Annotated in this window: 56 protein-coding genes and 2 pseudogenes (1 of these 58 running past the window's edge); 35 read left to right on the forward strand and 23 right to left on the reverse strand. The window is 64.2% G+C overall.

Going from position 1 to position 57671, the window contains the following annotated elements:
* Positions 1-642: 642 nt before the first annotated feature.
* A complete protein-coding gene (locus tag P3H15_RS36230; RefSeq protein WP_276141652.1) occupies positions 643-966 on the reverse strand; it encodes a hypothetical protein in 324 nt (107 codons plus the stop codon).
* Positions 967-1138: 172 nt separating this feature from the next.
* Positions 1139-1534, reverse strand: coding sequence for a hypothetical protein (locus tag P3H15_RS36235; protein ID WP_276141653.1), 396 nt, complete (start codon positions 1532-1534; stop codon positions 1139-1141).
* Between the two features lie 201 nt (positions 1535-1735).
* On the opposite strand from P3H15_RS36235, the gene P3H15_RS36240 reads away from it, so the two are divergent.
* The 4 genes and pseudogenes from P3H15_RS36240 to P3H15_RS36250 all read left to right on the forward strand — a co-directional run bounded on the left by P3H15_RS36240 (position 1736) and on the right by P3H15_RS36250 (position 6009).
* Positions 1736-2128: a hypothetical protein gene (locus tag P3H15_RS36240; protein WP_276141654.1), complete on the forward strand. Its 393-nt coding sequence runs from the start codon at positions 1736-1738 to the stop codon at positions 2126-2128.
* Between the two features lie 246 nt (positions 2129-2374).
* Positions 2375-2557: pseudogene (locus tag P3H15_RS55855) on the forward strand (AAA family ATPase); the annotation flags it as partial.
* Positions 2558-2857: 300 nt separating this feature from the next.
* A complete protein-coding gene (locus P3H15_RS36245; RefSeq protein ID WP_276141707.1) occupies positions 2858-4285 on the forward strand; it encodes an ATP-dependent endonuclease in 1428 nt (475 codons plus the stop codon).
* Complete coding sequence (locus P3H15_RS36250) at positions 4282-6009, forward strand: UvrD-helicase domain-containing protein (RefSeq protein WP_276141655.1); 1728 nt, start codon at positions 4282-4284, stop codon at positions 6007-6009. Before P3H15_RS36245 ends, P3H15_RS36250 begins: the two co-directional genes overlap by 4 nt.
* Positions 6010-6146: 137 nt before the next feature.
* Here the strand turns inward: P3H15_RS36250 and P3H15_RS36255 are convergent, their stop codons facing one another.
* Positions 6147-6368 (reverse strand): hypothetical protein, encoded by a 222-nt coding sequence (locus P3H15_RS36255; protein ID WP_276141656.1) that lies wholly within the window; start codon positions 6366-6368, stop codon positions 6147-6149.
* Positions 6369-6504: 136 nt separating this feature from the next.
* Here P3H15_RS36255 and P3H15_RS36260 point away from each other — a divergent pair, with 136 nt between their 5' ends.
* Positions 6505-7179 carry a hypothetical protein gene (locus P3H15_RS36260; protein WP_276141657.1) on the forward strand — a complete coding sequence of 225 codons (675 nt, stop codon included), beginning with the start codon at positions 6505-6507 and terminating at the stop codon, positions 7177-7179.
* Positions 7148-8272 carry an XRE family transcriptional regulator gene (locus P3H15_RS36265; protein ID WP_276141658.1) on the forward strand — a complete coding sequence of 375 codons (1125 nt, stop codon included), beginning with the start codon at positions 7148-7150 and terminating at the stop codon, positions 8270-8272. The genes P3H15_RS36260 and P3H15_RS36265 overlap by 32 nt, the downstream gene beginning before the upstream one ends.
* 402 nt (positions 8273-8674) lie before the next feature.
* On the opposite strand, the gene P3H15_RS36270 is transcribed toward P3H15_RS36265, so the two are convergent.
* The 3 genes from P3H15_RS36270 to P3H15_RS36280 form a co-directional block, all read right to left on the reverse strand.
* Positions 8675-9037, reverse strand: coding sequence for a hypothetical protein (locus tag P3H15_RS36270; protein ID WP_276141659.1), 363 nt, complete (start codon positions 9035-9037; stop codon positions 8675-8677).
* Positions 9038-9374: 337 nt separating this feature from the next.
* Positions 9375-9767, reverse strand: coding sequence for a hypothetical protein (locus P3H15_RS36275; RefSeq protein WP_276141660.1), 393 nt, complete (start codon positions 9765-9767; stop codon positions 9375-9377).
* Between the two features lie 26 nt (positions 9768-9793).
* On the reverse strand, positions 9794-9979 hold the full coding sequence (locus P3H15_RS36280; protein ID WP_276141661.1) for a hypothetical protein: 186 nt from the start codon (positions 9977-9979) through the stop codon (positions 9794-9796).
* A gap of 805 nt (positions 9980-10784) precedes the next feature.
* On the opposite strand from P3H15_RS36280, the gene P3H15_RS36285 reads away from it, so the two are divergent.
* Positions 10785-11549, forward strand: coding sequence for a hypothetical protein (locus tag P3H15_RS36285; protein ID WP_276141662.1), 765 nt, complete (start codon positions 10785-10787; stop codon positions 11547-11549).
* A 125-nt stretch (positions 11550-11674) separates the two neighbouring features.
* Complete coding sequence (locus tag P3H15_RS36290; RefSeq protein WP_276141663.1) at positions 11675-12694, forward strand: hypothetical protein; 1020 nt, start codon at positions 11675-11677, stop codon at positions 12692-12694.
* 76 nt (positions 12695-12770) lie between these two features.
* On the opposite strand, the gene P3H15_RS36295 is transcribed toward P3H15_RS36290, so the two are convergent.
* The 4 genes from P3H15_RS36295 to P3H15_RS36310 form a co-directional block, all read right to left on the reverse strand.
* Complete coding sequence (locus P3H15_RS36295) at positions 12771-13853, reverse strand: patatin-like phospholipase family protein (RefSeq protein WP_276141664.1); 1083 nt, start codon at positions 13851-13853, stop codon at positions 12771-12773.
* Positions 13850-16321 (reverse strand): ThiF family adenylyltransferase, encoded by a 2472-nt coding sequence (locus tag P3H15_RS36300; RefSeq protein WP_276141665.1) that lies wholly within the window; start codon positions 16319-16321, stop codon positions 13850-13852. The genes P3H15_RS36295 and P3H15_RS36300 overlap by 4 nt, the downstream gene beginning before the upstream one ends.
* A complete protein-coding gene (locus P3H15_RS36305; RefSeq protein ID WP_276141666.1) occupies positions 16318-17625 on the reverse strand; it encodes a hypothetical protein in 1308 nt (435 codons plus the stop codon). The genes P3H15_RS36300 and P3H15_RS36305 overlap by 4 nt, the downstream gene beginning before the upstream one ends.
* A gap of 255 nt (positions 17626-17880) precedes the next feature.
* Positions 17881-18624, reverse strand: coding sequence for a hypothetical protein (locus P3H15_RS36310; protein WP_276141667.1), 744 nt, complete (start codon positions 18622-18624; stop codon positions 17881-17883).
* 643 nt (positions 18625-19267) lie between these two features.
* Here P3H15_RS36310 and P3H15_RS36315 point away from each other — a divergent pair.
* Complete coding sequence (locus P3H15_RS36315; RefSeq protein ID WP_276141668.1) at positions 19268-19639, forward strand: hypothetical protein; 372 nt, start codon at positions 19268-19270, stop codon at positions 19637-19639.
* A 217-nt stretch (positions 19640-19856) separates the two neighbouring features.
* On the opposite strand, the gene P3H15_RS36320 is transcribed toward P3H15_RS36315, so the two are convergent.
* Positions 19857-20393 (reverse strand): MarR family winged helix-turn-helix transcriptional regulator, encoded by a 537-nt coding sequence (locus P3H15_RS36320; RefSeq protein WP_276141669.1) that lies wholly within the window; start codon positions 20391-20393, stop codon positions 19857-19859.
* Between the two features lie 825 nt (positions 20394-21218).
* Here P3H15_RS36320 and P3H15_RS36325 point away from each other — a divergent pair.
* The 4 genes from P3H15_RS36325 (at position 21219) to P3H15_RS36340 (ending at position 25318) form a co-directional block, all read left to right on the forward strand.
* Positions 21219-22403, forward strand: coding sequence for an acetyl-CoA C-acetyltransferase (locus P3H15_RS36325; RefSeq protein WP_276141670.1), 1185 nt, complete (start codon positions 21219-21221; stop codon positions 22401-22403).
* A gap of 40 nt (positions 22404-22443) precedes the next feature.
* Positions 22444-23211, forward strand: coding sequence for an SDR family NAD(P)-dependent oxidoreductase (locus tag P3H15_RS36330; RefSeq protein ID WP_276141671.1), 768 nt, complete (start codon positions 22444-22446; stop codon positions 23209-23211).
* Between the two features lie 414 nt (positions 23212-23625).
* Positions 23626-24573 carry an alpha/beta fold hydrolase gene (locus tag P3H15_RS36335; protein ID WP_276141708.1) on the forward strand — a complete coding sequence of 316 codons (948 nt, stop codon included), beginning with the start codon at positions 23626-23628 and terminating at the stop codon, positions 24571-24573.
* Between the two features lie 193 nt (positions 24574-24766).
* A complete protein-coding gene (locus tag P3H15_RS36340) occupies positions 24767-25318 on the forward strand; it encodes a MarR family winged helix-turn-helix transcriptional regulator (protein WP_276141672.1) in 552 nt (183 codons plus the stop codon).
* On the opposite strand, the gene P3H15_RS36345 is transcribed toward P3H15_RS36340, so the two are convergent.
* Together P3H15_RS36345 and P3H15_RS36350 are read right to left on the reverse strand one after the other, a co-directional pair.
* Positions 25279-27003, reverse strand: a complete 1725-nt coding sequence (locus P3H15_RS36345; protein ID WP_276141673.1) for a DUF885 domain-containing protein — start codon at positions 27001-27003, stop codon at positions 25279-25281. The genes P3H15_RS36340 and P3H15_RS36345 overlap by 40 nt on opposite strands.
* A 45-nt stretch (positions 27004-27048) precedes the next feature.
* A complete protein-coding gene (locus tag P3H15_RS36350; RefSeq protein ID WP_276141674.1) occupies positions 27049-28269 on the reverse strand; it encodes a glutamate-cysteine ligase family protein in 1221 nt (406 codons plus the stop codon).
* 172 nt (positions 28270-28441) lie between these two features.
* Here P3H15_RS36350 and P3H15_RS36355 point away from each other — a divergent pair, with 172 nt between their 5' ends.
* The 17 genes and pseudogenes from P3H15_RS36355 to P3H15_RS36435 all read left to right on the forward strand — a co-directional run bounded on the left by P3H15_RS36355 (position 28442) and on the right by P3H15_RS36435 (position 45551).
* Positions 28442-29659 carry a CaiB/BaiF CoA-transferase family protein gene (locus P3H15_RS36355; RefSeq protein ID WP_276141675.1) on the forward strand — a complete coding sequence of 406 codons (1218 nt, stop codon included), beginning with the start codon at positions 28442-28444 and terminating at the stop codon, positions 29657-29659.
* 16 nt (positions 29660-29675) lie between these two features.
* Entirely contained in the window at positions 29676-30356 is a 681-nt protein-coding gene (locus P3H15_RS36360; RefSeq protein ID WP_276141676.1) for an SDR family oxidoreductase, read from the forward strand.
* A 66-nt stretch (positions 30357-30422) separates the two neighbouring features.
* Complete coding sequence (locus tag P3H15_RS36365; protein WP_276141677.1) at positions 30423-31139, forward strand: glutathione S-transferase C-terminal domain-containing protein; 717 nt, start codon at positions 30423-30425, stop codon at positions 31137-31139.
* A 34-nt stretch (positions 31140-31173) separates the two neighbouring features.
* Positions 31174-31875 (forward strand): glutathione S-transferase family protein, encoded by a 702-nt coding sequence (locus tag P3H15_RS36370; RefSeq protein WP_276141678.1) that lies wholly within the window; start codon positions 31174-31176, stop codon positions 31873-31875.
* 74 nt (positions 31876-31949) lie between these two features.
* The gene (gene tadD / locus P3H15_RS36375) at positions 31950-33305 is read left to right on the forward strand and encodes a non-phosphorylative glyceraldehyde 3-phosphate dehydrogenase TadD (RefSeq protein WP_276141709.1); all 1356 of its coding nucleotides are present in this window, start codon (positions 31950-31952) and stop codon (positions 33303-33305) included.
* Between the two features lie 61 nt (positions 33306-33366).
* Positions 33367-34890 (forward strand): isoprene monooxygenase oxygenase subunit alpha, encoded by a 1524-nt coding sequence (gene isoA / locus P3H15_RS36380; RefSeq protein ID WP_276141679.1) that lies wholly within the window; start codon positions 33367-33369, stop codon positions 34888-34890.
* Between the two features lie 35 nt (positions 34891-34925).
* Positions 34926-35210: an isoprene monooxygenase oxygenase subunit gamma gene (gene isoB / locus P3H15_RS36385; RefSeq protein WP_276141680.1), complete on the forward strand. Its 285-nt coding sequence runs from the start codon at positions 34926-34928 to the stop codon at positions 35208-35210.
* Positions 35203-35547: an isoprene monooxygenase ferredoxin gene (gene isoC, locus P3H15_RS36390; protein ID WP_141468140.1), complete on the forward strand. Its 345-nt coding sequence runs from the start codon at positions 35203-35205 to the stop codon at positions 35545-35547. The genes isoB and isoC overlap by 8 nt, the downstream gene beginning before the upstream one ends.
* An 18-nt stretch (positions 35548-35565) precedes the next feature.
* Positions 35566-35898, forward strand: a complete 333-nt coding sequence (isoD, locus tag P3H15_RS36395; RefSeq protein ID WP_276141681.1) for an isoprene monooxygenase effector protein — start codon at positions 35566-35568, stop codon at positions 35896-35898.
* A complete protein-coding gene (isoE, locus tag P3H15_RS36400; protein ID WP_276141682.1) occupies positions 35895-36917 on the forward strand; it encodes an isoprene monooxygenase oxygenase subunit beta in 1023 nt (340 codons plus the stop codon). The genes isoD and isoE overlap by 4 nt, the downstream gene beginning before the upstream one ends.
* An 11-nt stretch (positions 36918-36928) precedes the next feature.
* Complete coding sequence (isoF, locus tag P3H15_RS36405) at positions 36929-37966, forward strand: isoprene monooxygenase reductase (RefSeq protein ID WP_276141683.1); 1038 nt, start codon at positions 36929-36931, stop codon at positions 37964-37966.
* 35 nt (positions 37967-38001) lie between these two features.
* The gene (locus tag P3H15_RS36410; protein ID WP_276141684.1) at positions 38002-39381 is read left to right on the forward strand and encodes an aldehyde dehydrogenase family protein; all 1380 of its coding nucleotides are present in this window, start codon (positions 38002-38004) and stop codon (positions 39379-39381) included.
* Positions 39378-40418 carry a glutathione synthase gene (gene gshB / locus P3H15_RS36415; protein ID WP_276141685.1) on the forward strand — a complete coding sequence of 347 codons (1041 nt, stop codon included), beginning with the start codon at positions 39378-39380 and terminating at the stop codon, positions 40416-40418. Before P3H15_RS36410 ends, gshB begins: the two co-directional genes overlap by 4 nt.
* Positions 40415-41842 (forward strand): FAD-dependent oxidoreductase, encoded by a 1428-nt coding sequence (locus P3H15_RS36420; RefSeq protein WP_276141686.1) that lies wholly within the window; start codon positions 40415-40417, stop codon positions 41840-41842. The genes gshB and P3H15_RS36420 overlap by 4 nt, the downstream gene beginning before the upstream one ends.
* A 41-nt stretch (positions 41843-41883) precedes the next feature.
* The gene (locus P3H15_RS36425) at positions 41884-42891 is read left to right on the forward strand and encodes an AraC family transcriptional regulator (protein WP_276141687.1); all 1008 of its coding nucleotides are present in this window, start codon (positions 41884-41886) and stop codon (positions 42889-42891) included.
* 137 nt (positions 42892-43028) lie between these two features.
* Entirely contained in the window at positions 43029-44084 is a 1056-nt protein-coding gene (locus tag P3H15_RS36430; RefSeq protein ID WP_276141688.1) for a hypothetical protein, read from the forward strand.
* Between the two features lie 107 nt (positions 44085-44191).
* Positions 44192-45551 (forward strand): annotated as a pseudogene (locus P3H15_RS36435) (IS701 family transposase).
* A 685-nt stretch (positions 45552-46236) separates the two neighbouring features.
* Here the strand turns inward: P3H15_RS36435 and P3H15_RS36440 are convergent.
* Complete coding sequence (locus tag P3H15_RS36440; RefSeq protein ID WP_276141689.1) at positions 46237-46719, reverse strand: hypothetical protein; 483 nt, start codon at positions 46717-46719, stop codon at positions 46237-46239.
* Positions 46720-47021: 302 nt separating this feature from the next.
* Here P3H15_RS36440 and P3H15_RS36445 point away from each other — a divergent pair, with 302 nt between their 5' ends.
* The 3 genes from P3H15_RS36445 to P3H15_RS36455 all read left to right on the forward strand — a co-directional run bounded on the left by P3H15_RS36445 (position 47022) and on the right by P3H15_RS36455 (position 49389).
* Complete coding sequence (locus tag P3H15_RS36445; RefSeq protein WP_276141690.1) at positions 47022-47165, forward strand: hypothetical protein; 144 nt, start codon at positions 47022-47024, stop codon at positions 47163-47165.
* Between the two features lie 271 nt (positions 47166-47436).
* Positions 47437-48213 (forward strand): enoyl-CoA hydratase, encoded by a 777-nt coding sequence (locus tag P3H15_RS36450; RefSeq protein WP_276141692.1) that lies wholly within the window; start codon positions 47437-47439, stop codon positions 48211-48213.
* Positions 48214-48504: 291 nt separating this feature from the next.
* Positions 48505-49389 (forward strand): phytanoyl-CoA dioxygenase family protein, encoded by an 885-nt coding sequence (locus P3H15_RS36455; RefSeq protein ID WP_276141694.1) that lies wholly within the window; start codon positions 48505-48507, stop codon positions 49387-49389.
* 182 nt (positions 49390-49571) lie between these two features.
* Here the strand turns inward: P3H15_RS36455 and P3H15_RS36460 are convergent, their stop codons facing one another.
* The 8 genes from P3H15_RS36460 to P3H15_RS36495 all read right to left on the reverse strand — a co-directional run bounded on the left by P3H15_RS36460 (position 49572) and on the right by P3H15_RS36495 (position 54605).
* Positions 49572-50096: a hypothetical protein gene (locus tag P3H15_RS36460; RefSeq protein WP_276141695.1), complete on the reverse strand. Its 525-nt coding sequence runs from the start codon at positions 50094-50096 to the stop codon at positions 49572-49574.
* A gap of 55 nt (positions 50097-50151) precedes the next feature.
* Positions 50152-50799 carry a hypothetical protein gene (locus P3H15_RS36465; protein WP_276141696.1) on the reverse strand — a complete coding sequence of 216 codons (648 nt, stop codon included), beginning with the start codon at positions 50797-50799 and terminating at the stop codon, positions 50152-50154.
* Positions 50799-51503 (reverse strand): hypothetical protein, encoded by a 705-nt coding sequence (locus P3H15_RS36470; RefSeq protein WP_276141697.1) that lies wholly within the window; start codon positions 51501-51503, stop codon positions 50799-50801. Before P3H15_RS36470 ends, P3H15_RS36465 begins: the two co-directional genes overlap by 1 nt.
* A gap of 52 nt (positions 51504-51555) precedes the next feature.
* Positions 51556-52089, reverse strand: coding sequence for a hypothetical protein (locus P3H15_RS36475; RefSeq protein ID WP_276141698.1), 534 nt, complete (start codon positions 52087-52089; stop codon positions 51556-51558).
* 10 nt (positions 52090-52099) lie between these two features.
* On the reverse strand, positions 52100-52747 hold the full coding sequence (locus P3H15_RS36480) for a hypothetical protein (protein WP_276141699.1): 648 nt from the start codon (positions 52745-52747) through the stop codon (positions 52100-52102).
* Entirely contained in the window at positions 52744-53199 is a 456-nt protein-coding gene (locus P3H15_RS36485) for a hypothetical protein (protein WP_095860350.1), read from the reverse strand. Before P3H15_RS36485 ends, P3H15_RS36480 begins: the two co-directional genes overlap by 4 nt.
* Positions 53200-53304: 105 nt before the next feature.
* Complete coding sequence (locus tag P3H15_RS36490) at positions 53305-53718, reverse strand: hypothetical protein (protein ID WP_276141700.1); 414 nt, start codon at positions 53716-53718, stop codon at positions 53305-53307.
* Between the two features lie 704 nt (positions 53719-54422).
* The gene (locus P3H15_RS36495) at positions 54423-54605 is read right to left on the reverse strand and encodes a hypothetical protein (protein ID WP_276141701.1); all 183 of its coding nucleotides are present in this window, start codon (positions 54603-54605) and stop codon (positions 54423-54425) included.
* Positions 54606-54645: 40 nt separating this feature from the next.
* On the opposite strand from P3H15_RS36495, the gene P3H15_RS36500 reads away from it, so the two are divergent.
* Complete coding sequence (locus tag P3H15_RS36500) at positions 54646-55806, forward strand: globin domain-containing protein (RefSeq protein ID WP_276141702.1); 1161 nt, start codon at positions 54646-54648, stop codon at positions 55804-55806.
* A gap of 471 nt (positions 55807-56277) precedes the next feature.
* On the opposite strand, the gene P3H15_RS36505 is transcribed toward P3H15_RS36500, so the two are convergent.
* Entirely contained in the window at positions 56278-56907 is a 630-nt protein-coding gene (locus P3H15_RS36505; RefSeq protein WP_276141703.1) for a pyridoxamine 5'-phosphate oxidase family protein, read from the reverse strand.
* A 660-nt stretch (positions 56908-57567) separates the two neighbouring features.
* Here P3H15_RS36505 and P3H15_RS36510 point away from each other — a divergent pair.
* Positions 57568-57671: the start of a type 1 glutamine amidotransferase domain-containing protein gene (locus P3H15_RS36510; protein ID WP_276141704.1), read on the forward strand. 619 nt of this gene lie beyond the right edge of the window; 104 of the gene's 723 nt are visible here — the first part of the coding sequence; its start codon is at positions 57568-57570; the stop codon falls past the right edge of the window.

The raw sequence follows: 57671 nt of genomic DNA on the forward strand, positions 1-57671 counted from the left end.
CCGCGGCGCTGCTCCCGGTGCTCCGCACCGGGAGACGGGGCGAGTCGCTTCGCTCCCCGCCAGGGAGCCGCTGCGCGGCTCGCAGCGGGCCGATTCCCGTTGCCGTCGATCGAGTCGCTTCGCTCCTCTGCGTTTCCGAAATAAGGCAATCACCTGCATCTTTGATCGGAACGTTCGATCCGGTCCCCCACACCCCAACGAGGCTGGGGACTCGGGTGGACGCTCCCGCTTCACCGCCAACTCGCCTTCCCACGCCGCTCCATGTCATACCCCAAGCATACCACCCGCCCTCACGCAACCCAAAACAGGCGAAAACCTAGAAACACCTAAATCTGTTAAATTACAACAGATTACGAACCTCATAGCCTCACTTCTGTGCACAATCTGCGTAAATCTTTATCATCCAACTGATTACTCAAAAATATTGTAAATCAACAACTTTCAAAATCGGCTCCAAAACGGACGAAACAGACACCCGCGCCCGCTCCATACCCCGGCGCCCCGGCACTGGACCACACAGGTCGCCGGCGACCCCGCATCACAAACCGGGGACATGTCATCACACCAGGTCACAACACCATCACACCCCTCACACAGCCGTGGCCCGCACCTCGGAAATCGGGTACGGGCCACGCGGCACGCTCAGTCCGGGGTGAAAAACAAGTCCATCCCGATGACGAACCACGCCGCCAACGCGGCGATCGGCATAAACGCCAGCACAAACGGAACGGCGAACTGCCGGGCAGCGCGCCACGGAACCGTCACCAACCCGAACACCACCACCAGCACCGCCCAGCTCACCCAATACCCGGCCGGCGGCGGATCCGGCCCGAACGAGGTGAACGACCCGTGCGGATACACCCGGGGTCGTGGAACCTCGAAGAAGTGCTGCCACAAGATCACCGCCGGCACATAGCAGAAGAACCCCACCAGCAGACCCGCGATGACGCCCAGCGAAATCCGCAACCCTTCCCCGATCCTGCGGGTGTCACCTCGTCCACACCACCCATCATCGGACGCGCCCATGACGGATCACCCGGGACATGTCATTTTCCGAGGCCAAAGCATCCTCCGAGGCCACGGTTCTTGCCGTCCACAAGAACACCCGTGATACTTCGCCCGACACAGCTCACCGTTTTCATTTCACGCCAGGACACAGATAGTCCGGAGCCTTGACGTGGATCGCAATGGCAACGTCACCCATCACACCGAATTTTCTATACAGGTAGTTCTCGACATGCTGATCGCCGTTCCGAAGGAGGTCACACGCGGAATATCCGAGGTTCGCAAGTCGTCGAGGACTGATGTTGGCGGGCGCAAGGTTCATGACTGCATACACGTAGTCCCACTCATTGTCAGTGAGATCGCGGTCGTCATCGGTGTCTGTCAGCCTCGGCGATATCGAAGTCCTCAGATCTGACTTCGCCGGGGGGGAGTCGGAATCGCGAGTCACAATCCCCAGGATCACCATGACAAGACCCACCGAGACCAGCGCCACCCCAACGATGAGGCTCTTCTTGTGACTGCCCTCCATGGCATTCAGTATGGGCACGAACCCGGCAAACCCGCCCCACAATCGCCACTGGACATGTCATCCCACCAGGTCACAGCCACATAACCATCACCATGCAGTCCCCGGAGTTGGCAGTACCAGCCGCGGCACCCATATCCAGCCCATCGCGTCCCCAAGTCCGGTGGGTAGAAGTACCTTCACAAGATGTCAACGCGAATAAGTGTGAAGATGAACCTGGGACCGAACGCTCCTATCCAGATCGTCAGCGCAGTCGTATCCGATCTCAACACCATTTGCGCACTAAGTACTGATCTGGAGAAGCAGATCACCCGCGCGGATATGCTCTCCGAGTTCTATGCGGAAAACCTGTGGTCTCGAGTGTTGAGCGATAAGAGGTATAACTTCTATGGCTTCCAGACATGGCGAGTCCTTCCGGAAACGGACAGGGATTTTTACTTCCTGAGCCGCGGTCCGCTGCAGGATCTCGCTAGTTCCGCCGTCGAAGCAGAGATCAGCCGGATGATCGAACGACAGGGCAGGGCCTCCGACGGGGAGGTGTACGTTGCGAGCCTGAGTTACACCAACCCTCTTGAGGCCGTACTAAATTTAATTTAATGACATACGCGCGCGGCAACACTCGGATCAACTGGAGAACGCCACCGACGCCGCGCGTCTCTCCACGAAACACACAATCGAGAAGATAACGTCATTGCTACCCGGCACCTACCGGGGAGGCGGCCGCCCAGCAGAGTGCCTGAGCGGTCGTTGGTGATTCTCGGAGGGGAGAACAGATCTGTGACAACTGTCACGGCGAGTCCGGCGTCGGAATCGATCACCCTGGGTGAAACGCCTACCTCAGGAATGTACCTTCGAACCTTCACCGTCGCCGGGTTCCGATCGTGCGAGCAGATCACCGTTCCCCTGCACCCGACAGTCACACTCCTGGTCGGCGAGAACAACGCAGGCAAATCCAACATCATCGAGGCGCTACGTCTGGCGACAGCTCCACTCAGCGGGCGTCGCACCCGCTATTTCGAAATCGATGATGCGAAGGAAGGAAGCACCGAGCCGATCCGGCTGACCTCACAGTTCTCTGGATTGACAGCATTCCAGCGTGCCCACTTCATCGGTGCGTTAGACATTGCCAGCAACGAGGCAGTACATGTGACACGATTCCGCCCCTCGGAGGACGTCGGGGTCCGTGGCCGAATCGAGAACCTGGTTGGTGATCCGCCCGGACCCGACCCGGAACCGGACAAACGTGACCAGGTCAATCACGTCTATCTCGCACCACTCCGAGATGCGCAACGAGAACTCGACTCCGCATCAGGAAGTCGATTGGCGGTGATCATGCGGCACCTTGTCGCGGAGAATGATCGCGACACCTTCTTGGCTCAGGCACAGGACGCACTGGACAAGTTGGAAGAACACCCTGCTATCACGGGGGTCAGTTCCGGCGTTCAGCAGCACCTTACGGACCTGACCGACCCCGTACGCAAACAGACAGTGCGTCTGGGATTCGAGCGGCCCCGGCTCGAACGGCTTGCGCGAAGTTTACGACTGAAAATGGCCGAGCACGATGTCGATCCAGCCGATCTATCGATGTCCGGACTCGGGTACGCCAACCTCCTCTTCATCGCGACCGTGGTTCTCGAGCTGCAGCATGCACGGGAATCAGAACTCACGCTGTTCCTGGTGGAAGAGCCGGAGGCGCATCTGCATCCACAGTTGCAGGCCGCTCTCATGGAATTCCTGATCGAGCAAGCAGAGATGTCGGTGCGTGACGACAACGAGGGGCCGGCCGGCCGAATCCAGGTCATAGCCACGACCTACTCACCCAACCTCGCAAGCGCGGTGAAGACCGAGAACGTGGTCGTCGTCCGCCCCGCAGCGAGCTCGGGTGCGGGCACCGCGGTGATCCCCCTCGCCGAAATCCCGCTGGAGCGAGAAGAGCGACGCAAGATCGACCAGTATCTCGACGTCACCCGGTCCGAGCTGCTGTTCGCACGCTCGGTGATCCTGGTCGAGGGAATCGCTGAAGCCGTTCTCCTGCCGGTGCTGGCACGACACTGCGTCCTCACTGGATCCTCACCCTCAGAGCAGCAGAACCGTAGAACCTTCCGGGGTGTGACCGTTATCAACGTCGGGTCTGTTGACTTCAAGCCGTACATCAAGCTGCTCCTACACGAGGTGAACGGCAGTCGGTTGGCCGACCGTCTGATCGTCATCACTGATGCAGACCCGGAACTGACTGCGGATGAGAAGAAAACCAAGAAGAAGGATCCGAAAGCGGGAGACGCCGCCGGAACCACTCCACCAGACGGGGACAGCGCCGAACCACAGGTGGATAGCGATGAGGACGCGACCGTAGCTACGGAAGACGAGAACGCTGACAAGATTCAGTACAACCGCGGCTCAGACCTCGAGAATCTACGAACCGAACTCGGCGTGGGCGCGGAGGTCTTCCACATTTCGGAGGCACCCCACACACTCGAAGCGGATCTGCTGGTTCCCGGATCGAACAACCACATCGTGCTGGGCAAGGCGTACCTCGACCAGCACCCGAAGTCCCAGCGACAGTGGGGCGAGATCGTCGGCAGCAATAGTCCTGCACGAACTTTCTACGTGCGGCTGCGAAACTCCAAACAACTGATCAGCAAGGGACAGTTCGCGCACGACGTGGCACGACGAATTGCCGACGGACACCAATTCGAGTGCCCGGACTACCTCATCGAAGCCGTCGCAGCCTCGGTCCGCAGGTCGACCCTATGACGGTGCCGCAGCTAACTTTCACACCAGCACAACAAGCACTCATTGACGGACAAACCTCGATCTACGTCGATGCATGCCCCGGCGCGGGAAAGACCCAAGCGATTGTCCAGCGCTTCATCAACCGGGCAGGGAGCGAGCCAAGGCGCGGAGTCGGACTCATCTCGTTCACCAACGCCGCAATCGACGAGGCACGATCACGCAGTGGCAGCAACGCCGCGCTCCTGCAGGTCCCCAACTTCGTCGGCACGATCGATAGCTTCATCAATCGGTACTTCGTCGCACCGGTGTTTCGCTCACGCAACAGCCTCGCACCAACCTTCCGCGACAACTGGTCCACCGTGCCCGGGACAACAGCGCAGGCCAACGGCGGACTGCAAGCTCCCCTCGACTGGTTCTCCTTCGACCATCTCGGCACTGCAACGTTTCACATCCGACGCGTCCCAAGGACTGCCAGAGGATGGCTCTCCGGCCAAGAGCCCTGGAGAATCGAAGCATTGGAAGGCGCGGCGTCACGACTCTGGCGTGACCAGGTGAACCGCGGCGTCCTCGATGCAGCGGCGTCACGGGTACTCCTGACGCAATACCTCCAAATGGACTACCGCGATCACTTCATTGCATTGATGCAGGCTCGGTTCTCCGAGATCATCGTCGATGAAGTCCAAGACTGCAGCCGCGAAGACGTGGCAGTGCTCAACCTCCTCCTCGACGCCGGGGTGCGATTGGTCCTGGTCGGAGACCCCGACCAGGCCATCTACGGATTCCGCAACGACACCGTCGATACCGAACTCGGAGCCCTCCTCGCCCGCGTCCCGCGCGGCACCCGATTGGACGGCAACTTCCGCAGCTCACCGGCGATCTGCCGAGCCGTCGACAGCCTCCGCTACGCCGGAGCGACCGACGTCCCCGTCGGCATACATCGCACCGTCACGCACCCAGTGCATCTCCTCTCCTACACCGACGAGCAGGACGCCCGCCACCGAATCGGGCACGTACTCGAACAACTCCACTTCGGCCGCAACGAAACCATCGTGCTCGCGCACCACACTGACAAGGCCCGCAGTTTCGCCGGCGCCCCACCACCAATGAATCCGAAGAGCCACAAACTCGTATGGCTGGCCGTGCTGATCGACAAGATTCAGGACCAACACTCTTCGGGTCCCGAACGAGCGCAGGCTCTACGGTCGCTGGAACGCCGTTTGAGGGAACTGTGCCCGGAGGACCTGTCCGCTCTCAGAATGGATGCGTATCTCGATGACCGCCGACTGACCGCCTCGCAGTTCCGCGAGCGATGCCTTCGTCTGGCTATGGGGTCGGTCCCTCCCTTCAGCTGCATACCGTCCGAGTTCAAGGCGCACCTCGCCTCACAAACGGATAGCCAACGTGTCCTCGGATGGTCTCTCAAGGGGGTGAACAGACCGCCAGGCGATGTGTGGCCCACGCTTCCGACCGCATCCGTCGCGACGTTCGAGTACTCGACTATCCATGGCTACAAGGGCTTGCAAGCACCTGCAGTCGTACTGGTCATTCCGAAACCATTTAAGGCACAGGAGGAAGACGGAGTCGAGCAGTGGTGCGCCGACGAACCTGGCGAAGCCCGACGCGTCTTGTATGTCGGCGCATCCCGAGCGCAACAACTGCTCGTCATTGCAGTGCACGAAAGCGTGCACGACTCAGTCGCAACGACTCTGAAGGACGACGGGGTGGCCATCCAACTGCTCTCGTGACCGTCCACGCACAAGAGCTCGCCGAAAGCATCGCTCGGACACGCCCGGCAGGCTCACAGTGCAGCGCTTTCGGTGGTGGCTGGCACCGCCCCGAACCCGACGGCGTCGATTCGGTCCATTCGGTTCCTCAGCAATATTTATTCAGTCTGCTTGGGATGCCCTGTGCACGCGTGCTTCAGCCACAAGGTGCGGTGCTCGATGTCCATCACGTACAAGATCCGACCGCCGGCGGTGACCTCGTACTGCCACTGCTCCATCTCAACACCGTTGTGCACCCCGGTCGCGAGCTTGCCCTTCAACTGGTGATGGCGTGTGGTCGATTCCTGCGCGACCGCGCGGCGACGCAGTTCCTCGTACACAGCGAGGACCGTCGATGAACGACCACCGGCAACTACTGCACCACACCGAACTCAGATCGACCCGTCGTGACCTGCTAATGTTCCGGTTTTGTGCAAGAATCTGAGGGAAGTATCCGTAGAGAAAGCGAGACGTCGAGTGGCACAGCCCGCACCCGCGCATAGCCCAACCATCATCGGGCCCGATCGCGCGGCCGAGTACCTGGCCCAGATGGGCATCGAGATCGCAGACATCAACGTTGCGATCGAGGCTGGCGAGATTATGGCCGGCAATATCACGACCCACCATCCGATCACCGCTGCTGGGCTGACTCGATGGATCCACGTGGTCGGTCGCCTTCGCGAGATGCTCGCAGGCAGTGGGCAGTGGTCACCCGACAACCCACACAATCGTCCGATCTCTAAGCGGAACGATGCCCGATACACGCTGTCCACGGTGGGCGGCGATGAGGGGACCGGCATCGCCGACCATCCTCGTGGCCCGTCCGCGGCGCGCAAAAAGGGCAAGGCCACAGCCGAGGCCGTGAACGGGATGGACTCCCTCATCCGCATCGAGACGCTTCGGCCGAGTCCTGACAACGGGGACGGAACTACACCCCCGAATGGCAACTGGTTCCTCGTCTACCACCGCGCCGACGGTTCGGTCCGCCTGGAGGTGTCACTGCCTCTAGGATTTGACGAGAATGAAGGTCAGTTCACAGGCTGGCGTGTGCGCGTCATCCTGCCGGACTGGCGTCCCAAGGAAATCAGCGAGAAGAAGCCGCTCGACGTAGGGGGTCAAGATGTCGACTTCCAAATTTTCGAGGCCAGCTAGCTCTTATCTGGAGCCGGACCGAATTCGGATTGCACGAATGAGGCGCGGATTGACCAAGATCGAGCTGGCACGGAGACTTTCGGTCACTCCACGCACTGTGACGAAGTACGAGTCAGGTGACGCTCCGGTGAACGCCGCCCAGGCACTCGCGGAAGCACTCGATTTCCCCGCCTCATACTTCCATCGGGCCGAGATCTCCATGTTCGAAGCGCCTGACGTGAGCTTTCGTGCTGCCCGCCGCGCGACGGCGCGTGAACGAGACTCGGCAGTCGCGGCGGGCGTGTCCGGGGTCGAGATCGACCGATGGATCTCGACGCAATTCGTCCTCCCTACCGTCGACTTGCCAGTATTCGCCGGCGAGAAGCCAAAAATGGCGGCGAGTCTGCTTCGTGGAGTTTGGGGACTTGGGACCAAGCCGCTTCCGAATCTCGTGCAATTGTGCGAGTCGCGGGGAGTCAGGGTCTACAGCCTTCCGCCGATCGCGGATGCTGTCGATGCATACTCGATCTGGCGGGCGGAGGTTCCCTACGTGTTCCTTGCGCGGCGAAAGACACCTGAGCGAATCAGGTTTGACCTCGCGCACGAACTCGGGCACCTCGTGCTTCACGGCTCCGACTCCGAGGAAAGTGCAGCGCACGAACGGGAGGCTGACGCCTTCGCGTCCGAATTCCTGATGCCGGCGGCCAGCGTCATCGAGTACCTACGGCAGAACCCCTCTGTCGACGAGTTACTCAACGTGCGTAGCCAGTTCAAAGTATCGGCGACGGCACTCGCCTTCGCCGCGCACAAGGCTGGTCGAATGTCTGATTGGGCCTACCGTCAGACTTGCATCGAGCTGTCCCAGAGAGGATTTCGCAGATCCGAGCCTGGTGGAATGTCGAACTATGAGATGTCCAGGGTGTTCCCTCAGGTGCTTGCCGGGGGAAGATCAGCGCGGGTCAGTGCGCGGATGATCGCCGATGATTTGGACTTACCGTTAAGTGATGTGCATGCATTGACGTTCGGGGCTGAGATCAGAACCGCTCAGTCCACCGAGGTCACTAGCGACACCAGCCGACGGATCCCCACTCAACGGCATCTCCACGCCGTATAGGGCTCGAGAAACGCCCCCACCCTGCACTGTGCAGGTGGGGGCGTTCTTATGTGCGTAATCCGTGCCTGGTCAACCCATCAGGCGAAATGAAGCTGGCCAGCATATGCCCGTGGCAGGCGGCCATCGCCACCATGGCGTTATCTCGCGTCCGACCGTGCGGACAATGCCGACCGCGTCTCGCCCGACGACAGTCTCAACTGTCGCACAAACCTGCCATACGCCCCTCTCCCGCTGCGCGCGCAACACATGCGACACTCTCCGACCCCCCAGCGCGCCGAGATCTCACCGTCGCGATCTACGATCTTCAGAGAACGGCCACGCGGTTCGTTTCGAGCGGTGACCGGTGCCACTTCCGACCCGCACCAGCATCTACGCAACTCTCGGCTGCCTCCACCAGCGCCGTCACCGCCGAGCCACCCGCGTCACCGTGTAACCCAACGACTCCGCCAACAAGTGCAACAGATCATCCGCAGACGGCAACGCCGTCCGATCCCGAACCGCATCGCACCCGGTCCGGTCCTCGCACATGCACTCGCTGTTGCGGGCACCGTTCTCGAGGCCGGAGTCGAGGCCGCAGCAGTCCACCGTCACCGGGTCGAGCACCCACCGATCTATGCCGTCCCAGTCCCGCATCAGGTACACCCAGATCGATTCCTCGATGGAGTGGGTGCCGCGCGCGAGGGCGCGTTCACCCTGCGACAGGTAGACCCCGGCGGGGGTCGGGACGGTGACATTCGCCGTCATGGTTGTGGTCGTGGGTGTCATCGTGGAGTGCCCTTCCTCGCTCAGTGGTTCACCATCGGGGCGAATACCGTGCCGGTCAGCAGGGCGTCCCTCTGGGCGTCAGACAGCCCCACCGTCTCGCCGTTGCCGTCGTGGCCGGGCGAACACCACCACCCCGCAGAACGGCTGCCAGATCGCCCCGTGGGCGCGTGCAATCGCCATCGCCATCAGATTCACCTGCGCATCGGCGACGATTTGCGCCCTCGTCGTCGCCCCACATGCCCAACTCGTCGGTCAGCCGCACCACGTCGAACCAGCGGCACCCGATCGCAGACCGCAACGCCGCACCTGTGGACACAGATCCGCACCGCCTGCGCAATCACCGTCGTCTGGGTGCTGATGTCGTTCTTGCCCGCACCCCGCGCACCGTGTAGTCGTCGAGTTCGAGACCGTGGCGGCGGAACCCACCACGACGGCGACCTACCGCCCGCGCCCCACTCGCGATGGACGACGTCCTCGGCGTTCTCCGCCGACCGCGCCTCCACCGCCAAACTGACCGGGTCGTGATCGTGACCTCGCACTCCACCGAGAACTCCCGGCGGCGCGGCGGCAGGTCGTGCTCGGCCATGAACCGATCGAACTCGCCGCACAAGTTGTTCTTGTCCGCCCACTCGTGGGCGGAGGTCGCGATCGCGTCCACCCACTTCACGTGATCGGCATGCGCCCCCTCGAGGCGCTCCCGCAGCGTCGCCGCCTCCCGGCGCGCCACCATGCTCGCCGCAAAGCGAACCCGCCACCCTATCCCAGAACACCGGCACCGGACGCTGCAACGACGCAACCACTACCTGACACGGGCGCACCCGCCCCCTCCCACACCGGGGCCTCCGGCGACAGCGGCACCACCGCCACCGACACCACCCGCTTGTCCTCGGCAACACCCGCCACCGACAACATCGACACCTCAGTGCGGTCCGCCTCCGTCATGCACCTCGACGTAGACCCCCATCCGCCGGGAACACCCCACCAGCCGCGGCGACTACACCCGCCCCGCTCGTCACGTTGTCGACAACTGCAACGTCCACCGACATCACAACTCCAAACCCCCAGCCCCAGCCGCAGCCAGGCTCACCGAAGCGGAAGGGTGGTCAGCCCCCTCTGCCCCGCATCAATTGAGAACACCGAAAACATAGCCCACACCACCGACACACGAAACGCGAGACACGCTGTACAACACAGTAATTCGAGCAATACACCACTCGCAAACCCACCCCGGAATCGAGCCCCCAGAACGCCACCTGCCCATCCCGTGCGGGGGCACGGGATGGGCAGGTGGAAAGTCCCGTAACGCATGCCTGGGAACGGCACCGTTGCCGTCCCCCCGACGCGGCGGAAGAGGAAACGTGGCGGCTGCTCCTACACTGCTCAGGTGATATCCCCTCCCTTCGCGGGCACAGAGCACCCCCACGGTTTCAATTTCAACTACAACTTCTGGTTCGAGTGCGGAGACTGTGGCCGCCGCATTCAGGTGCCCGCATCCGCCTACGACCGGCAGGCCCAGCGCGCCGAGCCGTATCCCGTGTGCGGGTGCGGCGCCACAATCGACATTGCGCGGGTAGTGCCGATCGTTCGCGACCTGTCCGACGTCGATCACCACGACGCCGACGTCGACCGCCACGTCTGGTATCACTCCAGCACCCACAAGGACTGGCCACTGTCCCCGGCCGCCTACCGCCGCCTCGCTGCCGCCCGAATCACGAGTTCAGCGCTACCGCCTGATCAGCATGCGGAGATGATCGACGAACAGTGCGCATTGGCACTGCACCTGGGCACATACGCGGCGGCGGTCGAGAACATGCTGCGCCGCATGGTAGATGAGGACTTCTCTGGTGAGAAGTACTGGCTGCATCAGGTGGAGATCCGGCTGCAACCCGGTGAGCTGTCACCTGGCGTCGGCGGGGAGCTGAGCGGCTGGTTTGGCGACGTGCCGCTGACGAAGCTCACCGAACTCGGCGCTCGCGCGGTCCGGTACGTCAACACCCACGAATCCGTCGGATCGATTTCACTCGTCATCGACCCGCAGGTAATCACCAGAATACGAACGATACCGCTACCGACCGAGGCGGCGATCCTGCCGACTACCGCGGCCGCCACACAAGCCGTCATCCGCGCCACCAGCGACCTGGAGGCGGCCGAACACCTTCGACCCGACACCACCGGAGTACCTGAAGATCAGATCTTACATTCAAGCCTGAAGGCCACCCTGGCAGCGCGAAGGGGCCTGGTCGAGGGCCGCGCCGTGGAAATCGCCCAGCAGATGCAGCGGTATCGCGGTCGACAAGCCGCGATCTCGGCATCGCTGACGGATGCCCTCGCCAACGCATATCTGATTGATGTGAATACCCAAGTGCGCGAGAAGTTCACCAGTGTGCTTCCGACCGAAACTGATCCCATCGAGTACCACGATCAGTTCCGTCTCATGGCCGGCCTTCTCGCACGGCCGGACACAGTGGTCCAGCAGTTCGAGGTAGCATCGCGGCGAGCACCGATCCGGTGAGTGCCGATGCGGAGCCTTGGGTTCTGTTTACATGCCGTGGTGCCGGTATCGGCGAATACGAACCTATAGTCAGAAGCCGCCCAATTGAACTGAACCCCGTCCACCGGTAGTGGGAAGATCGATCGATGTCCGAAGACGAACCGGCACCCATACGCCAGGTCCTAGCTGGCGGAGGATCCGCCGTTGCGCATGACCATGACGTTGCGCAGCTCGTCGAGTCAGCGGCTGCATGGATCGACGAAGCGCTGAAGGCGTGGAGCGAGAACGACTACGGGAAGGTAGCCGTTCTCGCTCCGCTCGCAGTCGAGCACCTCGGTAAGGCCGTGTTGTGGAATGAAAACCCAGTGCTCGTTGTCCCGCTGACACAGGATGCGGAGGCCACTTTGTTCGGGTTGGCGACCGAGCCCAGGCTGGCAGACCCAAAACTCCGAACCGTCGGCCTGGCGACTCTCTTACGCCGGCTCGATTCACTCCTCGGGGGCTTGCCGATCGGCAAGTCACAGCGCACCCGAATGGTGGAGGTCCGCAACGGTGCCATGCACGTCGGGACACCGGCGCAATCGCGACATGTCCTCATCGACTCACTGGCCGTGTGCAACGTCATGCTCGAGAAGCTGGGGCGTCAATCGAGCCACTTCTATCGCGATCACCACGACAGCGTCCAGGAACTGATGGACCAGAAGCGCACCGAAGTGGGCCACCATGTCACCGCGAAACGAGCGCGGGCACGAAGACATCTCACTGAATTGGAAACACGACTCGGACCGGACGTCTTCGACGAGGCCACCCATAGGCTCGAGGACGAAGCCCCAGAAACGCTCGACTCCATACATCTCGGGCCAGGAGAGTGGGCTATCGACAGGGACTGTCCGGAATGCGGCTCACGCGGACGATCATTCGGCCCCATCGATCTCGAGCCAATGGGCTACGACGGAGACGAGCCGTCCCAATTCTCCCTGGAGTGGGAGATAGCCTTCACGCCGAAAGGTTTCGCGTGCAACGTCTGCCGTCTGTCTCTGAGCGGGGCGCAAGAACTCCAAGAATGCTCACTTCCCGCCTTCCGACACGAGGTCGACATCGAGAAGTTCGGCGACAACTTCGATCCCGAAGTAGTGGCCGACCAGTTGTACGGGATCGACGACTGATGCGCGGTGTCGACCCCTAACACCACCCGCCCCGCACGCAACGAGGCCCGCCCGAGGCGCACTTGACTACGATTCTTCAGGCACCCAATTCCGGACAGTAGTAGCAGAGCAGAACACGGGTGAGTTGTTCACCGCGGATCGTGATCGCAGCGAGGTCGTTAGCACTCATCTTCCGGAAGTCGGTCGCATAGTCCACGACTGCGGAGCGGGGAACCAGATCAGCGAGATGGACGGGCAGCTTGCCGTCGTACTGCGCGAGATAGCTGTGCACGATGCCGCGAACCTGGCCGGACCTCGCCGCCTCGTGGAGACCGGATCGTCCCGCGTCTTGCGTCTTGCCGTAGGTAATGTCGAAGACTCTCGGAAGCCGTTTGTGTATGTAGTTGGATGACGACTTGATCGTCTTACCGCGGCCGGCGTCGGAGACGATTAGGTAGTCGACGTCGTATACGTGACTGGTGAATCGGCGGTCACGGCCCGGCATCAGCGCCGAGAGACCCAGGTTGTCGTACACGCCGCCGTCGGTGAGTACGACCTGCTGTCGGTGGTTGGTCCCGTCCCGACGGGTGAAGGTGAACGTTCGGGTCATCGGTGGCAACAGGAGTGGAAACGCTGCCGATGCGGCGACAGCGTCGGCAACCGAAACGGGGTCGGTCACATCACCGTGAGACCAGCACGAGCTGACTTCGCTGCCAAAGCGCATCGTGTTCATCGTGTCGAGATCGGTGGCGGTGATGACGGTCGCGAGATCGGGGTGGGTGACCTCTTCGATCGGCTTCCTGCCGAACTCGCGGACTTGCAGTGCGGCGATCAGGCTGTCGGCCCGGGAGAACCCCCTCGGCTGCCGTAGCGCGAGGGAGCGTGTAGTGCTTCCGATGCTTCGCATGACACTGCGAGGCGATGCGGCGCGTTTGACGAGCTCGAACTGAAGTCCTTGCCGCAGCAGGCTGGTCACGGTGTCGTCGAACTCGTCGAACGACTCGGGCCCGTAGGCCCACATCGCCGCCAGTAGGCTTCCGCCGCTGATCCCGGACACGACGCGGACGTGACGCAAGAGATCGCGGTCGTGGAGGGCACGCAGGCATCCGAGGCCGAAGGCGGTGGCTCGAAACCCTCCCCCGGAGAGAGCCAGTCCGATGCGCGGGTCTGTGGCGATCATCGGTGAAGTCCGAGCAATCGGCGAAGGGCGTTGACGGCCGGCGTCGGTACCGGAATGCCGTAACCGCCTGGGAAGTACATTCCTTCTGGAGGTGCCGGTGGGGGCGACGAATTGCCGTCTCCGGTAGCGAGGCGGTGGACGATGCGGGCGTAGAAGTCGGGTGGGGTTCCCTGATCACGCCAGTCGAGCCAGGTTGCCTGGTTTCCGCCGAGGATCAACATGAGCGCTCGTCGCCCGGTGCCGTCCGGTGCCACGAGGGAGGCCATGCCTGCCTCGTCGGTTCGGCTTGGGCGCGCAAGTCCGAATGGGTGTGTGTGCCACATTCCCGCGAAACCGATCCGATTGGCGGTCTTAGAGCGGTGGTGATCGAGGATTTCCTGGCTTCCCTTGGTGCCGTGGTCGAAGTGCAGTGCCGACAGTCTGCTGTCGGGGGTTGGGCCAGTCGCGACATCGACCGAGAGGGTCCCGGTGGCGTCGTCAAAGGATCCGAGCAGCATGCCACCGGTCTCGATTCGGTCCCCGCGCAGGCGGGCGCCTCGCCGCACCTCTGCTCGTATCTCGGTCAATGCACGTTGGGATATGCGGACTTCTGTTCCTGCGTGGACGTCGGTGACGACCTGGTCGTTGGGCCAACCAAGTCGGTCAACAGTGTTCCGTCCCGCTCCGGGCAGCCGCACAACGGCAGCGGTCATGGGGTATCGGCCAGCGGATGCGGGGGCGGAGAGGATGCTCAACGCCTCGACCAGCAGCATCGATGCCAGCGCGACCACTTGCGCGGACGAGCCGATGAAGGTGGGTGCCGAGCATCCCGGCTCCGGGAAGAACATCTCTGTCCGTGGTGGGTCGGGGAAGAAGTCTGCGGCTACATCCGACCAGGCTCCGGTCATGGATCCGGACGCCTCGATTGCAGTGCGGCGGAGGATGTCGTGGCCGGCTCCGGTGGCGCCGGGCATCGACACGGTGATCAGGCCCCGGGAGGCATCGTGTCCGAACAGCCCTGTGATCACCGGTGGCCATTCGTGGCGCCGGCTCGCACGGGCACGTTCGAGTGCTGCCCGGACACCGCCATCGGCGGTGGCGTCGACGACGAGGTCGAATTCCGGTGGCTCCGCGTCCGCCCGCAAGTAGTTCGCCACGACGTCGCCGCTCTTGTATTGAACGGTGAGATCACGTCGGATCTCGTTGAGCCGGTTCGCCAGCATGGACGACTTGGTGTAGCCAATGTCCGCGTCGGTGTAGGGCTGTCGGACCAAAATGCCCGGTGAGACGCCGCCCTTGTCCGCCACGGTGAGCTCGGCGACGCCCGCTCGCACACAGTGCTCGGCAATCGGTGCGCCGAGCGCCCCACAGCCGAGTACCAGCACCCTTTTCCCACGCAACCAGGTCGCCGCGGTGTTGGTGTCCCGGCGCCGAGTGACCTCGGGGCGATCTTCGTAGATGACCATCCAGGTCGTCTTGGCGAACCCCAGCCAGTTGTTCGCGAGCTCGGCGACTCTGCCCTTCAACGGTTCCGAGGATCCGATCTCCACCTCCCCGAGCAGTTCGGTGAGGTCGGTGCCGAATTCATCGAACTTCCATGCCACCAGGTGCGCGAGCCGTGTGGTTCCTTCCACACGCCGCGACGGTGTGCCGAGGATCAGTGCGGCCGGCGCCTTCTCTTCCGATCCTGCTCGGATCGCAACCTGTGCCGTGAGCAACGCGGCGGTAGTGATTGCGTCGAGTAGTTCGTTCCTCGGGATGCCTGCACGGTCGAGGTGATCAGCGAGAGCGGCGGCCTTGTCCGGATACTCGAAGCCCAACTCTTCGCTGATCAGGAACGCAGGGGTCACGAAGTGCGGTCGGCCGGCGGCGTCCGCCGCGGTGAGATCGTCGGCGAGTACCCGCTTGCATGCCTCTCCGAGGGTGAGCCATCCCAGGACGTCGATACGCTTGCCGTGGCGTCGACACCAGGCGTAGAGCGTGCTGGTGCGCTCCGCACTTGCGGGCGCCCACGGGACGCGGACACCGAGATCGGGGTGGATGACGATCCACCCGTTGTCGTAACTCGAATACGCCACGGGTGGGTGAAGCGGTTGACCTTCGGGATCGAGCGTTCCCTCGGCGGCGCGCTCGAGCCACAGCATCAGCCGCGCGATCAGTCCGCGCATCCCGTCGGCGGGGTTCCATTCGACCGAAACAGCGGCATAGATACACAGATGCGACCCCCAATTCACGTGTGGGGTGCCGGACCACCGGATGTGGGGCACCCGCACGGTCGGGGGTTTGTAGGGGAAGGTGTCGGGGACGACGAATTCGAACCGCTCACGGTCCCGCACCCGGATACCACCGTTGGCGGTACGAATCCCGTGGGTATCGAGCGAGACCGTGAAGGTGGTCGAATCGCCGGCCTCCACAGTCGCCAGAACTTCGATGGCGCCGCCACTGGCCTCAGCCAGCTCTGTGAGCTGTGTCGCCGCCAGGTCGCTCAACGGCCGAACCCGACCGGCACATCGGGGACGCTGGCACCGCCGCGGTCAGCAGCGATCGCCTCCTGGACAAGTTCAGGTCCGGTCAGCTGCGATTCCGCGGCGGCTGCAGACGGCAGCTCCCGCGCGACGGCGACAGCCGCGGACGTCACCGCCGCCAGCCGACGACGGCTCGGGAGCGTGGCGGACTTGGCGAATCCGGCACTGGCAGCGAGGGCAGACACCGACTCGCGCACGATGCGCGCGCCGGAGGCGTCCACGCCGAAGACCACCGGGGACGGCGCCTTCTCATCACCCCACGACATCGTGCAGATGAGCTCGGCGATCTCCTGGTACCGGTCTCGTGCCTTCCGGTGCGGCGGGTTCATCCCCGGTTCGTCCTTGGGACGGAAGGTGTCGCTGCTGCTGACGATCACGACGTCGTCGTGACGGGCGTTGGCGGAAAAGTTGTCCAGCACATCCTCCTGCAGGACATCCTCGCCGTCGACCGAGATGTACATGACCTTCTTCGAACAGTGGTGTGGCGCGAGCAACAGATCCCACTCCAGCCGCTCCGAACGCCCCTTGGCGGTGCTGTAATTGAAGATCTTCATGATCGTGTCGTGGGCGAGGTCACCGAACAGCAACATCTTCCCGTCGACCCCGCTCTCGTCGGTGAGGGTGATCTGCATCGCCAGCGACGTCTCGTTCCGTTCGGCAGCGCAGTCGTCGACGAACGGGGCATGGAAGAACGCCTCGAATCGGTCGGAGCAGTCGTGCTCGTCGAGGGTGCTCACCGACTCCCCTGGCCAGGACAGGTATTTGTCCGGCAGCTCGGAGTAAGCATGCGAGTCGTGGTCGGTGTCGTAACCGATGACGAGGATCCGGTCCCCGCTGTCTGGTTCCTTACCGGCGCCGATGGCCTTTTTCGTGGCCGCGACCCGACGCTCGGACTCTTCCTGGAACGCCTTCGCGTCGGGGCACGGGTTCGGAGCGTCCTTGTCGGCGAACTCCCGCCACATCCTCGGCGTTGCCCAGAGTTCACCAATGCGGACACGTGAGAGCAAGTCTTCGAATCCGAGGCAGTGGTCCATGTCGGCGTGGGTCAGCGCGAACACTGCAAGGTAGGGGACGCCGTCGACGACGGGTAGCGCCTCGACGAGCCGGTCGACTACCGGTACGTGCGGGGTGTCGTCATCCTGTGCCATTGCAAGGGCGTGCAGGTCGACCTGCATGACGATCTCGTCGTCGAGCACGATCGTGCTGCTGTCCCCGGTGCCCACAGGCCAGAACACCGCACCGCGATCCGGCAACTCATTGTTTGCCACTGCTCCTCCTTCACCGGCGACGGCCGGCTGGTTCGCCTGGCGTTTGCCCGGCCTGGAGAACGATAACCGGTCCGACCGACAGCGAACGCCGGACTCGGATCCGATCCCGCGGCCGCCCGCGCCAGACAACCGAGGCTCGGAGTGGCTGCGATACGTCCATCCCCGCCTTCGCTCCCGGGTCGGCCGCGACGAATGGTCGAGAGGGGACGGCTCGGCGGCAGGTAGCCCCGCCGCGCTCATGGCTGCACGAGCTGGTCAGAGCTCGATGGGGCACTTCCGCCGGATCTCGATGACCGTGCTCATGCCTGCGCACCAGTCCCGGACCTCGGGGCTGATCGCGGCGAGGAGGCGGAGCGCGTCGTTGTGTCGGGCGGTGATGTTCACTCCGAGCAGGGGCTCCATGTGCGAGACGCGGTTACGCAGGCCATGCAGACGAGCGGCCCGGTCGGCGACGATGTATCCGTTGGGGTCATTTGTGTTGTGTGGGAAGGCGTGATGCAGCGCCTGCTGCCACAGGATCCGCCGGGCGCGGTAGCTGGTGTCGGTAGTGGTCTTCGCGGGAAGCAGTTTCGGCCACACACCGAAGGTGATCTGCGCGAGGATGTCGTCGTGCGTGACCGGCGCCCCCTTCCGCGGGTGCGTGGCATCCCGGGTGCCGTCGGCTGCCGTGGCATGGTTCGTTGCCGTCCTCCGCGAGCCCCGGGTCAACGAGTTGAGAGGACGAGCCGGATCGAGGAGCCAATCCTGGCCGTGAGTACCGCCCGGCGGGCTGCGGCGCGGCTGGCCAGCGTTCCACATGCGCAACTGTTCGTCGATGGAGTTACGCAGTGCCACCTCGGTCACCGCGAGGACCTGCTGGAACGCCGCCGACAGCTGCAGGTTCCACCTGTACAGCTCCAACGCCAGATACGGGTCATTGCCGCACCGCGAGGTATAGGTGGCCAGACGGACCGGATGCAGATACTTGTTGACCGCGAGAATCGTCGCGTGCTTTGGCATCCGTCCAGCCCTCCGCTACCATAGATTCCAGATACGAGGACAAGGTCCCTCGTAAACACATGGAGTTCCCCCCACGGCAGCTAGGCCGTGGGGGTTCTTCATTTCAGAAGCACCCTATCCACTCCCCTGCATCACCATGCCCACCAGGCCCTCCGTATCATCCGTCCCCGTTTGCTAAAAAAGCGACAACTGTGACTGGTGATGCTCCTGTGATCTAGCTGCTTAGTTGCTGAGAAGCGTCGGGCCCGAAACGAGATTCACCGCGAAGAGCCTCCTCACTGCCGCGCTGATCGCCACGATGATCACCACGGAGGCAGGAATCTCTTCACGGCCCAAACGCATTTGACCGAGCACGACCGAATTCGGATCAATCGGGCACACGCACGCTTTCTCAGACGTACCTCCCACGCATAATTCCGGGTCGAACCTGCAGGCGATGGAGACGTGCCGTACGTCAAGGCAGTATCGCTTTCACCTGACGTGAATCATCTGAAATCGGCGATCTGGGACCACAATCTGGTTAGCCCAGAACATACTTGGCAAGTCAACATACTGGGACCGGCATCGCCCATGATCCGGACTGGAGGCTAGTGTGCCTACAACCCGAAATGATCCTGGGTGGCCCGAAGCGGTTCGAGCTGCTGTGGAACAGAAGCTTCGGCAAGGCTCCGGCGGCACCTGGCCTACACGAATAGTCGCGACGTGGCTGGATGGACGGTGGCTGTACATCGTCTACCGCAGAGAGGGTTGCGACGCCTTCTACGGGCTTTGCCAGAATACGTACATCGGGATCACTGGTAGTGATTGGCCCGATGCGGAGTCGATCGGTTGCGAAATTGCTGTTTACGGTGTTTTCGAATCGCACGGGTCCGCCGAGCCGAGAATGACGGGACCACCCACGACGATCTACTGGTTGGGAGAGGTGCATGGCACAGCAGCCCGTGATGTCACCGAACTCCGACCGGATACCCTGTGGCCACAGAAAACGCAGGTTGAGATGCGGTTCGACCGCTGACAGGCGTGGGATCGAGGTCGGAAGTCGGGCCGGATCGACGATTCCAGCGGTCCGCATTTGGTCTACGTGGATACAGGTGCGGCGCCCCTACCGGAGGCTGGGACGGTCCGCGAGACGTCAGCCTGCAAGTTCAGCTACACGGCGGCAGCGACGACTGCCTCCACCGGACAACACCGGCGATGCGTCGATTGGCGCTCCCACCAACTCCGGGCCTTGGTCAGTCATTTCCTGGATCCTCGAACTGTGCAAGGAGGAGCTTGAGGAGCCTGCGGAGCTCGGCGTGATCGGCGGTGCCGATCAGCGTCAGGAGTCGTGACTCATGATCCATGAGGTCGGAGACGACGTCGTCGACGAGTTGGACTCCCTTCCTGGTCAATTGCACGTCGACTCGGCGACGATCCTTCGGATGGAAGCTCCGCTTTAGCAGGCCCCCGCGCTCGAGCCTGTCCAGTCGGTTCGAGATCCCACCAGGGGTGATCAGCGCGGCCTCGGTGAGTTGCCCGGCCGTCATCCGATACGGTTTTCCGGAGCGTCGCAACACCGCGAGAACCTCGAGTGTCGCATGGTCGGTTCCGAGCTCGGCTAGACGTTGGCTGCGTTCACGCTCCAAATAGCGGGCGATGCGCCAGATCCTCGATACGATCCCCACTGAGCTCACGTCGATGTCCGGCCGTTCACGGACCCATGCCTGTTCGACACGATCGACACCGTCGTCGCCGGCGACGTGGCGGACCGATGGCACCTCGATACTCATGTGATACCCCGTCATTGTCTCTGCAATTAATCCGATCGAAACTATTCACCACTAAGTAGTTATGTACCGAAAGTTTAGCCTGTTCCTGCAGTGCCGCCAACTGCACAGCCAACCAGTCCGAATCCGAGGGTATTTCGACAGTTTTGGGGTTGCGCCGAGGGAAGTTCCAGCAACGGCACAAGACAGTCCGGTAGGGGGCCCGCGCCTGCGTCGGGCCCAAAATCCGCCGATCTCGCCGACATCCCTTGACCTCATGAGGCCGCTCGTCAGGTGAGGCCCGCCGCCACCTACACCCCACATTTGCCGCGCCCGACCACGCCCGCACTGAGTGGGGGGCGACCTCGAGATGTCGGACGCAGTTCGCGCAGGTCGACGACTGCACATGGCCACACACTTCCTGGAAGACCGGCTCGGAACACTGGCCCGAATCGCCCCCGACGATTCGGACCAGTGGCGTCCATCACACTCGTCAACCGTATGGGCTCAATTTCTTAGTCGTCAATTACCGATCTCTGCAAAATTTTCCGACATCAAAGGGTTTCGATGCCCTCGCCCCCGAGTTCCCGCAGAGAAGAACCAGGCACGACACGCCTAATCATGCTGCAGTGCAATAGTTTACATCAATTCGTTCGTCTCATGACGGGTGCGGACTCCGGCTATCGGTTCGCGCCGAAGGGCACTTGCCTCGATGGCAAGTCTCGTTCAGGATCTACCGATGTTGCGCATCCTCCCACCGGGGAGGCATTGCACTTCACGATCGTTTCCCCCGAGTGCTCGATGGCGCCCGCCTGTGGTCGGGCGCTGGCGGGCAAGTTAGGACAGCTGATGGCGACTTCCGTGATTGTTTCCGGTGCCCGGACCCCCATGGGCCGGTTTATGGGGTCTTTGCAGGATGTGTCGGGTGCGGATCTCGGTGGAATCGCGATTCGAGGAGCATTGGGGAAGGCGGGCATCGCCCCCGCGCTGGTGGAGTACGTGATCATGGGTCAGGTACTGACGGCTGGCGCGGGACAGATCCCGGCCCGGCAGGCGGCGGTCGCGGCCGGGATCCCGATGGACGTGCCTGCGCTGACGATCAACAAGGTGTGCCTGTCAGGCATCGATGCGATCGCGTTGGCGGATCAGTTGATCCGCGCCGGGGAGTTCGAGGTGATCGTCGCCGGTGGGCAAGAGTCCATGTCCCGGGTGCCACATCTGCTGGAAAAGTCGCGGGAAGGCGTCAAGTACGGCGATATTGCCTTGCGCGATTCCATGGCGTTCGACGGACTGCACGATGCTTTCACCAATCAGTCGATGGGGGCCCTGGCCGAGACCAAGAACCGGGAGGTCGGTCAGGGAATTACCCGGTCCGAGCAGGACACGTTCGCGGCGGCGTCGCATCAGAAGGCGGCACGGGCGTGGAAGGACGGAGTGTTCGACGACGAGGTGGTGCCGGTGTCGGTTCCAGAACGTCGCGGCAGCCCGATGGTATTCGACGAGGGGATCCGCGCAGACACCACAGTGGAGTCGCTGGCGAGGCTGCGACCGGTCTTCAGCCGGGACGGGACCGTCACCGCGGGATCGGCATCGCCGATTTCCGACGGTGCGGCAGCGGTGGTGGTGATGAGCCGGAAGAAGGCCGAGGATCTCGGGTTGTCCTGGATCGCCGAGATCGGGGCGCACGGAGTGGTAGCCGGTCCGGACTCGACCTTGCAGTCGCAGCCCGCACGGGCGATCGCCAAAGCCTGCTGGCGGGAAGGCATCCATCCACAGGATCTGGACCTGGTGGAAATCAACGAGGCCTTCGCAGCGGTTGGGATCGCCTCGACTCGCGAGCTCGGACTGGATCCGACACGGGTCAACGTCAACGGTGGAGCGATCGCACTGGGCCATCCTCTGGGTATGTCCGGGGCGCGAATCACGCTGCATCTGGCGCTCGAGCTGCAACGCCGCGGTGGCGGTGTCGGCGCGGCCGCCCTGTGCGGTGGCGGCGGCCAGGGCGATGCGCTGATCATTCGAGCCCCGAAGTAAAAACGTCTGCCATATCGGCAATTTCAGAAAGGTTCGTACAGTGGAAATTCAGGGAACCGCCGCACTGGTTACCGGAGCGGCGTCGGGCCTCGGTGCCGCCACCGCCAAGCGTCTCGCCGAGGCGGGCACCACCGTGTTCGGCCTCGACCTTCAGCAGTCCATAGAGCGTGCCGGCGACAACGTCCCCGGCGGGGTCACCCTCCTTGCCACCGACGTCACCAGTGGTGACGAGGTCCAGGACGCCGTCGAGAAGATCGTCGAGTCGGGTCTGCCGCTGCGGATCGTCGTCAACTGTGCCGGTGTCGGCTGGGCGAGCCGCATCCTGTCGAAGAAGGGGCCGCACGACCTCGAACTGTTCCGCACCGTCATCACGGTCAACCTGCTCGGCACGTTCAACGTGATGCGACTGGCCGCGGACGCGATCGCCAAGACGGACACCGTCGACGAGTCCGGGCAGCGCGGTGTCGTGATCAACACCGCCTCGGTTGCCGCGTTCGAGGGGCAGATCGGTCAGATCGCGTACTCCGCGTCCAAGGGTGGTGTGCACGGTATGACCGTTCCCGCGGCCCGTGACCTCGCGCAGTTCGGCATTCGCGTCAACACCATCGCACCCGGCATCGTGGACACGCCGATGCTTGCCGGTGTCACCGAGGAGTACCGTGCCGGCCTCGAGGCCGGTGTCCCGTTTCCGTCGCGGCTGGCTCAGCCGGCCGAGTACGCGCAGCTCGTTCAGATGATCGTCGAACACGACTACCTCAACGGTGAGACGCTCCGCATGGACGGCGCTCTCCGCATGGCGCCGCGTTAGAGCAGACGCCGCGACAAGTGCCCGGCGCTGAGCGGCGTCGCCCTTCTCCGACAGCAGAAGAGAACGTGGGATGAACGGCTCCGAGACAGCGCCCGCGTTCGGGGCCGTCCTCGTCCACGCCGCTTGCCGCTGGGCCAGAGCAGTGTTCGCCGTCCCACCCTCTCGTATCCGATTGGGTGCGGGAGGGCGGACAGGGCGGACGCTCCCCTGGAATGTCGGGTCTTTCGGCTCGGCCGCCGTTCTCATTTGATTCACACTTCACTCTATTCACAGATGAATACTAAGCGAACAAAATTATTGACTCGTGAAATATTCAGGACGATACTGAATATGTCAGGTTACGAAGCGGCAGACCAGTGGGGTTGGCCGCACGGAGGATCGGACAGTTCAGTGAGTACGACATTCGAACCCGCAATGTGTCGGGAACGGCGATCGACCATCGCGGCCGATGACGGAACACCGCTCGTTACCCGCGAGTACGGCCCCGAAACTGCACCATTGACCGTAATCTTTGCGCACGGTCACTGTCTGAGCATGCAATCGTGGGACCTGCAACGCGCCTTCCTGCAGAGCACCTTCGGGCCAGAGGTGCGCCTGGTCTTCTACGACCAGCGCGGCCATGGCGAGTCCGGATCCGCCGCGCCCGACACAATGACGATCGACCAACTCGGCAAGGATCTCGATGCCGTCATTCGCACTATCGGGAGCACCGCGCCGATTGCCCTGGTCGGCCACTCCATGGGCGGAATGAGCATCCTCAGCTGGGCACGTCAGCACCCCGAAAAAATCGGCTTCCCCGTGGTCGCCGCCGGCCTGATCGCGACCGCCGCGTGTGAACTCACCGGTTCCGGCATCGCTCGCAGCCTGGGCAATCCGCTGGTGCTCGCGGCGACGTCCGTTGCCCGGCACGCGCCGTGGATCATGGGTGCCGGGCGCGCCGTCACCGGCAAGGTGTGCGAACACGTGATCCGGCAGGCGGCGTACGGCCCGGCCCCGGTCCACCCGCGACTGGTTGCGTGCGCCAACGCGTTGATCAACGACACCGCGTCAGAAACCGTCCTCGGGTTCCTCCCCGCCTTCGCGGGCCTGGACGAATCGGCGGGTGTGCAGGCGCTCGCAGAGATTCCGACGATGGTGCTGTGTGGGGCGCGGGATGTGATGACGCCGTATGCACATTCGCAGAACATCGCGGACCGGCTACCGCTGTCGGAACTGGTCTGCGTTCCGGACGCGGGGCACATGGTGATCCTCGAGTGTGGGCCTGTTGTGTCCGAGGCAATCGTGACGTTGCTCGAGCGGGTTCGGGCCGGCCGGCGACCGTTGACGCTGGTTCCGAGCGAGACCCCTTCAGTCGGGGCATAGCGACGGCCCGGGCGCATCTGTGCGGCAGGCGCGCCGACGAACCCGTCGCACCGCCCGAGTCATGGATGTCACCGACGGGCTCCCGGACACGCGCGGCAGTAGCTTAGAGCAAAACAATTCTTGCGCACATATAATTCTTAGCCGTGAACTTCTTTCTCATCGTAGACTTCATCCATGCGGCTGCGAGGATCAGATGACTGCTGAGATTTCCGACGCGGGTTCGGACGCGATCGGCGAGGACGGCGTCGATCGCGTCGAGCAGGCGTGGGCGCGTGAACGCCCGGACATGGACGTCAGTTCGGTGGGAATCGTGACCAGAATCTGGCGGATTGCGCGGTATTTGGAGCGAGAACGTGTCGAACGGCTGACCGAGCTCGGAACCGACCGGGTGACACTCGACGTCCTCGCGATGCTCCGGCGCGCCGGAAAGCCGTACCGGATGACGGCCGGTCGCCTCTCCGAGGCGGCGCTGATCACTCCCGGGGGGATCTCGAACCGGCTGGACAAACTCGAGCGCAGCGGCCTGATCAAGCGGAGCTTCCACCCGAAGGATCGGCGCCGTGTCGACGTGCAGTTGACGAAGAAGGGCGTGCAACTCGTCGACGAGGTCGTCTCCGACCTGATGGATCACGAGTCACGGCTCCTGGACGCCCTGGACGGCGACGACCAGGCCGATCTTCGCCGGCTGCTCAAGCTCCTCCTGGCTCAGTTCGAAGATCCCGAGGACGGGCTGGAGACCGATTGAGTCGCGCCGGCGGGGTCGACGCCGAGCACGGTTCGGCGCAGTACGTCCATCCCTACGCTGCCGACTGCCAGTGTTCGGTCGTGAAATTGCCGTAGATCCGCTTCAGGGTTGCGCTGGAGGTAGTCGTCGCGCAGCTGCTGCCACAGTCGCTGACCGACTGCGTAGGACGGCGCTTGGCCGGCCCATCCCAGGTAGCGGTCGTGTTCGTGGCGTCGACTGATCTCGTCCAGAACGCAATGCTCGGCCAGAAACACCCACGCCTTGCCGGGATCCCAGAGGCCTCCGCCCAGGGAACTCGGGGCAGGCAGCGCGCAGTGCAGGCCGATATCGATCACCACCCGGGCGGCGCGCAGACGCTGCGACTGGAGCATTCCCAGTAGGTCTGCCGGGTCGTCCAGCAGACCGAGGTCGGCGGCCAGAGTCTCGGCGTACAGCGCCCAGCCCTCACCGTGGCCGGGGGTGAAGTTGGCCAGGCGCCGCCATCGGTTGAGCTCGTACCTTCGCGCCATTGCGGTGCCGACCTGCAGGTGATGGCCCGGGACCCCTTCATGGAACACGCGGGACGTTTCGTGCCAGGTGTGGAAGCGGTCGACTCCTGCGGGGACCGACCACCACATGCGCCCGGGCCGGGTGAGGTCTTCGTCCGGTCCGGTGTAATAGATTCCACCGGTGCGGGTCGGGGCGATGCGGCATTCGAGTCGCTCGATCTCACGCGGGATCGTGAAGTACGAATCCTTCAGCTCGGCCAGGGTCTGATCCGAGAGGTCTTGCATCCACCGCTGGAGGGCGTCGGTGCCGTGCAGCGTGTACCGCGGGTTCGCGTCCAGCAGCTCGAGCGCCCCGCGTACGCTGGCCCCGGGAGCAAGGGCATCAGCTGTGCGTTGCTGCTCGGCCACGATGGAGTTCAGGGTTTCTCTCCCCCATGCGTAGGTTTCGTCGAGGTCGATGCTCGTCCCGAGGAAGCTTCGTGACTTCAGTCGGTAGACCTCCCTGCCGACACTGTCCGTGGTCGCTGCGTGCGGGGCGAATTCGGATTCGAGGATGTCGGCCAGGGCGAGATAGGACCGGGACGCCGCGTGGGCGGCCCTGGCGAGGTCGCGTCCCAGGGCTGAGTCGTCGGCCGGTCCCCGGCGCACCAGGGTGTCGAATGCGGCGGCAGACATGCGGGCATGGTCGATCCCGCATTCGATCTGACGGATCGGGTGGGGATGTGCCGTTCGCTGCCGCGCGCGCAGGCCCTCGGTGTAGCTGGCGAGTGATCGAGGAACGTGCGATAGCCGTGACACCACGGTCCGCCAGTCGTCGCCGGTTTCTGTGGGCTGCAGGTCGAAGACACGACGCAGGCTCTGTAGGGGTGAGCTGATCACGTTGAGTTCGCCGACGAGGAGGTCCGCGTCGGCGAGCGCGAGAAACGAGTCGATTCGCTCGACCATGGCGGCGATGGTGACCGTATCGATGGGGTCCGCCGGCGCGGCCGCCTCCAGGCTCCGCCGGGTCGCGCGTGCGGTGCGTACCCGGTCGGCGATGCCGTCGGGTGAGTAGTCGGTCACCTGGTCGTCGAAGCCGCGCACCCCGATGCGGGTTGCGTCCACCGGATCGAGTTCGCAGCACGCGATCAGGTAGTCCTCTGCGATCTGGTCGACGTGCGTGGGAGTCCGGGCGAAGGTGGCATCGTGCGGGGTCACATTGGTCTCCGGGCGGCATTGCCCGGGCGAGTCAGCAGGCATCGGTCACGGCGCCGCCACGACCGCATCGTCGAGGCGTGCGAACGCGTCGGTTTCGATGTCCCCGCGCAGGTGCGCGGGGGCCAGTCCATGTTTGGTGTAGCGGTCGATGTAGGCCGCCACTGTCCCGGCGGCGGAAGAGTGGGTTGGGTGTCTGCGTAGGTGCAGCTCGACCGCGCCGAGCAGGAGCTTTGCGGCGTCCCGGAGTACCGGGTGGTTGAGTCCGTCACGAGCGGCCGTGACCCAGAGGTCCCGAGTATCCGGGAGCAGGTCGACCAATTCCGCGCAGACCCGTCGGTCCATTGCTGTCGCGACGACCAGGACCGCGGCGGAGCGGCATAGGGGCTCCAACGCATCGATCATCCGGAATTCGAGCCAGCCACGGGGGCGAATCGGGGGAAAGAGTGTCGTCAGGTGGTAGCGAAGGTCGTCCTCGCTCGGCCAGCCCGCCGGGTGCCCAATGGTCATCCAGTCGGCGAAGGTCAGACCCGGCGGGACGCTCGTGCCCAGCTCGCCGCCGCGGATGAAGAACACATCGGCTGCGAGAGCATATCTTGCCCAGTCGATTTCGGCTCGGTCGCTGAGCGGGACCGGTGCCGTCCGGCTCGGGTCGATGCCGCCCCAGATCGCTTGCCGAAGCGATTGCCAGCGGGTTCCGTCCGGTCCGATCCCGGGAGAGTTCGCGAAGGCTGCGATGAGCAACGGGCCGATCTTGTTCGCCATGACCCAGCGCACGTTTCGGCCGTCGGGATGATGACTGATGTTGACCTGCACCGATGCGGTGTTCGTCATCATCCAGGTCCCCTCCCTGCCGCGGTGCGCGTAGAAGCTTTCCATCGCCCGGTATCGGGGAAGGTCGAGTATCCGGTGCGGGGGTCGGCGGTCGTCGACGGCGAGGTCGGTCGGGATCAGGCCGTGCGCCCTGAGCCGATGGTGAAGAATCGCGGTGTCTTCGTCGATTGCGCGCAGGGTGGCCGGCCCGGATTCGAGCGGCGGACCGGACAGTTCGATCTGCCCGCCCGGCTCGATCGTGATGCGGCTGCCGTTCGGCAGCGGGCGGTTCATGATGGGCAGGAAATCGGCGAAGTTCGGGCGAGAGAGGCTGCCGCGCTTGTGTACTGGCCACTCGACCTCGACTCCGACGAGGTCCACCCCACAGGGTTCGAAGGCCTCGCGGGCGACCTCGTATGCCCTCTGAGTTGTCAGGGTAGGGCGAGAACAGGTCATGTCACCTGGTCCTTTCGTCGTCGGTACTATAGCCACGAAACATTTCACGGCGAAACAATTGACGAGCAAGAGATATCTCCATAGTATGGAGTGAAGCACGTCACAACAAGCCCCAGTTTGTGTCGATCGACACCTCGCAAAACTGTCTTCTACCAGGCGAAAGGCGCTATTCATGAGCGGCCCAATGACCGGAATCAAGATCGTCGACCTGTGCTCGATGATGTCGGGCCCCTGGGCCACGGACATCCTCGGCGACCAGGGCGCGGACGTCATCAAGGTTGAGGTGCCCGGCAAAGGCGATCACGTACGCTCGCTGCCCAACCGCTCCGGCGACATGTCGGCCATGTTCGTCAACGTCAACAGGTCGAAGCGGTCGCTGACCCTCGACCTGAAGACGCCGGAGGGCGTTGCGGTGCTGAAGAAGCTGGTCGCCACCGCCGACGTCGTCGTACAGAACTTCCGGCCGGGCGTCGTCGAGCGCCTCGGCATCGGCTACGACGACCTTGCCCCACTGAACTCGAAACTCATCTACCTCTCCATGAGCGGATTCGGCGAACGCGGCCCCGCCTCCGGCCAGCGGGTCTACGATTCGCTGATCCAGGCCCTGACCGGCCTGACCACCGTCCAGGCGGGGTCCGACGAGGAGCGCCCCCGCCTGATCCGCACGATTCTTCCCGACAAACTCAGCGCCATTGTTGCCTCCCAAGCACTTTCGGCCGCTCTGTTCGCACGCGAACGCACCGGCGAGGGGCAGCACATTCGGCTGTCGATGCTCGAGGCGGTGCTCTCGTTCCTGTGGGCATCGGACATGGGCGCCTACACCTTCCCGGACCAGCCCGTGCCGCTGGCGAAGGGCGGCAGCTTCATCGACTTGATCTACCAGACCGCGGACGGCTACATCACCGTCGCCACGAACAGCAACGGCGAGTGGCAGAGCATGTGCAAAGCGCTCGGTCACCCCGAGTGGATCGAGGACGAGCGGTTCTCCACACCGGTGGGTCGGTCGGCGCACATCAATGAGCGTCTGGAACTGATCCAATCGGTGCTGCTCGACAAGACCTCCGCCGAGTGGTTGGCACTGCTCGACGAGTTCGACGTACCCGCCGCGCCCATCCTCAAGCGCTCCGAGGTCATCGAACACCCGCAGGTCAAGGCCTCCGAGATCATCGTCGAATCCGAGCACCCCGTAGCCGGGCGTCTGCGGCAGGCGCGGGTGGCCGCCCGGTTCCTGGGAACAGTCCCGGATGCGCCGAGGGGTGCGCCCCTGCTCGGCCAGCACAACACCGAGATCCTCGCGGAGATCGGCTACAGCAACGACGAAATCGCCTCGCTCGCTGCGGAAAAGGTCATCGGAACCGAACAGGACGCCACCGCCGGCGTCCTGGCCTGAAAGGAAGTGCTGGACAGTGTCCACTGTATTGGTCGTCGGTGCCGACAAGGGCATCGCACATTCGATCGTCCGCCAGTTGCACGAGCGCGGCGACAACGTCATCGCGGCCTGCCTGTTCGCCGGTGCCGATCTCACCAATGACGGCATCACCGTCGAGCCGAACGTCGATGTCACATCGCAGGAATCGGTCGAGGCACTCGCATCACGGCTCGCGGAAGCGGGTACCGAACTGGACGCCCTGATCCATGTTGCCGGGGTCATGTGGCTCGACGAACTGGGCGCGATCGACTACGACCTGGTCCGCAAACAGATCGAGATCAACACCCTCGGACCGCTGCGCACGATCGAGGCACTGCGCCCGTTGCTCAACGAGGGCGGAAAGGTCGGCATCGTCACCAGCCGGGTGGGATCCCTCGGAGACAACACCTCCGGCGGGATGTACAGCTACCGGATCTCCAAGGCCGCCGCCAACATGGCCGGACTGAACCTGCACCACGACCTGTCCAAGAACGGGATCAGCGTGCTGATGCTCCATCCGGGGATGGTTGCCACCGATCTGACGAAGGATTTCCCCGGCGAGCACACCTACATCACCCCGGAACAGGCCGCCGCCGGGCTGATCAAGAACATCGACAACCTCACACCCGAGAACTCGGGCCGGTTCCAGCATTCGGACGGAACCTTCCTGCAGTGGTGAGCAACCGATCGCACCCTGGTTGCCAGTGAATATCCATCCCATCGAGACCGAAGGACGACACACACGATGATCACCGTTTACGGATATGTTCCCGCCTGGGGGATCCCGGACATCAGCCCGTACGTCACGAAGGTAGTGAACTACCTGACGTTCACGGGTGTCGAGTTCGAGCACAAGACGCAGGACCTGGCGACGCTCGACCAGGACTCGCCCCACGGCAAGCTTCCGTACATCGTCGACAGCGACGGAACGAAGGTCGGCGACTCCAACACGATCATCGCCTACCTGAAGAACAAGTACGGTGACAAGCTCGATGCGGATCTGAGCAAGCAGGAGCTTGCTCTCGGACTCGCCTTCAACCGGCTGATCGAGGAGCACCTGTACTGGAGCGGCATCATCCAGCCGCGCTGGCGTGAGGACAGCGGGTGGGAAACCTACATCCCGTTCATCGTTCAGGGCGCCGAGGTGACCCCGGAGATCCGCGAAGGCCTGGACGCATTCCGGGGCCGGATCCTCGCCGAGTTCGATGGCCAGGGCATGGGCCGGCGCAGCGCGGAGGTCGTCGATCAGTTCTTCCGGGCCGACATCGATGCCCTGTCCGACTTCCTGGGCGACAAGCCCTTCTTCCTCGGCGACAAGCTGCACTCGATCGATGCCTCGGTGTATTCGACGCTGCGGCACGTCGCCGATCAGCCGCAGCAGTGGCTCGGAACCGGATACGTCCAGTCCAAGGCCAACCTCGTGGACTACATGGACCGCATCCGCAAGCAGTACGACATCTGACCGCCGGTAATCGACTCTCTTGGAGCATCGTTCGATGATTGATCTCTACTACTACACCAGCCCCAATGTGCGGAAGGTGCTCATCGCACTGGAGGAACTGGGACTTGACTACCAGATCGTCTGGACCGACATCAGTGAGGGCGATCAGTTCGAATCGGAGTACGTCGAGATCAATCCGAACAGCAAAGTGCCGGCCATCGTGGACCACGATGGCCCCGGTGGCCGGCGCTTGGCGATCTTCGAATCCGGTGCCATCCTGCTCTACCTGGCGGAGAAGACCGGGCGCCTGCTCCCGGAGGATCCGATCGCCCGCCAGGAGGTGCTGTGCTGGCTGTTCTGGCAGGTCGCCAACCAGGGACCGATGGCAGGACAAGCCGCCCACTTCGTCTCGCACGCCCCCAAGCAGGGAATCGACAACCCGTACGCCCGAAAGCGTTACGCGGGCGAGGTGGCACGCCTCTACCGCGTCCTCGATGACCGGCTCGCCGATCGCGACTACCTCGCCGGCGAGTACTCGATCGCGGACATCGCGACCTTCCCCTGGACTCGGGTGGCCGCCGGGCACGGAGTCGATGTCGCCGACTACCCCAACGTCAAAGCGTGGGCCGACCGCATCTCTGCCCGACCCGCCGCCAAGGTCCGCATCTCCGACCCGCGCGAGGAGAAGGCCCGAAACCACGTCTACAGCGCGGAACAGTTCAAGACCCTCTTCCGCCCGGAAGGAAGTCAAGCATGAGTATCACCGCAGATTCTTTGCCCCACATCACCCCTGGGCTGACCATCGACGGACAGATCACAACCACCGCAGCGGTGATCCCGGTGATCAATCCGGCCACCGAGTCGGTCTTCGCGGAGGTCCCCGATGCCGGGGCCGAGCACCTCGACACCGCGGTCGCCGCGGCCCGGCGCGCCGCGCGGTACTGGTCGGGCAAGGACCTGACCACTCGGCAGAGCATCGTCCTCGAACTCGTCGACCACGTCCGTGCCAACATCGACGAACTCGCCCGTCTGGTGACCCTCGAACAGGGAAAGCCGTTGGCCAAGGCCGCCGGCGAGATCGAGTCGGGGCTTCGTGGCCTCGCCCGGTACGCGAGCTGGGACCTTCCCGTCGAGGTCATCCGGGACGACGATGACGAGCTGATCGAGGTGCATCGCGCGCCGGTCGGTGTCGTCGGAGGCATCACCGCCTGGAACTACCCGCTCCTGCTGGCGTTGTGGAAGATCGGCCCGGCCCTGGTCACCGGCAATCCGATCATCGTCAAACCCTCACCGCTGACTCCGGTGGCCACCCTGCGCCTGGGTGAGCTCGCGCAACAGATCCTCCCCCCGGGTGTTCTCCAGGTGCTCAGCGGCGGCGACGATCTCGGCCGGGCAATGACCGCTCACACCGGGATCGACAAGATCACCTTCACCGGGTCCGAACGTGCGGGGAAGTCGATCATGGCGGGCGCCGGCCCGACCCTCAAGCGGCTGACCCTCGAACTCGGCGGTAACGATCCCGGCATCGTCCTCGACGACGTCGACGTGGCCTCGATCGCGGCGGATCTGTATTGGGGCGCCCTGTCGAACTGCGGTCAGGTCTGCGCGGGCCTCAAGCGCCTCTACGTGCCCGAGCACCTCGCCCCCGCGATCGAAGAGGCACTCGCCGAGGTCGCCAAGGACGTGAAGGTGGGCAACGGGCTCGACGACGGAATCGACATGGGCCCGGTCCAGAACGCCGCCCAGTTCGCCAAGGTGCGTGGCTACGTCGATGATGCGGTCAACCGCGGCGCGGACGTGTACTTCCGCGGCGAGGTGCCCGAGGGGCCCGGCTACTTCCACCCGGTCACCTTGGTGCGTGGGGTCGACGACAGCGTGCCGCTGGTCCGCGAGGAACAGTTCGGCCCGGTCCTGCCGATCCTGACCTACACCGACATCGACGATGTGATCGCACGGGCCAACGACTCCGACCTCGCGCTCGGCGCCTCGGTGTGGTCCTCCGACGAACAGCGCGCCACCGAGGTCGCCGAACGGGTCGACGCGGGCACGGTCTGGGTCAACCAGCACCCGATGCTCTCCTCCGATGTGCCGTTCGGAGGAGTCAAGCAGTCCGGCCTCGGTGTCGAACAGTCCATCCACGGTGTCCTCGAGTACACCAACTACCGAGTGCTGCGGGTCAAACGATGACCGCGGATCCGAACCATCCAGAAGACCACCGCCCATACCGTCACAATGGAAGGCGCACGACATGTTACTGAACCGGGACGATTGGTACGACACCTCGCGAGACCTCGACTGGGAACTGAGCTACGTCGATCCGGCGGTGGCGTTCCCCACGAGTTGGAGCGGTACGGGAGACGTACCGAAGGAGGCCTGGGACCAGTGGGACGAACCCTTCCGGGTGTCGTACCGCGACTACGTCCGGATCCAGCGGGAGAAGGAGTCGGGTGTCAAGGCCGTCAGCAGCGCCCTGGTGCGCGCCGGCATCTACGAAAAGCTCGATCCCGCGCACGTCGCGGCGTCGCATCTGCACATGGGCACCACGTGCATGGTCGAGCACATGGCGGTGACCATGCAGAGCCGATTCTGCCGGTTCGCGCCGACCCCGCGCTGGCGTAATCTCGGGGTCTTCGGAATGCTCGACGAGACCCGCCACACCCAGCTCGATCTGCGCTTCTCCCACGACCTGCTCAAGCAGGATCCGCGTTTCGACTGGTCGCAGAAGGCGTTCCACACCAACGAGTGGGGTGTCCTGGCGGTGAAGAACTTCTTCGACGATGCGATGCTCAACGCCGACTGCGTCGAGGCCGCCTTGGCGACGAGCCTGACCGTCGAACACGGTTTCACCAACATCCAGTTCGTCGCGCTGGCCGCCGACGCGATGGCCGCGGGCGACATCAACTGGTCGAACCTGTTGTCCTCCATCCAAACCGATGAGGCACGTCACGCTCAGCAGGGATTTCCCACCCTGGCCATCCTGATGGAGCACGACCCCGTCCGGGCGCAGAAGGCCCTCGACGTCGCCTTCTGGCGGTCCACCCGGCTGTTCCAGACGTTGACCGGGCCGGCGATGGACTACTACACGCCCCTCGATCAGCGCAAGATGAGCTTCAAGGAGTTCATGCTCGAGTGGATCGTCAACCACCACGAACGGATCCTCGAGGACTACGGGCTGAAGAAGCCCTGGTACTGGGATCAGTTCCTGTACTCGCTCGAGAACGGCCATCACGCCATGCACATCGGGACCTGGTTCTGGCGCCCCACGCTGTTCTGGAAGCCCAATGCCGGTGTCTCCAAGGACGAGCGCGAATGGCTGCGGGAGAAGTACCCCACCTGGGAAGAGAACTGGGGTGTGATGTGGGACGAGATCATCCAGAACGTCAACGATGATCGGATCGAGAACACGCTGCCGGACACGTTGCCGGCGTTGTGCAACCTCACCCAGCTGCCGTTGGGGTCGGCGTTCTCCCGGCACGATCTCGCCGACCACAGCATGACCTACAAGGGTCGGCTGTACCACTTCGATTCCGAGATCTCCAAGTGGTGCTTCGAGCAGGACCCCGAGCGCTACGCCGGCCACCAGAACTTCATCGACCGCTTCATCGACGGCCAGATCCTCCCGGCCGACCTCGCCGGTGGGCTGCTCTACATGGGGCTGACGCCGGACGTGATGGGCGACGACGTGTACGACTACGCCTGGGCGAAGGACTACCTCCCGGCGAAGCCCGCACCGGTGGAGGAATCCGTTGACCGCGAACCGATCTCGATCTGAGTTCGGGCTTCACTCGATCGCCAAGGAGAACTGACATGGCACCCTTTCCCATCACCGGCCGTTTCGTCGGCGATTTCGTCCCACACCTCGTGGCCGTGGACACCGACGACACCTGGGATCAGATCGCCCGCAAGGTCGCGTTGCATTCGGTGGGCCGGCGGGTCCCCAAACCCAAGGTGAGCCCCGGATACGACGTGCTCGTCGACGGCACCGTGATGACCGCCGACGCCACCCTGGGCGAGCTGCTCGGCACCCGCACGATTCCACCGCTGCAATGGGTCGACGTCCGCTTCCGAGAGCAGGTGAGCTCCGATGGCTGACGATCCCGACAACGACTTCGTCGACCTGGTCGCCGAGGACGAGCTGTGGGACGACGAGATGGAATCGTTCGACGTCGGAGACGACGAAGTGCTCGTGGTGAAGGTGAACGGTGAAGTCCGCGCCTACGACGGAATCTGCCCACACCAGAGCATCTCGCTGGTCGAGGGGGAATTCGAGAACGGTGTCGTGACCTGCCGCGCCCACGAGTGGCAGTTCGACGCACTGACCGGTGCCGGGGTCAATCCCCGCGATACCTGTCTGCACAAGCACGACGTCCGCATCGTGGACGGGGTCATTCAAGTTCGTCTCAAGTCGCCGGCCGCGGCGCATCACTGACCGTAGGAGTTCACACTCATGACCATTGTCGACATGGATGCCTCGGACGAGTCGTCCCCCGACCTGGTGGGTCCGGTCATCCGGGCCGGCAACCTGGCGGAGGCGGTGATCGATGCGATCGAGGAGGACAACCCGGGACAGGACGTGCTGGTACTCGACCGTGAGGACTACGTCCGCATCCACACACGCGGAGCGTGCCGTCTGACGCAGTCGAGCTTGGAAAAGCACTTCGGCCAGAGCTATCAACTGGCCGCGCTCGAGATCGATATGCCCTCGTTCAAGGGTCGCCTGAAGACTCGCACCGGTGAATACGTCTGGTTCTACCAGAATTCGGGACAGGAGAAGTCATGACCAACAAGGCACCGCGGTCCCGTTCGCGCGGGCTCAAGACCTGGAGTGCGTTCGGCAATCTCGGGCGACGACCCACCGAGTACGAAGTGCTCACGCACAACATGAACCACACCACCGGGGCCGTTCCGCTCGAGATGGGGCCCGACGTCCACGGAAACGTGTGGTTGCGCGAACACCGGGACTCAATGAAATTGACGGTCGCCGACTGGGACGCCTTCAGGGATCCCGATACCGTCACCTACGGCAGTTATGTTGCCGATCAGGACGATCAGGAGACCTATGTCGAGAACTTGATCGCCCAGTTCGACAGCGACGGCGCCGACGAGTCGCTCTCGGATGAGGCATTGACCTTGCTGGTGCGGGCACTGACCCCGACGCGGTACGTGGCGCACAGCCAGCAGATGTTGTCCGCCTACGTTCAGCAGCTCGCGATCAGTAGCTATGTCGCCAACTGTGCCGCCTTCCAGACCGCGGACCAGCTCCGCCGGGTGCAGCTGACCGCATACCGCACGACCCAGCTGAAGCTGACGTATCCCGAACGCGGCTTCGGCACCGCGGAGAAGGAATTCTGGACCGAGCGCCCCGACTGGCAGCCGATTCGGGCCGCATTCGAATGGGCCCTCGTGGAATTCGATTGGGACCGAGCGTTCGTCGCAACCAATCTGGTGACCAAGGCGATCGCGGATCAGCTTTTCCTGGTCCAGCTCGGGCGTCAGACCGCGCGTGTCGGAGCGCGACTGGACGCGTTGATTCTGGAGAACCTGTGGCGGGACAGCCTGCGGAGTCAGCGCTGGTCGGCGGCCTTGGTCGAGTTCCTCGTCGCCGCCGATCCAGGGAACCTCGACGTGCTTCAGGGGCATCTGAGTGAATGGGCCGCACGCGGGCACGAGATGATCGACGCCGGCGCCCAGATTGTCGCGTCACCGAGTGGAGCGTCGGCGGACGAGATTGCCGCCGCGGTCCGCGAGGACTGGCACTCGTACCTCGAGCTTCTCGGTCTGCGGGCCGAATCCGATTGAGATCTGAGACCATGACTGTCACAGTGAACTTCCGTGGGTACGACGACCCGGTGACGTGCGGGCCCGAAGAGACACTTCTTCGGGCCGGCCTCCGGGCCGGGCTCGCCCTGCCCTACGAATGCGCCAGCGGTGGATGCGGCAGTTGCCGCGCGCAACTCGTGGAGGGGAAGGTCAAGTCCCTCTGGCCCGACGCCGCCGGGCTCTCCGAACGTGATCGCCGGCGCGGCAATCGGATCCTGATGTGCCAATCGGTTCCGACGGCCAACTGCACAGTCAAGGCACCGATACTCGACGAACCGACTGCGAACCGGGAGGCTGTGCCCGAGCGGGTGACGTCCCGACTCCTGGGCCGGGAAGCGCTGACCCCCGATACCGCGCTGTTCACTCTCGACTTCAGCGCACCCATCGACTTCCTGCCCGGGCAGTTCATGCTGCTGGAATCACCGGACGGGGTGCGGCGGGCCTACTCGATGGCGCATCCCGCCGACGGTGCCGGCTCGACCACCGTGGAATTCATCATCCGCGCCAAGCCCGGCGGGGCCGCATCGAGTTGGCTCTTCGAAAAGGTCCAGGTGGGCGAGGACATCCTGGTCGAAGGACCCTATGGGCGTGCGTACGCACAATTGGGGTCCGAGCGTCCAGCGGTGTGCATCGCGGGCGGCACCGGTCTGGCACCGATCCTCGCGATCACCGAGGAACTTCTCCTCGAGAACCGGGCGCGGCCGGTGGATCTGTATATCGGTGCGCGGATGGCCGGCGACATCGTTCTCCTCGATCGGCTGGCCCGCTTGAACGAACTGGGTGCCCGTGTCGCCGTCTCGGTCGAAGATCCCGACTTCGCCGGCAACGAGCCATCGGGGTGGGACATGTTTGTCGCGTCCCGGGTCGGGCGGGTGATCGACCACGTCGCCGAAGACTGGTCCGATCTCAGTGAGCACGACATCTATCTCGCCGGTCCCGCCGGAATGGTCGACGCGGCGTTGCGAGCGCTGGTGCGCGAGCGCGGTGCGTCCGCGGACCGGCTGTTCTTCGACCGTTTCATCGCCTGAACGCAGTACCCCTCTCGAACTCGGAAGGATCCATCATGTTGCTGGAAACCATCGAACTACCGACCGATGAGCACTACGCACGCAACCTCATCGACGGAAGGTGGGTGTTCCCGGCCGCGCCCTACGAGTACGAGATTCGGAACCCCTCCGACAGCACGATCACCGCGGTTGTTCCCCTCTCGTCTCGATTCGACGTCGATCGGGCGATCGCGGCCGCGCGTGACGCGCTGTCGGGGCCCTGGTCCGAGCTACAGACCCGGGACCAGCTGTTGGCCCTGCTGCTGCACCGGCTCGCCGAGGCGGCCCCCGACCTGGCGCGCCTGCAGTCGACCGAGACAGGTCTCGGATACGACGATTCCCTGGCCACGATCGAATCGACATTGAGGATCGCCCGGGCGACCCTCACCCGGGAGGTTCTGCATCCACGTCCCACGCCCGCAGGCATCTCCGGGCACGTATTGTCCTGGGGGGCACCGTTCGCGGAGATGCTCTTGAATGTGTTTCCGGCGCTGGCGGCCGGAAACACCGTCGTCGTGAAGCCGTCACTGCGCGGCCCCCTGTCGCCGGTGGCGGTCGCGTTCATCGCAGACCAGCTGGGGTTTCCCGCCGGCGTACTCAATATCGTGCAGGGCACCGGAGTGGATGTGGGCGCCGCGCTCATCAGTAGTCCCGCGCTTCAGACGCTGCATGTGCGGGCGAACGAGTCCACCCTCAGCCGGGCCAGCCGAGCCGAGCATCGGACACATGTGCCCCTGCGAACCCTGACCGGCGGCGGCAACGCCGCGATCGTCTACCCCGGACTCGGGGAAGACAAGTTCGCGACGATGGCCTCCGACATCGCAGAAGCAGTGCGGGTCCACAACGCGGGCGGGCCTTTTGGTCTGCACACCGTCGCCGTGCACCGCGACGTCGCCAAGGATGCCATCGCCGCGATTCTGGGCCAGCTGGCCCTGTCCAAGAATCGGGCCGCTCCCCTGCCCACCGAACCCATCCGGCGGCGAGCCTTCGACCGGATCGATCAGTTGGCTGCCGGCGGCGGACGGGTGCTGCTGGGGGGAACGATTCCCGATGACGTCAGGCATCGAATGGGGTGGCGGTTGCCCACCACGGTCGTCGACCTCGGCGATGCGACCTCGAAGGCGACGGCAGCGGCACTGACGCACTCACGTGAACCGCTGGGACCGGTGCTCACCATCGTCCATTGGCACACCCTCGCCGACCTCGACAGGGTCTTCGACGCTCGTCGCCATCGCGACGGCTACGCCGCGATCTGGGGGGACGACTCCGCCGACGACCGCACCCGGTTCGGAGTCGCCGCCCGCGAACAGGGACCGCAAAGCGCCATGCACAGCGGCCTGGTACCGGCCGCATGGACAGGAGAGTCGGCGCATCGCGGGACCGAGGTTGCGCCATGATCCCGGTGCTCAGCGACCCGCAGGCCCGGTCCGGGCTTCGGTTGGACTTCGTGTTCATCACCGATCCCCTCGCCTCACTGGTACCTGCGCACGACACCACCATCGCGTTGATGGAGGAGGCGCAGTTGGCCGGCCACCGCGTGCTGACCACGACCATCGGTGAGCTCGGCATCGACCGCGGGCGCGCCTTCGCCCGTTGCCGGGAGGTGACGCTACGCCCAGCGGTCCTGAGTGAGAACAAGTGGATCGCCGACACCGACTGGTACACCAGTGGTGCGCCCCGCCGGCTCCTTCTCGACGAGGTAGCGGCGATCTTCATGCGGACCGACCCCCCGGTCGACGCCAACTATCTGCGCGCCACCTTCATCCTCGACCTGGTCGACCCCGGCAAGACGCTGCTGATCAATTCCCCCGCTGGACTGCGTGATGCGAACGAAAAGTTGTTCGCCCTGCGGATGCCCGAATTGGGTCCCCCAACCCTCGTCTCCGCGGACAGAGACGAGATAAGCGCCGCCGTACATTCCTGGGGCACCGCCGTTCTCAAACCCACCGACGGCATGGCCGGGCGCGGCATCATGCTGCTGCGACCGGATGACCCGAACCTGCACTCGATCCTCGACACCGCCACCGTCCGCGGCGAGCAGCACGTGGTCATCCAGCAGTTCATTCCCGAGGCGGAGACCGAGGGAGACCGTCGCGTGATCGTCCTCGACGGTCAGCCGATCGGATCCGTCCGTCGCCTCGTCGACAGCGGCGGCGGCGACGAATTCCGGTGCAACATGGCCACCGGTGCGCGGGTCGTGCCCGACACCGTGAGCCCCCGCGATCGTGAAATCTGCACCACCCTCGGACCCGAGCTCGTCAGGCGCGGACTCGTGTTCGTCGGAATCGACATCATCGGAGACAGGCTTACCGAAGTGAACGTAACCAGCCCGACAGGAATCCGCGAGATCGACGCGCTCAGTGGCACACACCTGGCCGCCGACACCATCGAATGGGCGGTTGCCCGATGCACGAACATGACGGAGATGCGATGAGTACGGCGGTCCCACCGAAACCACGCGAACAGATCGTCGTCATCGGCGCCGACGCCGCGGGGATGAGCGCCGCCCATCAGGCGTTGCGCAGCGCGAAAGCAGCGGGACGCGACGTCGACGTGATCGCCCTCGAGAAGACCTCCGACACCTCGTACTCTGCCTGCGGCATCCCGTACCTGGTGGCCGGGACGGTCGGCACCACCGACGAATTGAGCGCTCGCACGCCCGAGAAGCATCGGGCGATGGGGGTGGACCTCCGGATGAACGTCACCGCAACACACATCGACCTCGACACTCGCACGGTCACCTATGCCCACAACACCGGAGGTGCGCAGGAGGTGGTGCGCTTCGACAAACTGGTCCTCGCCACCGGTGCCCATCCGATCATCCCGGACTGGGCAGTGACCGCGGAGGGCGAACTGGTGGGGGGCGTGCACCCGGTCAAGAGCCTCGACCACGCCCGGCACTGGCTCGATCTCGTCTCACGCCCCTCACCTGGCGGTGACACAGCGACTCGCCGCCGCGCGGTGGTGGTGGGCGGCGGGTACATCGGCGTCGAAATGGCCGAAGCGATGGTGCAACGCGGATTCAGCACCACCCTCCTGACCCGCAGTGCTGTGATGAGCAGTCTCGACAGCGATATGAGTGAGCGGGTCCGCGAGACCGTCCAAGCCGGCGGCGTCGACGTCGTCACCAACACCACGGTCGCCGAGATCGACAGCGTCGGTGGCCACGTTCGGTCGGTCACCGGCAGCAACGGACAGGTCTACCCCACCGACGTCGTCGTCCTCGGACTCGGCGTGCGCCCGGCCACCGAACTCGGTGTGGCCGCCGGGCTGCCCATCGGTGAACGCGGCGGATACTTGCCCAACGAGCGGCAGGAGGTCGCCGCGGGCGTCTGGGCTGCCGGAGACTGTTGCGAGGTCATCGACCGGATCCGGGGGAAGTATGTCCTTGCGCCCCTGGGCACTCACGCGAACAAGCAGGGTCGCATCTGCGGGTACAACACGGTCGGCGGATCGCACGAGTTTCCCGGTGTTCTGGGCACCGCCATCACCCGCTTCATCTCCGCCGGCACTCACGTGGAGGTCGCCCGCACCGGTCTCGGCACCCGGGAGGCGACCGAAGCCGGATTCGAGGTGGAGTCGCTGGTCACCGTCGGCGGCACAGCGAGTGGATATATGCCCGAACGCTCACCGATCGCCACCAAGATCATTGCCGATCGTCGCACCCGCCGGTTGCTGGGCGTGCAGATCGTGGGCGGGGCGCAATCGGCCAAGAGGATCGACACCGCCGCCGCGGTGTTGTGGGGCGAGATGAGCGTCGACGACCTCGCCGCGATGGATCTCTCGTATGCCCCACCGTTCGCGACGGTGTGGGAGGCAATTCAGCTCGCCGCCCGCCGCCTGTCGGATCGGATGTGACCGCGCCGAATCACCTACCGCTTCGGACGAAAGGCGCAGTCGTGGACAGCGTGACTCAGACGATGCCGATGGAGGAACTGCTCGTCGAACTGAACTGCTGGGCGGACGGGGCCGGGGCCCGGGAGGTGCGGCCCGGGCTGACCGTCTGCCGGTTCGACGCGCCGGGACCCTATCTGTGGGAGCCGGCCCAGGGCATCACCTTCGGGCTCGTCGCCCAGGGTCGTCTGGCCGTGGAAGTCGATCGCACCACACACCGTTGCGACCCCCTCCAGGGGGTTGTCTTCACGGACCGTCTGTGCCCGGCGGTGGAAGTGCTCGCCGCGTCCGCCGACAGTCCCTTCCTCGCACTGTTTCTGCAGATCGATTCGGCGATCATCCGCCGCATCTCGACAGATGTCCTGGTCAGTGATGCATCGGCCGCGCCGATCACCCCCCGCGGCCGAATCAGTGACAATCAGTGCAGCGGCACCTTCGCTGTGGGCGTACGGCTGCTCCACTCCGTTCTCCGGCTTCTTCGCGCACTCGATGGCGAACTGGACGAGAGAGTGCTCGCACCGATCTGTTTGCAGGAGATCGTGTATCGCCTGCTGCAGATCGGCTGCTGCCGGGATCCGCTGGAGGTGGCCTCACGCGAGTCCGACACCGACCCCAGCCGGGCGGCGATCGCGTACATCAGGTCTCACCTCACCGAATCGATCACCGTCAGCGACATCGCGCGGGAGGTTCAGCTCAGCGAGTCGGCCTTTGCGCACACATTCCGGACGACGATCGGCGTGAGTCCCTACCAGTTCCTCAAATCCGAGCGACTCGACGCTGCTCGGCGCATACTGCTCACCGGGTCCGGCCTCAAGGTCAGCGAAGTTGCCCGCGCCGTGGGTTATTCGAGCTCGTCTCACTTCATCACAGAGTTCAAGCGACGGTACGCGGTCACACCCCGCGAGTACGCGAACGGGGGGTACTCCTGCACTGCGCTGGAGGTGGTCGACCGTCACGACGGCGCCGCCGCCGCCAGAACAGCAGAAATACTGCACTTCCCCGCAGGCAACTGATACGCGAAATCCGGCGGATGCCGTACCGTCGAAGTACGCCGCTACGCATCTCATCTGACGCAATCTGTGCGGCACTGAATCCGCACACTACCGGACTTAAAAGGGTTGCTGCGGAGCAGAACTCAAAGAACGGGAAAATGATGATGCCAGCGAAGAAGTTCACTCTGGGGGTGATAGCCGCACTGGGTTTGCTGCTGTTCCTTTTCCCCCTCGTCACCAGCATGCTGCCCAAGACCGAAGGCGTGGAAGAGCTCACGGGAAGCTTGCGTACCAGTTTCGAACCGGCAGCACTCGCGCAGACGCGCACCGACATGGACACGATCCAGGCGATGGCCGATCAACTCCAAACCGAGACACTGCCCGCCCTCCCCAATGCGCTGGCGATGACGCCCGAACAGTTTCAGAGTTACATGGGCGAGAACTTTCCACAGGTCACCAGCGGTATCAGTCAGCTCGACACGATCCTGCCCAAGTTCCAGGCGCTGGTGACCGGGCTGGAGACGCAGGCACCGAACTTCCGTAGCGCCGATCAGATACCGACGAACTTTCTGCCCAGCACGACGGTGCCGTTTCTGTTCTACGTTCCAGGGGCGGTCCTGTTCCTGGTAGCCGGCGGAGCGTTGATCGTCCGGGGTGACCAGCGGCGGACATCGCTTGCGCATGCAGCGCTGCTCACAGCCACAGCTGTCGGCGCGGTCTTCATCATTGCTCCTCTCCTGCTATCCGTTCCGCAGAAAGCTCATGCGACCGACGAGCTCACGGGAGCGTTCGCGACGGTCTTCACCGCCGAGGGCGCGGCTGCCGTGCGCGCCGACATGAACGTCATTCAAGATATGTCCGACCAACTGCAAGAGCAGACACTCCCAGCGCTCGCGGCAGCGTTGAAGATGGACCCGGCTCAGTTCCAGAACTTCATGGCGCAGAGTTTCCCCGACGTGGCCACCGGCGTCGGAGCGCTCGACACCGTGCTCCCCCGCTTCCAGGGACTCGTCGGTGGGATCGAAAGCAACGTCGGGAGCTTCCAATTGGCGGCCAGTATTCCCACCTCCCACACGGCGACGACTGCCCTGACTCTGTGGTTCCTCGTTCCGGGTGCCGTGCTGGTGGTCGTGGGGGTACTCGGGCTGGCTGTGCGTGAGCCAGGTCGTACGCCCCAGCCGAGGCCCCGCGAAAGGACGCTCGCCGTCTCCTGAGAGGAGGTGAGATCGGTTAGCGGGGGTGGGGGTGGGTGCTCTAGTAGTACTTTGTTACCTCGGCGTGTCGGCTCGAGTTTCGATTCGAATCTCGAGAGGATCCGGGCATGGATGCAGCCGCTCTCGCCCGTGTCGGGGAACAGTTGGATACGTTTGTCGGTGAAGTGTTCTCGTCGCTGGCGCGCAAGGATCAACGGGAGAAGGCGGGACTGTATGCGCGGGGGCTGATGCTCGACGGCCGGCGGAAGTCGATGCAGCCGATGGCGCAGCGGCTGCGGGTCGATCATCAACGGTTGCAGCAGTTCGTGACCACCTCGCCGTGGGATGTGGTGCCGGTCCGGAAAACGCTGTCCCGCCGGGCGTGTGATCTGGTCGCTCCGGATGCGTGGGTCATCGACGACACCGGGTTCACCAAGGACGGCGATTCCTCGCCGGGCGTGGCCCGGCAGTACTCGGGCACCCTCGGCAAGGTCGGCAACTGCCAGATCGCGGTCAGTGTGCACGCCGCCTCCGACGCCGCGTCGGCACCGTTGGACTGGCGGCTGTTCCTGCCCGAGAGCTGGGACGATCGCTCGACCACCGATCCCGACGCGGTCGCGGCGATCACCGCTCGCCGGCAGCGGTCCGCGATCCCCGACACCGAGCATCACCGCCCCAAGTGGGAAATGGCGATCGAGATGATCGACGAGCTGATCGAGAGGGGCCGCACCCCACCGGTGGCGGTCGCGGACGCCGGCTACGGCGACGCCACTGCCTTCCGGCTCGCGCTGACCGAGCGCGGCATCGACCACGTCGTCGCCGTCAAGGGCTCGACCAGCGCCCATCCCGGCGACGCCATCCCGCAGACCGCGGCCTACACCGGCCGCGGGCGCCCGCCGACACCCCGCTACGGCCCGCACACGACCTGCAAGGACCTCGTCCTCGCCGCCGGGCGTAAAGCCCTGCGCACCGTGACCTGGCGGCAGGGAACCAAAACCAGCCCGAACAACCCCACCGCGGCGATGCGCTCGCGGTTCGCCGCCATGCGAATCCGCCCGGCGAACCGCGACATCCCCCGCGCCGAGGACGGCACCCTGCCCGCGGTCTGGTTGCTCGCCGAATGGCCCACCGGAGCCGACGAGCCGACCGACTACTGGCTCGCCACGCTCCCCGAGGACACCCCGCTGCCCGAACTGGTGCGCCTGGCGAAGATCCGCTGGCGCGTCGAGCACGACTACCGGGAACTGAAAACCGGTCTCGGGCTGGATCATTTCGAGGGCCGTTCCTGGCTGGGCTGGCACCACCACGCCACCCTGGTCACCGCCGCCCACTTGTTCATCACAACCCTCCGGCTGGCCGACCCAAAAGCGACTGGGCAGGACTGACGCTCTACGGCATCGTGCGCGAACTCCAACGCGCACTTGCTCGTTGGATCGGTACCTGCCCACTCTGCCACCACACCTTCCCGACCTAACAAAGTACTACTAGGCACTCACCCCCATTCCATGTGCTGGCGCGATAGTCCGTGCGCTGACCGCCCGGCCCTCGGCATGGGGCCCAGGGCCGGGCGGGCCGATCCGGCGCCTGACGCACCGAGGAAGACGACTTCGCAGGGTCTGGGAATCGAGATGCCGAACGCTCGCCGTGCTCATCGATTCACCGGAGCTCCGGCGGTCCGATCGCGCGGAAGGCTCGTCCGCTGCTGCGGGTGGCCCGGGGCCGGGCTGCGTGTGCGCCGCCGCCTGTGAGTGTGTGCGTCCCTCATGTGCAGTCCCCCGAGACGACGCCCGTCGCCATCGGCCCTGCCGGCTTCCCGGGGGCCATCGCTGCGGGACCATCCGCGCGGCGGGATCTGCGGCCGATTACTTTTGGCGTATGGGCTATATGTGCTCCTGCGCCTGCTGTACCGCCAACTCCGACTTGGTCATTCCTGCTCCCACCACAGTGGGTCGTCCTCTGGGTCGTCCTCGAACAGGGGCAAGCCTCCGAAGGCGGCCCCGCTGAGGGTGAGGATCGCGGTGAAGAACTTCTCGAGGAATGGCAACGAAGTCTGCTTTCTGCCCCGAATGGGACCAGGTGTGTCGGTTGCTGCACGTATGCGCCTGCGCGCGTGCCGCCGCCGTGATGTCTCTGTAGTCATGCCCCGTGCGCCCTTGCGGGTGCGAACAGGCGGTTACGCCGCGTGATTGGCCGGTGCCAGCACCGGCACCAGAACCGAGTGAACCCCGGTCACACTGAGCATCTGCCGGATCGGGCCGCCCTGGCACAACTGGGAAGCCAGCATTCGTTCGCGGCACCGCACGGGATTCGCCGTTCTCGGATCGATCGGGATCCCGATCAGTATTTCCGCTGAGCTTGTGCTCCGGCTCGCATCGACCAGTAGCGATTCCTCGTCGACCGCCCGGATGGGCACGTCGCGTCGGCCGCGAACCGAGCCGATGATCACGACGACGTAGTCGTTGCCGCCATGGGTGAAGGTAATCAGTCGGCAGTGGCGCCCGGCAAGCACGAGCCTGATGTCGAGGCCGCGCTGTGGCAGATCGCCCGCCACATCACCATGCACCTGCCGCAATCGCGACGCCGTCGAGGCTCGATGACCCGCCCCGATGACGGTTCGCCGTGAGGTCCAGCTGAAAAATTCGTCCGTCGCGTCCATTGGTCGCGCCTCTTCTGTACATCCGATCGTGTCTGCCGGGCCTGCCACCCGATCCCAACATTGTGTTGTGGATCACATAATCATAGAAGTGAAAAGATCGCTAGTCAATTATTTCCTGGATAGACTTTCTTAGTCGTGAAAGGTCTTTCTCTGCGGGCCGATACTAGCCGAGCAGGACTGGCCAGCACAGCAATCGGGACGCCCGGCCGGTCGGATGCAGTACCGGACCATGCCAATCAGACTCCGGGGCGTCATGGCGGATTCGGGTCCGGACCAGTCTGACGGGTCATGAGGTGTACGAAATGAAAAGACACTCGGAGTTGGTGGCGCCAGGCGCCGGCGGGGACGAGCCGGGATCACACTGTCGACTGTGGGATCTGCTCCTCTGGTCGGTGATCGCGATCGCCGCAGCGGTAGGGGTTGCAGCGGTGCTCACCGCCCAATGATCCGACCACACCGGAGCTTCCCGTCGCACGCCGCGGAACCTTCCAGTTCCTCTGCCCGCAGTCCGCCGCGACCGGCCTCCCGGCACGCGATCACCCGCCCAGCCGCCGCTACACAAGATTCGTCAAGCCCGGCCCGGGCACACGCGGGTGCGCTCTGCCCACTTCTCGAACGACACCCATCACTGGTAACGCGGCTTCGTACCGCGATGACCTCGCCATCCTCACAAACTCGACACAGGCCACCATCACGGTGGCACCGAAAGGGACAGCAGTGAACGAATTCGACACGATCCTCCTCGAACGTCAAGGCCGGGTGGGCACGGTCACACTGAACCGGACCACGGCGCTCAACGCCCTCAACACAGCGATGCTCGCGGACATCACCGCTGCACTCGACGACCTGGAGAACGACCCCGGAATCGGCGCCATAGTCCTGACCGGCTCGGAGCGGGCTTTCGCGGCCGGCGCCGACATCAAGGAGATGCGGCCCCGCACCTACATCGATGTCTTCGCCAGCGACTTTCTCGCAGGTTGGGAACGGTTGGCGACCGTACGCAAGCCGACCATCGCTGCCGTCGCCGGTCACGCGCTCGGCGGCGGCTGCGAGGTGGCCATGATGTGCGACCTCGTCATCGCGGCTGACACCGCGAGATTCGGCCAGCCCGAGATCACCTTGGGCGTGATCCCCGGTCTCGGCGGCTCGCAGCGCCTTACCCGGGCTATCGGCAAGGCCAAGGCCATGGACCTACTCCTGACCGGACGCACGATGGACGCGGCGGAGGCCGAACGCGCCGGACTGGTCAGTCGGATCGTTCCCGCCGATCAACTCCTCGACGAGGCGCAGAGTATCGCCGAGGCGGTCGCATCGATGTCGCTACCCGTCGCGATGCTGGCGAAGGAAGCAGTCAATCGTTCCTTCGAGACCACGCTCGGCGAGGGTCTGCGGTACGAACGGAGGGCTTTCCACTCGACGTTCGGCCTTCACGATCAGAAGGAAGGCATGTCCGCGTTCATCGAGAAGCGCGCGCCGACCTTCACCCACCGTTGAGTGCCGGGCGGGCCCCGCCCGCCCGACTGGTCATCTCGCCGTGGCCGGTCCCTCTCCCCGATCCCGCCACCAGGTCCGCGGCGTGCCCTGCGGGCACACAAGGATTCTGCTGACTCGTTGCAGATTCCCCGATGATCACGCGGACTGCCGCCGCCACCTGCTCGGCCTCTGTGTAATCAGAACCACAGGACCGTTCCGGTAGGCACCGCTACGCAACCCACTGCCCGCCGGAGACGACGGTGATCACGACGACCGCCGCGCTGCCGCAGTCACCACTGCAAAGGAAGGCCAATGACCACCAACGAGCACATCGACCACCCCACCGAGGGCCTGCTCCGCGAGATCACCGACGAGGAGCGGGCGGATTTCGCGACCAATGGAGTGACCCGGCTCGACGCCGTGATCCCTCCGTCGTGGATCGACTACCTCCGGGGCGCGGTGGATCGGCTGATGACGGACGTTCACGCCACCTCTCAGAACTACACGTCCCCGGGGCAGCCTCGCTTCTTCTCCCAGGCCTTTCCGCGCTTCGTCGACTCGACTTTCGACGCGTGGGCTCTGCGGGGGCCGACCAAGGACATCGCCCGCCAGATCCATCCTGCAGTGAGGTCACTGCGGTTCTTCTACGACCAGGTGTTCGCGCAGGAGCCCGGGGCAGCCCAGGGTGCGCCCTTCCACCAGGACTACGCCTACCTGCCGATCGACGGCGAGCAGTACTTCCGCATCTGGGTCCCTCTCGACACCGTCACGACCGACAACGGCGCTGTTCACTACCTGAAAGGCTCACACCTCGGCCCCGTCTACCGGCCCCGCAGTTTCAGCGGCAATCCTGAGGTTGCTGCCGTCTACCGACGTTCGCCCTACCCCGAACCACCCGATTTCTCCGCCGACTACGACCGTCACGAATGGTTCATCGGTGACGCCGAGCCAGGCGATGCGCTCTTGCACCATCCCAAGACCGTCCACGGATCGCCCGCCAACCATTCCCGTCGGCCCCGCCGCGCCGTCACCACCATCTTCGCCGGCGACCAAGTCGTCTGGGATCCGAGGCCCGGCACCAGCTTCGACCATATTGCCGACATCGGCGGGTTCTCTGTCCCTGCGATGACCCCCGGCTCCCCCATCAGCGGCGACCTGTTCCCCGTTGTGTGGCACAACCCCTCTCGCCAGGACTGAGAGGCGGCGTCACCAGCCGTGTCCCACGAAGCGTGGCTGATCACGCCCCCGACGTGATCAGCCACCCCCGACCCACATGCGGACCGAGGCATCAAACCCGGATCCGCACGGCCCCCGGATACTCCGGCTCTCGTGTGCCCGGAGTATCCGAGGTCGTCTCGCTCACCTGTATCGGTGTCGTGTCAGTTTCCGATGACCGGCAGGATCAGCGCGATCCGCAGTTTCTGGTCGATCGTTTGTCCGAGCGCGAGTGATTGGTCCAGCAGGGGGGCCAGTGCTTGGACTTTCGCGTCCGCCTCCGCGAGGGTGTGCACGATCTGCTCCGCGGGAACGGCGGCGGCGTTGGCCTGATCGGTTGCCGATGCACCTGCGTCGATGATCCCGCCCAATGGGGCGTCCGCGGACTTCAGGGCGTCTCCGAGCGCCTGGAGTTGGGTGCCAAGGTCGCCGAGGGTCTGATCCGCGCGGGTGAGGGAGTTGAGCACCCCGACCACTTCCGGCAGGCCCTGGTTGATGGCGGCGTTCGCCGGAGGCAATTCCTTCGCCCCGGATAGTGCGTCGTTGGTGGTCTTGTCCACGGTCTTCGCTTGATTGACACCGTCTTTGAAGATGTCATTGGTGATGCTCAAATCCCGTGTGACGATCAAAATTCCGCACAAGAGTGCGATGGTGAATGCCAGGGCAATCGCCCAGGAGAGCCGAAACATGGTGTGTGTTCTGCCTTTCACTCGTTCCGTGGTCAATCTCTGACCCGTCCGAGCGTTACGGGTTCGGGGTGGTCGCGACGCCGAGCGGAGGGAGGTTCAGGGAATTGACCGGGGGGCCGATCACCGCGAGCAGGGGCCCGAGTTCCTGGACGTGCCGGGCTTCTTCCTCGACGTTCGCCAGGGTCGCGGCGATGGCGGTGGCCTTGGGTCCGAGCGTTCCCAGGGTGCCTTCGATCGTGGTCAGTCCCGTGTTGATCGCCTCGAGTTGCGTGGTGACCGAGCCGACCGCCGTCGACAGTCCCGCCACCGTCGGGCTCGCTTGGTTGGCGCGGTCGGTCACGTTCGCAACCAGGCCCGGCAGGGGCCCCGCGATCGTGCTGACGTCGCCGGTGGAGGAATTGAGTGTCTTGGATTGTCCCGTCAGCTCTCCGGCCTTGGTGGTCAGGCCTTCCAAATCGTGTGCCAGCGGGTCCAACGCCTGAATGTCTCCGGCGAGCTGGGCATGTTTGGGGACGAGGATCGAGGTCAGTGTGTCGAACTGGCCGGCGGAATCGATGACCTCGAGACTCAGCTGCGACGGTCGCCCCAGCGGGTCGATGACGTCGTCGAGTCCGGGAAGGAACCCGTTGACGGCGCAGAGCAGCACCGCGGGCGCGAGCCCCAGCCCGAGCACCACCCCGAGCCATGCCTTCTTGGTGATCATCAGTTCCCTCCCGGTGCCGGAATGAATGCTCCCTGTTCGGGAATCAGCGCGAGTTTGTTCGTCGTCCGCGTCAGCTCCGCGTTGAGCGCGTTCACCAGGTCGATCGCCGTGGTGAGCTCGTTGTTCACGCCGGTGACGGTGGTGTTCGCGTCCGCCGAGATTTGATGCAGCGACGCGGCGGAGCCCTGCAGCGTGGTGGCGACGGTCTCGAGCTGCCCGGCGATCGCGGTGTCCCCCTGACCGGCGGCGAGCAACGCCCGTGCGTCCGGCAGCAGCGCGGCCAGGTGATCGACGTCGGCGGCGGTCGCGGTATTGAGCTGAGCCAACACCCCCGCCAATTCGTCGAGTTGCTTGTGCGCGGTGGCCGGGGCGGTGAGATCTGCCCGTTGGGCGAAGTAGTCGTTGGTCAGCCGGAAGTTGTCCACGATCGTGCGCGCGCTGTCCTGCACGAGCTGACCCTTGTGGATGGCCGCCAACACCAGCCCGAACAGGACCACCGCCAAGACCGCGGCGAGGCGGCCCATCCATTCGGTGGCTACGGCGAACCCGCTGGAACTCGGTGTTGCTGCGCTCGGAATGTCCAGTCGGTGAGGCAGTACGCCCTTTCGGTACGGCAGCGCCGATGCGGGGATGTCGAGTCGCTGAAGTCCGGCCAAGCCTCGGCGCGGGTACGCCTCGTCCGGTAAGTCGGTGCCCTGCTGCATGTCACGTCCAGTCGAGAGTAGGTACAGATCGGTGGGAGGAGCGAAGTGGAGCTCAGCCCGGGAGCGGAAGCATCTGGTTGATGGTCTGCGCGGCCGCCACCGAACCTTGCAGGTCGCTGACCAGTCCCTGAACGATGGCCAACAATTGGCGGCCCTGGTCGCCGAACGCTTCCGCCGAGTCCACGAGCGGGAGCACGGTGTTCTGGACCTCGCCGAGGATGCCCTGGATGTTGGTCAGCTGATCGTTCGTCAACTGCGCCCCGTCGGTGCTGCTGGCAAGCATCTGCGCTGCCGGGGCGATCGCCTCATCGAGTTTGGTCAGCAGCGGCCCGAGCGCGGCGGTCGCATCGAGTGCGGTCTGCGCGGTGTGGGTCAGTTCGGTCAATTGCGCGAGTTGCTTGGTCAGTCGGTCGTTGACATCGACGATCCCTTGGGAGGCGGTGATGCTCGTCTCGTTGGCGCGCTGCTGGTTGTCGAGTCGGGTGTTCAGGTTGAACACGACAAAGGCGAGCAGGCCGAGGACCCCCACCGCGACGATCGACAGAACCATCCGGGCCGGCCCGCCGCGGCGTCCGAAAAAAATCAAGGTACTTCTCCTACTTTCCAGACAGATCGTTGGCGGATTCTTCCGCCGACAGACGGGTCCTGTGGACCTTCTCGGCCGTTGACCGTGCGTCGGTGAGGATGGCGTCCAGGGTGGCGCGGTTGTCGGTCAGGGCCGCGGTGGCGCCGTCAACCGGCACCTGCAGTGAGCTGATGTGCGCGGTCAACGTATCCAGCGAGGCAACGAGATCGGTCACGTTCGCGCCGGCGAGGTCGAGTGTCTTCTGCACGTCGCCGGTGATCTGCCCGGTGAGGGTGTTCAGTTCCGCCGTCACGGCCGCATCGGTGCTCAGGACGCTCGCCAGGGATGCCTTCATCTTGTCGAGCGCATCGAACGCGGCCAGCGTGACCTTCTCGTGCTCGACGATCTGATCCAGTGCGGGGTTGTAGTTGCCGGCGGACACCACCGCTTGATCGAGCCGGTAGGGCGTGGCCGTCAGGTCGTAGATCCGCGGATACAGGTACAACGCTCCCACCGGAATCAGCGCGAGAACCAGGAGCACCCGCGCCACATTCGTTGTGGTCGAGGCGCGCCGCGGCGGATCGACGAAGCCACCCGGTGGGGTCTCCTCGGCATATCCGATCGGCACGGTGGCCTCGGTATCGAGGGTGTGCCGGCTCCGGCCCGAAATCGCCGTCATGACTCGACCACCGAGACCAGCGCAATGGTGCGCAATGCCGTCAGCGTGTGTGTGAGAAGACCCTTCACCACGAGCTTGTGCGTGAGGATCCCGCCGAGCACCGTCATCCCCCGGTTGGTGAAAAAGCCCACCGGAATCAAACCGCCGGCCTTCATCGGCAGCTGTGACACGTCGAGGATCTGATCCACGCTGGCACTGATGGTGACACTCGGTCGACCCACGATGTCGTTGTAGACAATTGCCTCGTCGGTGCCGAACACGATCGTGCAGGCACTGTCGGTGTCGGTGCTGTAGATCGACACCGGCCGGGAGATCTTGCGTGCGAACTTGACTCGGGACGGGAAGTTCTCGACGTTCTGCCCGATCAGCATCCCGACGATGCTGGCGACGCCGTTCGCGTCGTCCCCATCGTAGAGAGAGACCGGGTATGCCTCGGATTCAACAGTAGTCATCGATCATGGCCTTTCACAGCAGGGGTCAGCGATATGTCATATCGGCCCCTGCGCGGGACTCGCCTGGAGAACACGCAAGTCCCACACGGGCCGTTGGTTAGTGGGTCACACGTCCCAGTCCGTGGGCACCTGTCCCCACGACAGCAGGAAATTGTTGAAGGCTCCAGCGTTCTCGATGGCTGCCGACATCGGGCCCTTGGCGAATTTGACCTTTCCGGCCAGCAGCAGTTTTCCGCCCTCGGCGTCACCCTCGGCCGCGCGCTGCCACGTCTCGAGGGTCCCGTTGATCTTCAACCACAGGTCGCTCTCGTCGAACTTGCGGATCGTCCAGGAGATGATCTTGGCCTTCTCCCACTCGATATGACAGGCCACATCGTCCTTACCGATAGTGCCGAACTCCATGCGGTTGGTAAACGAATCGGGGTCCTTGAATCCCTTGTACACCTCGGCGTTCGCATTGACAGCCTCTTGCGCCAGTTCGCACCACTCCTGCGAGAAAAACTTCAGCTTGTCGGTCATCGGTTCGACTCCTGTTCGGTCAATCTGTCTCAAATAGTTTGTGCAGATGCACATTTCACCGGATTGGGGGAGCTTCGGCGCTGGCGTACAGCACGCCACGACATTGCCGAGTGATACCGCTCACATCCGGAATTACCGTAGGCATTGATTTTTCACTCGTCAATTACTGATTTCTGTCGGCTTTTGCGGCATGAAAGATCTTTGGCGCGCGCCTCACTCGGTGTCGGCACCGGCCTATCCGCAGGTGGGAAACGCATTCGCGCCTGTCCATCCGTCATCAGCCACCGAAAAATCGCCGCGCTTCCGCACCGATTCGAGTGCAAGCCAGGTGCCTGACTCGCCCTCATGCAGCGCCGTGACACATGCGACGGTCCGCAGCCTGCCCTATACCCGAGCAGCCGATCATCGCTATTTGGTAGTGGGATCCTGCTGATTTGTTTCGTATTCGAGCGTAAAACACCACCGCGGGCTCACGAACGCCTCACCAGGTGTGTAATCCGAGAGCAGCACTCGGCTGGAGGTCGGCTAGGTCCGCGAAACGGAACCCGGCAGGATCCATCCGGCCCTATCGATGAGATGAGATTGACGATGCCCTCAGTGCCGATCGCCGTCACCGGCGCTGTCTGCCGGCCGCCGGCAGACAGGACCAGACAGCGCCGCGGCTCCAGGCCTGAGTACCTCGCGCCCCCGCATCATGTCGTCAGCTACCACGGACTCGACATCTCGATCGCACGGCCCGGTGCACCAGCTTCCGCCGCCGTGGTTCCCTCGGCCCGATCGGCATAACGCTGTTTCAGCGCTTGCGCATCATCGGCCTCGCTCACCCGACACACCGCTCCCGTCACCACGATCAGCGCGGCTTCATCCGGGAGAAGTGGGATCGACATCACGCACCATTCTCAACGAAGACAAAGGGCACCGATTGTCGTGGATCCTCTGACGATTTCACTGGTCCGATCGAGTTTCAAGTCTATCGGAGCGATCCCTGACGGCGAGGACACGTTCGCACGTTCCTTCTACGCCATTCTATTTGCCACCCATCCCGAGACCCGCCAGCACTTCCCGGCAGCCATGGACCTCCAACGTGATCGGCTGATGCGGGCGATCAGGTACGTCATCGACCAACTCGAGACACCGGAATCCGTATTCCCGCTGCTGGCCCAACTCGGACGAGATCATCGCAAATACGGGGTCAAAGAGGATCACTACACCGCCGTCGGCGAGGCACTCCTCGCCGCGCTGGCCAACCTCGCCGGACCTGAACTCTGGACCGACGAGACCGATCACGCGTGGCGTCTGACGATCGCACTGATCGCCTCGATCATGACCGAGGCCGCCAACTCCGACGAGGGACCCCCGACACGTGTGGGCACGGTGATCGAGCACCGCCGAGTACTCGACGACCTCGCGATCGTGCGTCTGGAACTCGACCACACGATGACGTATGAACCGGGACAGTATGTCAGCGTGCAGGTACCCGGCCGACCCAGGATGTGGCGCTACCTGTCGTTGGCAACACCACCCACACCGGACCGGATCGTCGAGTTCCATGTCCGACGAGTCTCCGGTGGCTGGGTCAGTCCCGCGATCGTAGGAGAGTCACAGATCGGCGACACCTGGCTGATCGGATCACCACTCGGTTCTCTCGGCACGTGGCGAGATCCTCGCCGAAGCCGGCTGATGATCGCCGAAGGAACCGGAATCGCTCCTCTGCGCGCGCAGTTGATGGATACCGCGCAGCGCCGCGGCACCCCTCGGACGCATCTGTTCGTCAGCGGCACCTACCCCTGTGACCTGTACGACCTCGACATGCTGTGGGCATTGACGCAGACGCATCCGCGGCTGACCGTCATCCCGGTTACCGAGCACAGCGACGATCCGTGGTGGCACCCCGGAACGTCGCACACCTCGGGCAGAATGCACGATCCACTCACCGGCCAGATCAGCCGTGTAGTCGCCGAATACGCGGACTGGACCGATCACGACATCGAAGTCGTGGGATCACCATCGATGGTCCGCACAACCAAGTATCGATTGATGGCCGCCGGAGTCGATGCCGGCAACATCCGCCATGACCCGCTGTACTGAGGCCGACGCCGCCACAACCTTTGAGGTCCCCACGGGCGCGGATCTCACCGCTGAGACCGCGCGCTCGTGCGCGAGTCCGGAGCCGGTCTGCCCTCACGCTCGCCGTCGCCTTCTCACCCCCGACACCCCTGCTCCCGCACCCGCGGGCGCGCAGCACCCTCGCCCGGTGTGAGTGCGGCAGATCCTGCTGCACCGGACCGAGGAATCACTCACTACGAGCACGACGTACATACCCCCGTCGAACCACATCCCGCACCAGCGCCCAAGCGTGGTCGCACAGTGTCATTTCACCCGGACAGAGACGCACGCCAGCCACGGCGTCGTGGTGCAGCCGACCCTGACGCCTGGCCCCGACCACCGGTCGCGGCGGTGCCGGGTCTCTCCATGTCAACGCGGCCGGGGTGACCGGGACATCGTCCGGCCGGTGTCGGCGCACGGACCGGGCACCGCGGAGAGGCCCGGCCTGATCGGCTACATGAGTTCGTCGCCGACCGACTGAGCGTCGAGCGGCACCGTGCCTTTCGCATCGAAGTAGTCGCCGCCCTTGCGTTTCACGTCGTCCGTTCCCCAGTCCCGATGACGCGGAACGCGCGCCATTCGCGGAATGTGCTTGCGGCAGTGGATGTACGCTTCCTCGACATCGACGACCACCCAGCGCTCCGGTGTGCGCCCGTTCGACCCGCCGACGGGGAGGCCGACGATCTCGGAACGCAGGTCCTCGTCCTCCACGATCCGCGCTGAGCCGTTGACGTGCAGGCCGATCAGATCGTGTACGAAGTCCACGAGAAACAGTCCGACATGCGGGTTCTCGAGGATGTTGCCGAGGCTGGCCATCACCCCGTTGCCCCGGTACTCGGGGTAGGCGAGCGTCGTCGAGTCGATGACGTGGATAAATCCCGGGGCTCCCGCACGCAGGCTGTTGTCGCATTCGCCGGACGCGTCAGCGGTGGCAACGAAAGTCATCTCCTGACGACCGACGAACTCGATCATGGCCGGATTGAGATGGTCGAGAACCTGATCCACGTAGAATCTCGCGGCCCGTTCCGCCGTGCCATACCGTTGTTGGAGTTGTCGCTCACCCACACTGCCGATCTCGCTCATTCGGACCCCACTCTCTCACGCCGGTAATCTCGTCCGCCCGCTCCCCCGCGCTGACTTTCAGCTACATGCTCCGCGTGGGGGTCATCCGAACCAGCCGGACGGTTAGCCGTAACTCCTACCGTGGCCCGAGTCGAATTCGACGATTCGATGTGCCTGCATCAAAGTGGGACCGGAGTGAGATCACAGCAGGCTCATACTGTAGTGCCTCGAACGTGGAGGGACACCATCCAATTTGTCATCAGGTTCGTGACGCTTCAATGCCCAAGTGCGACGCCAGCGAACATGACAGCAGCAACTACCGCACCGCCTCAATGCAGGATCGCAGGCGGAGGCAGTCGCCGAGATTTCGCCGACGAGCCGTCCCCACCGTGGCCCACCGCGCTCCACAGCCCGGCGATTACACCGATGAAACCGTCGAGCGTGCGGCACTGCAGGGATATCGCATCCGCGATAGCCATGCGGTGCGCCCGGTCGGAGTAGAAGGATCCTGCTGACTCGTTGCACATTCCCTCAAAGATTTATCACTACGCTTATCTGCGTCGCCTCACCGGTGTGTAATTCACGAGAACACGGTGGACGTGGACGCTGAATCAGTCCGCCGATGGAGAGCCGACGGGCGGAATCTGCCCTTACCGAACAAATGAGCAGGTGGGATCCAGGATGTCTTCCGTATTAATCGCCTTGACCGGTGTCGACTATTGGACACTCGCAGACGGCACCAAGCACCCGTGTGGATACTGGCCGGAAGAAGTAGCGACCCCGCA

The sequence above is a fragment of the Rhodococcus sp. T2V genome, assembly GCF_029269925.1.
Classification (GTDB): Bacteria; Actinomycetota; Actinomycetes; order Mycobacteriales; family Mycobacteriaceae; genus Rhodococcus_F; species Rhodococcus_F koreensis.

Coding starts and splice junctions, on each gene's coding strand:
- P3H15_RS36235 (WP_276141653.1), bottom strand. CDS start 1,534: ATGGAGGGCAGTCACAAGAAGAGCCTCATCGTTGGGGTGGCGCTGGTC.
- P3H15_RS36250 (WP_276141655.1), top strand. CDS start 4,282: ATGACGGTGCCGCAGCTAACTTTCACACCAGCACAACAAGCACTCATT.
- P3H15_RS36265 (WP_276141658.1), top strand. CDS start 7,148: ATGTCGACTTCCAAATTTTCGAGGCCAGCTAGCTCTTATCTGGAGCCG.
- P3H15_RS36270 (WP_276141659.1), bottom strand. CDS start 9,037: ATGACACCCACGACCACAACCATGACGGCGAATGTCACCGTCCCGACC.
- P3H15_RS36275 (WP_276141660.1), bottom strand. CDS start 9,767: ATGGTGGCGCGCCGGGAGGCGGCGACGCTGCGGGAGCGCCTCGAGGGG.
- P3H15_RS36280 (WP_276141661.1), bottom strand. CDS start 9,979: ATGACGGAGGCGGACCGCACTGAGGTGTCGATGTTGTCGGTGGCGGGT.
- P3H15_RS36285 (WP_276141662.1), top strand. CDS start 10,785: ATGATCGACGAACAGTGCGCATTGGCACTGCACCTGGGCACATACGCG.
- P3H15_RS36290 (WP_276141663.1), top strand. CDS start 11,675: ATGTCCGAAGACGAACCGGCACCCATACGCCAGGTCCTAGCTGGCGGA.
- P3H15_RS36295 (WP_276141664.1), bottom strand. CDS start 13,853: ATGATCGCCACAGACCCGCGCATCGGACTGGCTCTCTCCGGGGGAGGG.
- P3H15_RS36310 (WP_276141667.1), bottom strand. CDS start 18,624: ATGCCAAAGCACGCGACGATTCTCGCGGTCAACAAGTATCTGCATCCG.
- P3H15_RS36320 (WP_276141669.1), bottom strand. CDS start 20,393: ATGAGTATCGAGGTGCCATCGGTCCGCCACGTCGCCGGCGACGACGGT.
- P3H15_RS36325 (WP_276141670.1), top strand. CDS start 21,219: ATGGCGACTTCCGTGATTGTTTCCGGTGCCCGGACCCCCATGGGCCGG.
- P3H15_RS36335 (WP_276141708.1), top strand. CDS start 23,626: ATGTGTCGGGAACGGCGATCGACCATCGCGGCCGATGACGGAACACCG.
- P3H15_RS36340 (WP_276141672.1), top strand. CDS start 24,767: ATGACTGCTGAGATTTCCGACGCGGGTTCGGACGCGATCGGCGAGGAC.
- P3H15_RS36350 (WP_276141674.1), bottom strand. CDS start 28,269: ATGACCTGTTCTCGCCCTACCCTGACAACTCAGAGGGCATACGAGGTC.
- P3H15_RS36355 (WP_276141675.1), top strand. CDS start 28,442: ATGAGCGGCCCAATGACCGGAATCAAGATCGTCGACCTGTGCTCGATG.
- P3H15_RS36365 (WP_276141677.1), top strand. CDS start 30,423: ATGATCACCGTTTACGGATATGTTCCCGCCTGGGGGATCCCGGACATC.
- P3H15_RS36370 (WP_276141678.1), top strand. CDS start 31,174: ATGATTGATCTCTACTACTACACCAGCCCCAATGTGCGGAAGGTGCTC.
- isoA (WP_276141679.1), top strand. CDS start 33,367: ATGTTACTGAACCGGGACGATTGGTACGACACCTCGCGAGACCTCGAC.
- isoB (WP_276141680.1), top strand. CDS start 34,926: ATGGCACCCTTTCCCATCACCGGCCGTTTCGTCGGCGATTTCGTCCCA.
- isoC (WP_141468140.1), top strand. CDS start 35,203: ATGGCTGACGATCCCGACAACGACTTCGTCGACCTGGTCGCCGAGGAC.
- isoD (WP_276141681.1), top strand. CDS start 35,566: ATGACCATTGTCGACATGGATGCCTCGGACGAGTCGTCCCCCGACCTG.
- isoE (WP_276141682.1), top strand. CDS start 35,895: ATGACCAACAAGGCACCGCGGTCCCGTTCGCGCGGGCTCAAGACCTGG.
- isoF (WP_276141683.1), top strand. CDS start 36,929: ATGACTGTCACAGTGAACTTCCGTGGGTACGACGACCCGGTGACGTGC.
- P3H15_RS36410 (WP_276141684.1), top strand. CDS start 38,002: ATGTTGCTGGAAACCATCGAACTACCGACCGATGAGCACTACGCACGC.
- gshB (WP_276141685.1), top strand. CDS start 39,378: ATGATCCCGGTGCTCAGCGACCCGCAGGCCCGGTCCGGGCTTCGGTTG.
- P3H15_RS36420 (WP_276141686.1), top strand. CDS start 40,415: ATGAGTACGGCGGTCCCACCGAAACCACGCGAACAGATCGTCGTCATC.
- P3H15_RS36430 (WP_276141688.1), top strand. CDS start 43,029: ATGATGATGCCAGCGAAGAAGTTCACTCTGGGGGTGATAGCCGCACTG.
- P3H15_RS36440 (WP_276141689.1), bottom strand. CDS start 46,719: ATGGACGCGACGGACGAATTTTTCAGCTGGACCTCACGGCGAACCGTC.
- P3H15_RS36445 (WP_276141690.1), top strand. CDS start 47,022: ATGAAAAGACACTCGGAGTTGGTGGCGCCAGGCGCCGGCGGGGACGAG.
- P3H15_RS36455 (WP_276141694.1), top strand. CDS start 48,505: ATGACCACCAACGAGCACATCGACCACCCCACCGAGGGCCTGCTCCGC.
- P3H15_RS36460 (WP_276141695.1), bottom strand. CDS start 50,096: ATGTTTCGGCTCTCCTGGGCGATTGCCCTGGCATTCACCATCGCACTC.
- P3H15_RS36465 (WP_276141696.1), bottom strand. CDS start 50,799: ATGATCACCAAGAAGGCATGGCTCGGGGTGGTGCTCGGGCTGGGGCTC.
- P3H15_RS36470 (WP_276141697.1), bottom strand. CDS start 51,503: ATGCAGCAGGGCACCGACTTACCGGACGAGGCGTACCCGCGCCGAGGC.
- P3H15_RS36480 (WP_276141699.1), bottom strand. CDS start 52,747: ATGACGGCGATTTCGGGCCGGAGCCGGCACACCCTCGATACCGAGGCC.
- P3H15_RS36485 (WP_095860350.1), bottom strand. CDS start 53,199: ATGACTACTGTTGAATCCGAGGCATACCCGGTCTCTCTCTACGATGGG.
- P3H15_RS36490 (WP_276141700.1), bottom strand. CDS start 53,718: ATGACCGACAAGCTGAAGTTTTTCTCGCAGGAGTGGTGCGAACTGGCG.
- P3H15_RS36495 (WP_276141701.1), bottom strand. CDS start 54,605: ATGTCGATCCCACTTCTCCCGGATGAAGCCGCGCTGATCGTGGTGACG.
- P3H15_RS36505 (WP_276141703.1), bottom strand. CDS start 56,907: ATGAGCGAGATCGGCAGTGTGGGTGAGCGACAACTCCAACAACGGTAT.